Below are 57,671 nucleotides of genomic sequence, written 5' to 3' on the forward strand. Positions count from 1 at the left end.
ATCAGTCTTTCGACGACCTGCGCCTCGCAGGTGAGGCCGCCCGTGCAGCGGCGGACAGCCTCTCCATCGGGCCGCTCTGTCTGAGCGTGGCAGACCGGGCATTGCGCCGGAAAAACATAGGCAGGGCCACGGGGTTTGTCCTCAGGCACGGGGCCGAGGATCTGGGGAATGACGTCGCCTGCTCGTTGCACACGCACAAGATCGCCCGGTCGGACATCCTTGCGGGCAATTTCGTCTTCGTTATGAAGTGTCGCCCTCGAGACGATCACCCCGCCAACATTGACGGGTTGGAGATGAGCGGTCGGCGTAAGCGCGCCGGTTCGACCGACCTGGATCTCGATTTTCTCAAGACGGGTGATGGCCTGCTCGGAGGGAAACTTCCACGCGATGGCCCAGCGCGGGGCGCGCCCGGCAAAGCCAAGACGGCTTTGAAGATCGAGATCGTCCAGCTTGAAGACCACACCGTCGATGTCATAGGCAAGCGCGGCACGCTGACGGGCCAGATCGTCGATATAAGCCGGGATCTCGCTCGCATGGGCAATTGGCGTCGAAAGCGGATTGACGGGAAATCCCCATTTTTTCAGCTGATCGAGATAGGCCTGATGCGTGGAGGCGCAGCGTTCACTGGCAAAGCCTTGCGCATAGGCAAACAGGGAAAGAGGGCGGCGCGCCGTCACGGCGGGATCGAGCTGACGCAAGGATCCCGCCGCCGCATTTCGGGGATTAGCGAAGGGTTTTTGGTCCTGCGCGATCATTGTCTCGTTGAGCGCAAGAAAATCCGCTTTGGCCATAAAGATCTCGCCGCGGATCTCGATTTCATCGGGTGCCGAGTCGGTGAGCTTCCGAGGGATCGCGGCAATTGTCAGTAGATTGGCGGTGACGTCTTCTCCCACCAATCCGTCGCCACGCGTGGTCCCACGCACAAGCTTGCCACCCTTATAGGTCAGATTGATCGAAAGACCGTCGATCTTGGGCTCTGCGACGAAGGTCAGGGCATCTGCCGCCTTGGTATCGAGACCGAGAAAGCGGGCTGCCTTGGAGACGAAAGAGGCGAATTCCTCCGGCGTGAAAACGTTATCCAGCGAGAGCATCGGCACACGATGGGCCTGTTTGCCGAAAGCGGAATCAGGCGCAGCGCCAACCTCATCCGTGACGCTTCCTTCGGCTTTTAGTTCAGGATGGGCTTCCTCAAGCATGACAAGGGCGCGTCGCTTCTCGTCGTACTCCGCATCCGACACCTCAGGCGCGTCATTCTGATAATAAGCCGTGTTCCAGCGCGTGATGAGTGCTGCGAGCTGCGCATGCTGCTGGGCGGGGGTGTCGTCCATTACTCTCGTTCCAAAAGGCTGTCGGCTGCAGTGCGGGCGGCGTCGGTGATCGTTTCTCCAGCAACATACGCGCGATCTCCTCGCGGCGTTCCTCTGCCGATAGCTTTTCAGCAGAGGTTTCCGTGCGTTCCTTGCGAATGCGTTTGCTGATCCGCAGATGCTGATCGCCGCGCGCCGCGACCTGCGGGCTATGAGTGACCACCAGAACCTGCACATCCTGCGCGACGCGGTGCAGTCGGTCGCCGATTGACGACGCCGTTGCACCGCCGACCCCTGAATCGACTTCATCGAAAACGAGGGTCGGAATAGCCGAACGCTCGGCAAGGACGACTTTGAGCGCCAGCATGAGACGGGACAATTCGCCGCCGGAGGCGACCTTGGCCAGCGGTCCCGGTGGCTGGCCGGGGTTGGCTGCAATCAGGAATGAGGCCTGTTCCTTGCCGCGCAGGTTCCATGCCTCAGGCTCGAGCGGGTTCAGCGAAACGATAAATCGGGCACGCTCGAGCCGAACGGGCTTAAGCTCAGCCATGACTGCCGTTTCCAGCCGTCGCGCAGCGCGTTCCCTGATCGCGCTGAGCTTTTCGGCCTCGGCAGCAAACAGGGCACGTGCTTCCTGAGTTTCCTTCTGGAGCTGCTCGATACGCGCATTGCCTGAATCGAGTGCGTCGAGCCTCGCTTGCAGACTGGCGAGCAGGGCTGCCAGCTCGTTGACCGCAACGCCATGTTTGCGTCCGGCAGCGCGCAGCGCGAAGAGACGCTCTTCGGTCTCTTCCAGAAGGCGAGGGTCCGTATCGGCGTCAGCGGCAAGACGGGAGAGCAATGTTTCAGCTTCTGCGAGCGCTTCTTCTGCCTTTTCCAAAGCCACGAGCGCTTCCTGTGCCTGATTCTGCTGGGCAGAGCTGGGCGCATTTTCCTCGCCCGGCGCAGGAAGGAGACGGGCCAGGGTTCGGCTGGCACTGCGGAGTGCCGCAGCAGGGGTCGCAGAGCGACGATCACGTGGTGTCAGCTCTGCCAACGCGGCGGCAATGGCTTCCCCACGGCGTTCGCCCTGTTGCAGACCGATGCGCAGAGCGGCCAGATGCTCTTCTTCGTCTTCCTGCGGGGCGAGGACGCTGAGATCGTCAACAGCCTGTCTCAGCCAGTCTTCTTCGCGCCTTGTCGCTTCCATTTCCGAGAGGGCAGTGGCGAGAGCCGCTGTTGCTTCAATCCACCGGCGATAGCTGCGTGCAACCTGATCCCTGATGGCGCGGTCCACGCCGAAAGCATCGAGAAGATCCAGATGGGTCGCCTGATCGGCAAGGCCCATCTGATCATGCTGGCCCTGAATTTCCACGAGCAACGCCGCGATACGGCGTAGAAGGCCGACACCGATCGGCTGGTCGTTGACATAGGCGCGCGAGCGCGCGTCCGCTGTCACGGTGCGGCGTAAAACAACCGGCTCATGCGGGTCATCGAGCGCGATACCCTGCTCGGTGAGGAGCTGATGGACCGGGTGTTGATCGGAAATTTCGAAACATGCCGAGACAGCGGCTTGATCTGCGCCCGCCCGAACGAGCCCACCGCTCGCTCGGTCACCCAGCGCGAGACCAAGAGAGTCGAGCAGGATGGATTTCCCAGCCCCGGTCTCACCCGTGAGAACGGTCAAACCGGGGTGGAAAGGGAGGTCGAGCCTCTCGATGAGAACCACATCGCGTATCGAGAGGTGAGTCAGCATGAGGCGGGATCCTGAAATGTCAGCAAGAAAATCTCGTTGGCGGGCGGCAGTGCCGCCAACGGAAAACCCTTTTTCGGATCAGAACACCGAATGCCACATGCGACCGAAGAAACCGCTCTTGTCGGCATCTGGCGCCACGCTGTGCTCGGGAAGCAGATTGCGGTTGCGCAACAGGTTATAGCTGTAACGATACCATTGGCTGTTGGGGTAGTTATAACCCAGAACCGATGCGGATTTACGGGCTTCATCGATCAGGCCAAGCTGAAGATTGACTTCAACCAGACGTTCAAGGGCTTCGGCCACGTGGTTGGTGGTCTGGAAGTCGGCGACCACGCGCTGATAACGACCAAGGGCGGCTTCATAGTTATGCTGCTGTTGGTAGTACCGACCGACAAGCATTTCCTTGCCCGCCAGATGGTCACGGCAGAGATCGATCTTGAGCTGGGCATCGCGCGCATAGGCTGTCTGCGGAAAGCGCGTTACGACTTCTTCAAGCGCGTTCAGGGCTTCAACCGTGCCCTGCTGGTCACGCTGCACTTCAGCGATCTGCTCATAATAGCACAGGGCGCGCAGGTAGTAGGCATAGGCAGCGTCAGGGCTTGTCGGATGCAGAAGCAGATAGCGCTCAAGCTGCTGAACGGAGAGCGCGTATTCACCCTGCAGATAATAGGCATAGCCTTCCATCAGCTCGGCGTTACCGACATAGCCCGAATAGGGATAATTCTGCTGAAGCAGCTCGAACTCGCCACTCGCCAGCGTGTAACGCTTTGAGTGCAGTGCATCGATACCGTAATTATACAGTGTCTCCGCGCTTGCTACTTTGGGGGCCTTGAACTCTTCTTTATTGGAGAAGAGAGAGCAACCGCTCAGGAGTAGAAAGCTGCTCGCCATCATTGCGGCAACGAGACGCTGACGCTTGGGAGCAGGAGGTACGTTACGTTCTATGTTTTGATGCATGCCGACTCTTCCACTGACGAAGGGTCTTATATCACGCCTGACCATTCGCGGAAGACCTCTGCGCACGAGATCGTTTCTCTTATGCCGATGCGCGCAGCTCGGTCCGTGCCTCGTTTTCGCTTCCGACAAAACGCCAGTTTGCGGGGGACGCAAAGAGCGCGTGAAGCAGGCGGTTATTCAGTCCATGGCCAGATTTATGGCCCATGAACCGGCTTGCAGCGTGTGCCCTGCAAGATAGAGATCGCCAACCGCATCCATCAGCTTGTGCCGGACAAATTCCTTAGGATGGCGCAGGCCGCACGGGTTGAGAACCGTATCGTCCTCAACGACAATGGCGTTGTCCAGCGAACCGCCACGGGCGAGGCCCATTTGCTGCAAAGCCTCGATTTCCTTGCGTTCGACGAAGGTGCGGCAAAAACCAACTTCCTGCCTGAAGCGCTCCAGCGTGAGCGGCATAGCATGGCGCTGCTGACCAATGACCGAAGCCGAAAAATCGATGGACATGGCAAGAGCGAAACCTGAGCGGGCAGGGCGCAGCTCGGCAAAGGCGCCGTTATCATCCTCGACGTGAACAGGCTTGAGCACCTCGATCACTCTGCGCGCGCTGTTTAGCGTGACGGCACCAGCACACTGGATCAGAAAATCGAATTCAGCGGCGGAGCCGTCGAGAACGGGAGTCTCCGGTCCGTCGATTTCAATCAAGGCGTTATCGATGCCATTGGCGTGCAAGGCCGCCATAAGATGCTCGATCGTCGCGACCCGGATCGTGGGGGCGTCAGGTCGGGCGATAACCGTGCTCAGTCTGGTATCGACCACATGGTCATGGCGCGCGATGATCGGCAAGGAAGCAGGCAGATCGCTCCGCTTGAAAGCAATGCCGTGATCGCTGGGTGCAGGATTGAGGGTCATCTGGACCCGGGCGCCGCTATGCAGCCCTGTGCCAACGCAGGTGATCGACTGCTTCAGCGTCCCTTGATGGGAGATGTTTGTCCCCTTTTTGGGAACCGTAGGAAAACCTTGGGAGATGGTGGAGAGCGGCAGAGGCACAATCGATGCTTTGAACGGTGTTTCAGCCGTGATCTGCATGATGGGGCGCTCTCCATGGTTACTTCGACGTTATGTCGAGATCCTAAGAAGAGCTGTAGCCTCGAAGCAGTGACGCAGACCAGTCAATGTTTATTGCCAAGTATTACGGTCTAAAGTCCTGAAACTGAAGTGTAATTTCAGTTTCAGGATGCAATAATGTGACCGAAATCAGCGACCCTGATCGCGGCGCAGGAAGGCCGGGATGTCGAGCCCGTTTTCTTCACCCTGCTCATGGTTTGAGGAGCTGCGAGGCGTTTCTTCGCGTTCGACCACCATCGGAGAATGACGAGGGGCTTCCATCGGCGGGGGCGAAGCGGGAGCCGGACGGCCACGCAGCGCACCGGTTACGATACCGAAGAGGCTGCGAGGCTGTGCCTGCTGCTCCGGCATGGCCCGCTGGTTCTGGTCCGAGAAGAGTCCGGAACGCGGGGAAGGAGCCTGTTGCGGTGCGTGCTTTCCAGCCTGAGAGGGGATTGTGTGAGGCGACGGCGCCGATGACGGTGCTGCGTTGTTTTCTGGCGCGTAATGAGCAGGCTGACGGGGAACCGCGGCGTAGGTCGATGCAGGCTTGAAGGGAGCCTGAGTTTCCGGATGAGCAACGTCGACACTCTCAGGCGCAGCAGCGGGTTGCTCGACGACCTCGACAGGCTCTTCCACGATTTCCGGCTGGCGCGAATGGCTGCCATCGATGCCGGTTGCAACAACGGAAACACGGATGCGCCCATTGAGCGAGGAATCGATCGCAGACCCCCAGATGATCGTGGCGTCGTCGGCGACCTCCTGACGGATCCGCTCTGCAGCTTGATCGACTTCATACAGGGTGAGGTCGTCGCCACCGGTGATATTGATAAGCAGGCCGCGTGCCCCCGACATCGACGAATCATCGAGAAGCGGGTTCGAGATCGCCCGGTTGGCGGCTTCGAGGGCGCGGTCTTCACCCTCGGCTTCACCTGTGCCCATCATGGCCTTGCCCATTTCCGCCATGACAGTGCGGATATCGGCGAAATCGAGATTGATCAGTCCAGGCGCCAGCATCAGATCGGTCACGCCGCGCACGCCCATGTAGAGCACTTCGTCAGCCATCTTGAAGGCTTCACGCAGCGTCGTGTGCATGGTGGCCATGCGGAACAGATTCTGGTTGGGGATGACGATCAGCGTATCGACATGCTGCTGCAGCTCGGCAATGCCGGCATCGGCCACCTTCTTGCGTCGCGCGCCCTCAAAACCGAAAGGCGTGCTGACGACGCCGACGGTCAGGATCTTGCGATCACGCGCCATCTTCGCGATGACCGGTGCTGCACCCGTTCCCGTGCCGCCCCCCATACCGGCGGTGACGAAGACCATGTGCGCGCCATCGATATGACGGCTGATTTCCTCTGCGGCTTCCTCTGCGGCGGCTTTCCCGATTTCGGGCTTTGCCCCGGCGCCAAGCCCCTGGGTCAGATGCGGACCGAGCTGCACCCGGCGCTCGGCGCGCGAACCGGCGAGAGCCTGAGCATCGGTGTTGGCAACGACGAACTCGACACCCTGCAGCTGCATTTCGATCATGTTGTTGACGGCGTTCATGCCGCCGCCACCCACGCCGATCACGGTGATACGCGGTGAGGAATCGGAATAGTTATACTGCGGGGCGGTGAGATTGAGCGTCATGGCGTAATCCGAAACAGAGCTGAAATCAGTCGCAACAGGTAAAATAGAGACTGAGGAGCAATAACAATATAAGTTACTTTTTCCTCAGGCGCGACCCCTAATGAAATGAACGAGGCGCTTTAGTACCCCATTTGGGCGTGGATCGGGAGCATCGGCGTCATGAAATCCACGATCGGCGCCTGCAACCCAGGCGAGAAGGCCTGAAGCGGTCGAAAATCCCGCAGAATTTGCGCCGATTTCGGGCAGACCCACAATACCGAGAGGGCGCCCGAGCCGGATCGGTCGATCGAGAATACGAGCGGCCATCGGGCCGACGCCGTCCAGAAGCGACGCGCCCCCCGTGAGCACCACGCGCTCACGCCCGGTGCGGCCAAACCCGGCATCGTCGAGACGGTCCCGAACGAGTTCAAGCGTTTCCTCGATGCGCGGGCGAATGGCCGAGACCAGTCTTGCACGCGATACCGTTGTCAGAACGCCCGCGGCCTCGCCGATTTTCTGCAGTGTGATGAGTTCGCTGCTGTCTTCTGCCGAAAGTTCTGCTGCGCCGTATTTTGTCTTGAGGCGCTCGGCTTCGTCGAGCGACGTCGAAAGCATGCCCGCAAGGTCGCGTGTGACATGCAGCCCCCCCACAGGCAGAAAGGCGGAATACCGCAGCATCCCCTCGCCAAAGACGGCGATAGAAGTTGTGCCACCGCCCATATCCACCACGGTTGCACCGAGTTCGCGCTCATCGGCATCGAGAACCGAAAGTCCGGAGGCGAGCGAGGCGGAGACCAGATTGGTCAGTTTGAGCTCGGACCGCATGAGCACCGAATCAAGGGTTCTGACCGCTGTCGTGGCGGCATCGACGACATGAAGCCGTGCCGTCAGTTGCTCGCAGACCTGACCGCGTGGGTCGATAATCCCGGTGGTGTCGTCAACGGCGTAGCCTACGGGGAGCGTATGGATGACGGTGCGGCCCTCGGTATAGGCGCGTGCCTGACCTTCGGCCACGACGCGCCCCATATCGGTTTCGCTGACTTCGCGCCCACCGATCGGCATGCGGGCGTTAAACAGATGGCTCTCGGGATGGCCGCAGGAAAGATTGACTGCAATGTGGTCCAGGCGGCGATCTGCCGCATCTTCAGCCTGACCGACAGTCGCGCGGATCGCCTGTTCTGCTTCGTTGAGGTCGACGATATTACCGTTGCGGATCCCGCGTGACCGGCGCCAGCCATAGCCCAGAACCCGCAACGTGCCATCGGCCTCGCCCCGGCCGATCAGGCAGGTCATTTTCGTCGAGCCGATATCCAGAACCCCGAAGACACCGACGCGCCAGTTTCTCGGGATACTGGGCTCATCTGCTGGGGGCAAAGACAGGATATGCTCTTCGGAACGTCCATGATTATTCCGGCGCGAAGAGACAGGCAGCAGTGAGCGGCTTTTGACCGAGCGGCGGCGCTTTTTCTGGGGGGCTTCCGGGGGGATGGCCACAAGGTCGTTCATTCTGCCGGGGCTCCGTCTTTGGGATGGGGGGCGGGAAGGGGAGAAGCTCCACCATGCGTCGCCGGTGACTGCGTCGTTTTCGCGTTAGAGGAGGGGGACGGTTTTTGAGTCGTGTTCCGTGTCGTCCCAGCTGAAGCCCCGGGCGCCGCTTTACCGGGTGCTGTTTGTGGTGCGCTGGGAGTGGAAGACGGTGATGGATTCTGATGGACGGTCATACGATCAGGCAGGCGCATATCGATCGAGACGACAGGGCGCTCCAGAAGTCGGAACTGCGCCTGATAGTGAGCCAGACGGCTGAGTGCGGCCTGTTCCTGACCCTCGGGCAGAAGAACGGTTGCACCGTCGCGCAGGCTGAGGTTCCAGCGTCTCTGGCCGATGCGGACGGCCGCCACGACGAAGCCCTGCACTTCAGGATTTGCCGTCAGGGCATCGACAAGGGAGGAGGCGGCAAGATTGGCCCCTTCTCCCACGACCAGCGGCAGCTTGACGAAAGCCTGGCCGTTCTTTCCCTCCAGTCCCTGATCGGGCACGCGCTCCCCCTCTCGATTGATGAGAATGAACTGACCGTGGGCCTGCCACACCGCGATCGGACTGCGTTCGACGATCTTGATCGTGATCGTATCCGGCATGTGCCGCTGGACCGTTGCGTGATCGACAAAGGGCAGCGTGTCGATGCGCTCACGTGCAGACGTGACCGAAAAACCGAAAATGGGCTCACCGACCGAAGTCCCGAGCGCCTTCAGCAGGTCTTCTTCAGAGGTGAGGTTACGCCCTTCGATATGGATGGTCTTGATCTTGAAGGGCAGATATTCGACCAGACGGGCGCGGTATGGCGCAAAGCGTGTCTCGGACGTGGAAAGCTTGAGGCGGAGGCGGCAAAGCCTGCCATGCCAAGCAGGATGACAAAAAACACAGCCAGACGCAGCCCGCGCTTGTGACGACGCATGAACAAAAGCAAACGCGATGGGCGGTCCTGCTGTACCGAGCCTCTGTGGCGCGTGTCCGGCCGTCGGTTTTTCATGCGGTCGATTTGCCTCGGGTCGCCAACGCGTCGCGCACCAGCCAGTCGCAGAGTTCCGGGTAGGTGATTCCGCAATAGGCAGCCTGTTCTGGCAGCAGTGAGGTGGCCGTCATGCCGGGCTGCGTGTTGACTTCGAGCAGGATGAGGCGACCCGTTTCCTCGTCATAGCGATAATCGGCTCTTGATGCCCCCGCGCATCCCAGTGCGCGATGGGCGGCTTCTGCCACACGCAGCGCGCGCTCGAAGATTTCCTCAGGCACTTGCGCGGGTACATGATGAACCGAGCCACCAGGAGCATATTTGGCGTCGAAATCGTAGAAGTCACCGGTAGGGGAAGCCGCGACGATGTCGGTTACGGTCAAGGCACGCTGACCCAGTACGGCAACCGTGAGTTCGCGGCCCGGGATATATTCTTCGACCAAAGCCTCGTTTCCGAAAGCCCAGTTTGCAGCAATCGTCTGGCGACGATTGCTGCCGGTCCGGACGATTTCCACTCCGAAAGAAGAGCCTTCAGAGACCGGTTTGACGACATAGGGTGTGGGCAGCGGATCGGCGGCGGACAGTTCGTCCATCGTGACCACGCGCCCTTCCGCCACCGGGAGGCCTGCGGCTGCAAAGACGCGACGCGAAGCTTCCTTGTCCATGGCCATAGCCGAGGCCCGGATCGAGGAGTGGGTATAGGGCAGGCCAATCCATTCCAGCACACCCTGAATGGCACCGTCTTCCCCGAGCGGACCGTGCAGGGCATTAAAAACCACATGGGGAGCAGCCGAACGCAGAGCCTTGATTGTCTCTACGAGATCCGGTCCGGCATCGACTGTCACCACATCATGACCAGCCTCGGTCAAAGCCTGGGCGACACCCGCACCGCTTCGCAGGCTCACAGGGCGTTCGCTTGAAATTCCCCCCTGAAGGACAGCGATTTTCAGGCTCATGATGCATTCCCCAGTCGTTTGATTTCCCAGTGCAGCGCGATGCCGCTGTGGTCGAGCACGCGCTGACGCACCTCGTCGCCGAGGGCTTCGAGATCGCTGCTCGTGGCCTCGCCGAGATTGAGCAGAAAATTGCAGTGCTTCTCGCTGACCTGTGCTCCCCCGCGTGTCAGCCCACGACATCCCGCCTCGTCGATCAATTGCCAGGCTTTGTGACCTTCGGGATTGCGAAAGGTCGATCCTCCCGTCCGCGCCCGGACCGGTTGCGACGCCTCGCGTGCGGCTTTGATCTCGGCGATATGGGCGCGGATTGCGGCTGCGTCGCCCTGATGCGCCTTGAGCCGCGCGCGCAACACGATCGCGCCCTCGGGGAGGGTCGCATGGCGGTATGTAAAAGCGAGCGTCTGGTTGCTCAGCTTCGAGATCGTTCCGTCGGGCAGCAGGATCTCAGCCCAGTCGAGCACGGCGTTGATGTCAGAGCCATAAGCACCGGCATTCATGACGACGGCACCACCGATCGAGCCAGGAATTCCGGCGAGAAATTCCAGCCCTGCAAGTCCGGCATTGGCAGCCTGTTCGGCCACGATCATGTCGAGGGCAGCGGCACCGGCAATCAGTCCGTCAGCTTCAATCACGATGTCAGCAAAGCCGCCGGCCATGCGGATGACAAGACCGTCGATCCCGCCGTCGCGGATAATGACATTCGAGCACGCCCCGAGCAACGTGACAGGCGTTCCTTGCGGCAGGGCTGCGAGCGTCTCGGCCAGATCCTGCCCGTCTTTGGGCACGAAAAGCGCCTCGGCATTGCCGCCAGTGCGAAACCAGGCGCGCGGGCCAAGCGGCGCATCGAAGCTCAGCCGACCGCGTGGGGAAAGGGCACGAAGCGCCGTGGTCATGATGCCTTGCCGTTCAGCGCGGCGAGCTGGCCGGGAAGGGCATGGGCCCAGTTGGTGATTGTGCCTGCCCCGAGGCAAACGACAAAATCGCCGGGCTTGGCGATGGCATTGACCATTTCGGCCATATGCTCCGGTCCGGGCAGCGGCACAACCGACCGATGGCCGCTGGCCCGCAGACCTTCGATCAGCGAGTCACGGCTGAACCCCTCGATTGGCGCTTCTCCGGCGGCATAGACATCAGTGACGATGACGGTGCCGGCATCGTTCATGCAGGTGCAAAAATCGCTGAACAGCGCCTCAAGACGCGAATAGCGGTGGGGTTGAACGATGGCGATCACGTCACGTGCACCCGCCTGACGGGCAGCCCGCAGGACGGCAGCGATTTCGACAGGATGATGACCGTAATCATCGATGACCGTGATGCCGTTATAATCGCCGCAGCGCGTGAAGCGACGCTTGACGCCACGGAACCCGGCCAGAGCCAGACGGATCGTCTCGTCGCTGATGTCCATCTCGCTGGCGACGGCGATCGCGGCCAGGGCGTTCAGGACATTGTGCTGGCCCAGCATCGGCAGGCGGAACGGCCCGGCGCGACGGGTGAGCTTCTTCGCACGGTTGGTGATGACCACTTCGAAGGTGGCGCCGAGACGATCGGTAATCAGCTTGTCGGCCCGGATATCGGCTTGCGGGCTGAAGCCGTAGGTGACGACACGATGATCCGAAAGTCGCGGAATCATCTGCTGCACGGCGGGGTGATCGATGCAGAGGACGGCAAAGCCATAGAAAGGAATATTGGACACAAACTGGTCATAGGCCGCCTGCATGGCCTCGGCAGTGCCCCAATGATCGAGATGCTCGGGGTCCATATTTGTCACGACAGCAATGACGGCAGGCAGACGGAGGAAGGATCCGTCGCTCTCATCGGCTTCGACGACCATCCAGTCGCCCGAGCCCATGCGCGTATTGGTGCCATAGGCTTCGATAATGCCGCCATTGATGACGGTCGGGTCGAGCTTCGCCTGTTCCAGTACGCAGGCGACAAGGCTGGTCGTCGTTGTCTTGCCATGTGTTCCGCCAATGGCGACGGCCCAGCGCAGACGCATAAGCTCCGCCAGCATTTCCGCACGACGCACGACGGGAACCAGACGCGCGCGGGCAGCCAGCACTTCCGGATTGTCTTTTTTGACTGCGGTCGATGTGACGACAACCTGTGCGGTGCCGAGATTGGCTTCGTCATGGCCGATTGCAATCGTAATGCCGAGCTTGCGCAGACGCAGCACATTGGCATTTTCACTGATATCCGACCCCTGAACCTTGTAGCCAAGCATGTGCAGCACTTCGCGATGCCCGACATCCCGATGCCGCCGATACCGACGAAATGGATGGTGCCGATGGTGAGGGGAAGTGCGCGCATGAGCCAGGCTTTCAGGGAAACAGTAGAAAATCGGTGAAGTGACAGGGCATGTCAGGAAGTCGAGGAGCGGTAATCCGAAATACGGGCCTCGACAAGGTCAGCCAGGAGGCGAGCGCTGCGAGGGCGGGCAAAAGCGCGTGCCGCCTTTGCCGCTGCGGCCAGACGCTCGGGATCATTGAGCAAGGTTCCCAGAAAGGCCGAGAGGCTCTCGGGCGTCAGCGTGTTCTGTCTGAACATCCAGGCGCCTCCCTCATCGACCAGCTGGCTCGCATTGGCCCCTTGCTCGTCAGACGCGGCGATCGGGAGGGGAACAAGAACAGAGGGGCGGCCCGAAATCGTCAGCTCTGCAACAGATGAGCCTCCGGCTCGCCCGATCACGAGATGCGCCTTCTTCAACTGGTCCGCGATATTGGTGAAAAACGGTGCCAGCTCACACCGGATGCCGGCTTTCTCATAGGCGGCGCGAACATCGGCCAGGTCTTTTTCGTGTACCTGCTGCGTTACATGCAGTCTGGCGCGAAAGCCCGCAGGCAGAAGCGCAAGCGCTTCCGGGACGATTGTCGAAAAAACCCTCGCGCCCAGAGAGCCGCCCCAGACGAGCAGATGAATCGCATCACCCGGTGGGGTGTAAGATTCGTCAAACAGCGCCTCGATTTCCGGACGGACAGGCATGCCGGTGAGCGCGGTGCGGAGCCCTAGCGGCAGGCGCGCGACTGTTGGATAGGATGTCGCGATTGTCGTTGCAAAACGCGCCAGAAGCGCATTGGCCTGACCCAGAACAGCGTTACCTTCATGCAGGATCACAAGCGGACGTTTTGAGCCGGAAGTGAAGCGACTGCCGAGGATGGGAGGGACCGAAGGGTAGCCCCCAAAGCCGATAATGGCGATGGGGTTGATCTGCTTGTGAAGGCTGCGTGCCGCCCAGGCCCCGCGCAGGAGAGCCGTGACGCCGCGAAGCTTCGCAGAAAGACCTTTGCCAGCCACTCCGGCGCCATCGAGCACATATTGCGGCCTGTCTTTGAAGAGCCCTGACAGACGTTTGCCAGCACGCTGATCGGTCATCAGAACGAGGTCATGACCCCGCGACGCGAGTTCGGTTGCCAGAGCCTCAGCCGGGAAGAAATGGCCGCCGGTTCCCCCTGCGGCAATGACGATTGGACGTGTCATGAAGTCGGTCCTTCCCGAAGCGAGGTCCAGTGGCCCTGGCTGGCATAAGTCGAGCTGATCGGGCTCGCAGAAACCTGATGACGCGTCAAAGCCAGCACCATGCCCAGTGTCAGGGCAATGGAAATAGCAGAGGACCCGCCATAGGAAATCAGCGGCAGCGTCATGCCCTTGGTCGGGATCAGATGCAAGGTCGATCCCATATTGATGAAAGCCTGCAATCCAAAGCCTGCCACGAGCCCCGCTGCCGCTGTGATCACAAAGGGATCGCTCTCGCGCATGAGCTTGAGCAGCGTACGCAAGACGATCACCGCAAAGACGAGAATGATGAAGAGACAGATCAGAAGCCCATATTCTTCTCCAGCGACGGCGAAGACGAAATCGGCATGGGCATCAGGCAGCAGATCCTTGACGCGTCCTTCTCCGGGGCCACGTCCCATCAATCCGCCATTACCGAAGGCGCGCAAGGCGGTATCGATCTGGTAGTGATCGCCGACATCCGGGTGCAAAAATCGCTCGACGCGGGAGCGCACATGCGGAAACGCAACATAGGCGCCCGCAAAAGCGGCGATCATCGCGCCCACTCCTGCACCGACGAAAATGATCGGCAGACCATTCACGAAGAGCTGGATGAAAAACACCATCGTGATGACGGACAACATCCCGATATCGGGCTGCGATTTGAGCAAAAGCAGGATCAATCCAAAACAGCCGAAAGCGATCAGCATGCCAGGAAAGCGGATCGAGCCGAGAATGACCCGTCGTCGCCGCTCGGCGAGAAGCCACCCTGTCACGACGGCAAAAAATGGCTTCAGGAATTCGGAAGGCTGGACCGACATCATGGGCAGGGCGATCCAGCGGCGAGCGCCTTTGATCTCGATGCCATGGACCAGCGTCATGAAGGTGGCACCCAGAGCGAGCACCCCACCGATCAGAGCGAGGGATCTGATCGCAGGCCTCGAAAGAGACGAGACAGCAAGGACGACGGCACCCGCCAAAAGCAGAAAGATGACCTGCTTGAGGATGAACATCTCACGCGACGCACCGATACGCACTGCAACGGCCGGGCTGGCGGCCAGCATTAGAATATAACCGAAGGCAATCAGGATCCCGACACAGCTGAGCGTAACGCGATCGATATTGCGCCACCATCGTCCGATTTTGGACGTATCGACACGTGAAAGCCCTGCCATTATTTCTTAAACCCTTCTGGCCCCTCGGATCAGGGCGCCTCTGTCTCGTGTAGATGAGTCAGAATATCGACAAAATGCGCGCCTCGCGCCTCAAAACTCGCGAATTGATCAAAACTTGCGCAGGCAGGAGACAATAAAACAACAGGGGTGTGAAGCGCTTTGGCTGCATGAAGAGCGGCTTTCGTCGCGGCATCGAGCGTGCCCGAAATTTCCACCGCGACGTTATGGTCGCTCAGGGTTTTTTCCAAAAGCGAGGCATCGCGCCCGATGAGGTACGCCTTGGCAATACGCGGGAAAAGCGGAGCGAGTGTGTCGATCCCGCCCGATTTTGCCGTACCCCCGGCAATCCAGATGACCTTGTCATAGCAGAGAAGCGCTTTTTCGGCGGCCTCTGCATTGGTGGCCTTGCTGTCGTTGATGAAGCGGATGCCGTCGATGACCCCAGCAAGCGCTTGTCGATGCGGCAGCCCGGGATAGTTTTCAGGCCGTCGGCAATGGCGCTTTCATCGAGCCCAAGATGTCGCGCCATGCTGCTGGCAGCCAGAGAATTTTGCAGATTATGCGCGCCGGGCAGCGTGGTGGACGAATGCAAGGCGCTGGCAATTGCGGCGACAGAGGTGCGATCATCAATGGAAAGCGGTGCCACCGAGAGACCATGCTCAATGCAGGTCAGGGCGATCTTCTGGCAATAGCTGTCGTCAATACTGATCACGGCCTGATCGTCCGCCGTCATGTTGTCGAACACATGGCGTTTGGCTGTGGCGTAACCGGCCATATCGCCGTGACGGTCGAGATGATCCGGTGTCAGGTTCAGCAGGCAGGCTGTGTCGGCGTGAAAGGAATGCAGACGTTCCAGCATGTAGGATGACATTTCGATCACATACACACCGTCATCGGGCAGAAGAGGCAGAGCCAGAGAGGCCGTGCCGAGATTGCCACCGGCAGCAACAGGCCGCCCGGCTTTTTCAAGCATGTGGGCCAGAAGCGCGGTTGTTGTCGATTTGCCATTCGTGCCGGTGATCGCGGCAAAACGCGCTTTTGAGCCGGTCCGGCGCACGGCCTGATAGAGAATTTCCGCATCCGAGAGGATCGGAACCCCGGCGTCTCTTGCGATTTCCGCGACAGGATGGGGGGTCGGCAGAAGATGGGGAATGCCGGGTGAGAGAATAAGCGCGTCGAAGCCAGAGAGCGTTTCGATAGGGGCCGCTGTCAATCGTGGCTGCGTGGGATCGGCAATCGGTGGGTTGCGATCGTCCCAGACCTGCACGTCTGCGCCCATGACGAGCAAGGTTTGGACGACGGCGCTGCCGTTGCGGCCCAGTCCGGCGACGGCAAAGCGGGAGCCGGCGAACAGATCGGCGGGGAAGCTGCGATCTGTCATGTCAACGGAGCTTCAATGTGGCGAGACCTGCCAGACCGAGCAGGATCGAGACGATCCAGAAACGGATGACGATCTTGGGCTCCTGCCACCCTTTTTTCTCAAAGTGATGATGCAGTGGCGCCATCAGAAAGACCCGGCGCTTCGTGCGTTTGTACCAGAACACCTGGATGACGACGGAGAGTGTCTCGACGACAAACAGACCGCCCACGATGCACAGTACCAGCTCATGCTTGACCGCAACGGCCACAGCACCAAGCGCGCCCCCTAATGAGAGCGATCCTGTATCTCCCATGAAGACATCGGCGGGTGTCGCATTGAACCAGAGAAAGCCAAGCCCCGCGCCGATCAGGGCCGCACAGAACACAGCAAGCTCTCCTGTTCCGGGGACCTGATGCAATTGCAGATAATCGGCAAAAACCCGGTTGCCGACGAGATAGGCGATCAGAGCGAAAACGAGCGCAGCAATGACCACGGGCACAATTGCCAGACCGTCGAGCCCGTCCGTGAAATTCACCGCATTGCCGAAACCGGTCATGGTGATCATGGCAAAGAGGGGAAAAGCAAAGCCGAGCGGCAACAGGAAATCCTTGACGAAGGGAAAGGCCACCATGTTGCGCAGCTCAGGCGGCATCAGGCTTTCCATCCAGTATCCTGCGATCAGGGAGGCGGCGAACTCACTTCCCAGTCGGGCACGTTTCGAAACCCCGGCTGTATTGCGCTTTGAAAGCTTGAGATAATCATCGGCAAAGCCGACGGCGCCAAAGGCTGCTGTTACGAACATGACGGCCCAGACGAGGCCGTTGGTCAGATCCGCCCAAAGCAAGGTCGAGGCGAAAAGGGCAATCAGGATCAGCATCCCCCCCATGGTGGGCGTGCCTGCCTTTTCCAGAATATGCCGTTCGGGGCCGAGCGTGCGTATCGGCTGACCTTCCCGCTGGATGCGCTTGAGCTGCGCGATGAAGGGGCGCCCGAAAACCAGCGAGATCACAAAGGCCGTCAGACATGCGCCGCCCGAGCGGAATGTCAGATAATGGAAGAGATTGAAAAAGCCGCCATGGGTCGTGTCATGAATGGCGATCAGATTATACAGCATCAGGCTTGCTCGCCCCCTGCCAGAAGAGGGGTAACGATGTCGCGCATGCGACTGCCAAGACTGCCTTTTACGAGAACCACGTCACCGGCTTTCAGATTGGATTGGACGATGGGGGCGAGAGATGCCGCGTCTGCTTGCCAGACGCCACGCTTTTCTTCTGCAAGCGCGTCAAAAACATGGCGCATCTCGGGACAACAGCAAAAAACCAGATCGGCATGGGTCATGAGATCGGGGACGAGCGAAAGATGCTCGCGTTCGGCAAAGTCACCGAGCTCCCTGATGTCGCCCAGCACGGCAATCCGACGTTTACCGGGAACGAGAGAGAGGGTCTCCAAGGCCGCCCGGATCGAGAGAACAGACGCGTTATAGCTCTCATCCAGCAGAGACGCCGTGCCGCCCAGTATCGGCTGGATCTGGCCGCGACCCGCACCGGGACGCCAGCGGGTCAGTGCCTCGATCGCAGCGTCGAGTGGTAAATCCAGCGCGTCTAAGGCTGCCAGAGCAAGTGCGGCGTTGCGTGCAAGATGGGCACCAGGTGCGGTGAGCGTGACGTTGCGCTCATCGAAGCTGAAAGACGAGCCTTCAGGGTCTGTGATCAGCTTGGCAAGGGCATGATCGGCTCTTGCGGTCAGGCCCACTCGACTGAGACGGGCGCCGGATCTTGCGGCAGCTTTTTCGAAGATCGCTTCCATGCCGGTATCGTCGGGCACGACAGCCACACCTCCGGCAGGAAGAGCTGCGATCAACTCGGCTTTTTCCTCGGCGATCGCTCGATACTGCCCATATAACCGAGATGGGAGCTGCCGATCGTGGTGATGACAGCCACGTCAGGGCGCACCATTGCAGCAAGGGGCGCGATTTCGCCGGGGTGATTCATGCCGATTTCTGCGACGCAAAAAGCAGTGTTGCGTGGCATCCGGGCGAGGGTGAGCGGCACGCCCCAATGATTGTTGTAGGAAGCGATTGCGGCGTGAGTCGGGCCTAGAGCCGAGAGCGCGCAGTGAAGCATGTTCTTGGTTGTCGTCTTGCCCACCGACCCCGTTACACCGACCATCTTCCCGGTGAAACGCGTCCGTGCCGCATGACCCAGAGCCTGTAGACCTGCCATCGTGTCAGCGACATGCAGCAAACGCGGGTCATTGCCGCCGCTGTCATCATGCACCATCACGCAGGCAGCGCCTTTTTCAAGCGCTGTGGCGATATGGGCGTGGCCGTCACTGTTCTCCCCCAAGAGGGCGATGAAGAGATCGCCCTCCTCAAGGCTGCGCGTATCGATCGAAATGCCGGTTGCGACGATATCGGCCTCGAGGCGTCCGTGAGTGGCTTTTCTGAGTTCGAAGCTGGTCCAGAGACCCGTCATTCTGAAATTCCTGCCAGATCGCGGATGACCGCGCGATCGTCGAATGGGGTGGTAATGCCTGCGACCGTCTGGCCGCTTTCATGACCCTTGCCTGCCACGACCACAACGTCACCTGCACGTGCTTCAGAAAGCGCCGCGGCAATGGCGGCGCGCCTGTCACCGATTTCGAGCGCGTTGGGGCAGGCAGCCCGAATGGCCGCGCGGATTGTTGCCGGATCTTCGTTGCGGGGGTTGTCATCCGTAACGATGGCCAGATCTGCCAGATCGGCTGCAATCTGACCCATGAGAGGCCGTTTGCCGCGATCACGGTCCCCCCCTGCACCGAAGACCACGATCAGCCGGTTTTGCGCATGGGGCCGCAGGCTGTGGAGCAGATGCTCAAGGGCGTCGGGGGTATGAGCGTAATCGACATAGACGCCGGCGCCGTGATCGAGCGTCACGGCCAGTTCGGCGCGCCCGCGGACCCCGCCAAGTTGAGGAACAAGATCGAGCACAGCGCGCGCCTGCGCGTCATCTTCCCAAGCCAGAGCCGCAGCGAGCAGGACATTATCGACCTGAAAACGCCCTGTCAGAGCAAGTTCGTATTCTGGCAGGGTTTCGCCGAAAAGCGACAGGGAGACCAGCTGACCGTGAGGAAGAGGCCTTACCTTCAAAAGCCTGATCGTTTCGCCCTTTTCTCCGACGCTACGGGCACGCAGATGACGTGCCTGGGTCAGATCGCGCAATGCCGAGGCGGTCTGCGGGTCCATATCGGCGTTGAAGCCAGCAATCGCCCCTCGAGGGAGAAGATCCGAGAACAGGCGCAATTTGGCAACGCGATAGGCGTTCACCGTGCCGTGATAATCGAGATGATCGCGTGTCAGGTTGCTGAAGCCGCCTGCGCTCAGGGACACGCCATCGAGCCGGTGTTGGTCGAGACCATGGGACGAGGCTTCGAGTGCCACATGATCCACCCCCGCGGCTTTCAGGCTGGCAAGGGTCTGCGCCAGCGAGACGGCATCTGGCGTTGTCAGCGGGGGAGGCGCCTCGACAGGGATGTCGCTGATAAGTCCAAGCGTGCCGATGCTGGCGGAAGGGGTGCCGAGCATCGACCAGAGCTGACGGAGGAAATCGGCGGTGCTGCTCTTGCCGTTCGTTCCGGTAATGGCTGCAACATGCCTCGGCTGAGGCCCGGCCAGAATATGGGCGATAAGAGCCAGAGTGTGGCGTGGCGCGGCGCTTGTCACGCAGGGGACCGGGCTGTTGCGCACGATCGCGGCGTCGTCAGACACGAGAAGTGATGTCGCCCCCCTGTAGAGGGCCTGGGGAATGAACCGTGCGCCGTTCAGACTGGCCCCTGGAAGCGCGGCGAAGATCATGCCCGGTGTCACGGAGCGGCTGTCTGCCGTGATACCCACGATATCCGGATCGACCTGGTGGGAGCTGTTCGAGCTGATACGGCACGACGCGTCCAGATCATTGACGCGTTGCAGGATCTCGGAAAGTCGCATGAGTTAACCCCGTTCAGGAGTGTGGCGCGTGGTGCGCTGGGAGGCCTTGGCAGCGAGTCTTGCTGCTTTTTCCGAAGCCTTGGCTGCGTCTCTCTCGGATTTTTCTTTTTGTGCGGCGATGCGCGGATCGCCAGGGTCGTTGCCCGGTCCCAATGCGCGACGACCTGTCGGGATTGAGGGTTCGAGCGGTATCGCCATGTCTGCGTCGATCTGGGCTGCATTCTGCGTATCAGGGAACATACCGAGCATGGGCCCGATACGCGCGATCAGCTTGCCTGTGGTTGGCGCAGCATTCCAGCCCGAAGTGACAAAGCCGTGCGTTTTTGGGGTCGGGTGAGGAGAGTCGAGCATGACGTAAACCGCATAGCGCGGCGCATTCATGGGAATGATCGACGTGAAGGCCGAAATGTTCACGTGTTTCAGGTAGCGCCCATTGGGGCCGACTTTTTCAGCCGTGCCTGTTTTTCCGCCGACAAAATAGCCCGGTACTTCAGCACTGCGGGCGGTCCCTTGTGTGACGTCGAGGCGGAGCATCTTGCGGATGAGATCCGAATTCTCTTTCGACACAACCCGAGGTCCCTGAGGCTCGGGTAAGGGGCTGGCAGCGTCGCTCCCGTCATCTGAAGCGGTTTTGTCAGAGGCGGGGACGGCGGATGCTGTCTTCGAGGCAGGATCTCCCAAGGGGGGAAGATTGCCAGTATCCGGTCTGCTGCCGTCGCCCTGATCCCGCGCGACGAGAGTTGGCTTGATCAGGATGCCGCCATTCACTGTGGCTGCTGTGCCGCGCACGATGGCAAGCGGCGGTTCGGCCACGCCGTGACCGAAGCCAACGGTCATGACTGTGGATATCCCCCAGTTCTTCAGGGACGGGACGATGGGGCGACCGGCCTCGGGAAGCTCGACGGGCACACGATTGAAAAAACCCATCGTGCGCAGCCAGTCCTGCTGCCGCTTGGCGCCGACATCGAGGGCGATATGAGCGGCGGCCGGATTGGACGATTTGGCGAGAACGTCGGGCAAGGCGAGCCAGGGAGCAAAATGATCGCTCTTGATGTCTGAAATCGTGAAGCGGCCGATATGGATCGGAATGGTCGAAAAACGGTCCCAGATATGGGCGACGCCATATTCGATCGCCATGGCAGCGGTCTGTAGTTTGAAGGTCGATCCCGGTTCGTACATACCTGTAACAGCGCGGTTGAACCGGGAATCAGCAGGCGCACGGCCGAAATCATTCGCGTCGTAATCGGGGAGACTCACCATGGAGATGATTTCTCCCGTATTGACGTCCATCACGATGGCTGCAGCGCCGATGGCCTGGAATTCATCCATGGCTGCCTGAACGACTTCACGGGCGACGGCCTGAACGCGCACATCAAGAGACAGGCGAAGAGGCGTGCGGTCCTTGTTGAGGCGCTCGTTGAAGAAGCGCTCGACGCCTGCCACACCGTGATCGTCGATATCGACGCCTCCGAGAATTTGTGCGGCGGTCCGTCCCAGCGGATAGTGCCGACGCTCGCTGGCTTCGAAATAGATCCCCGGAATGCCAAGATTATTGATCGCAATTTCCTGCACCGGCGAAATATCGCGCGCGATATAGACGAATTGCTTCTTCAGTGAGAGACGACGCGTCGTCTCAGCCTCGTCGAGCTGGGGGAGAACCGATTTGAGTTTTTGTGCGGCGTCAGCTGGGTCGATCAGCTCCATAGGGTTCGCGTAAACCTGCGCAACAGGAAGCGAGAGCGCGAGGGTCTGCCCATTGCGATCAATGATGCTGGCGCGATGTACATCGGGAAGGGAGAAATCGCCCGAGATCTGGCCCTTGGGATCGCTTTTGGGAATTTCAGGAACCTGAGAGGCGATCTGACGCTTTTCGGGAGCCATAGGCTGAAAGACGGTCGCAAGGCTCAGCTTGCCCGCGACCAGACCGAAAAGAATCAAAAAACCGAGGCCGACACCGATGAGCCTCGTATGCATCTGGTCTAGGGAAGCTTTGACCCGTTTGGGGCTTTTGCCCTCAGGCGCATGCCACTGGTAGGACCCGACCTTTTGAAAGGAGGTGTTCTGCCTGCCATGCTCAGACGCTTTCATATCCACTCAATTGGCGAGAGGCATGGGGGGCGGTAGCGCGTCGCCATAGCCTGCGAGAGACGAGGAAGATCCTGAGTCACTCTGCACATGATGCGGCTTGGGAGACTGCATGGCAATATCGGTGTGAGGGCGTGCTGTATGGGGGGCGCCTGAAGCGTGAGCATTACGCCAAGCCGTGGCGGCCGTTGCTTGCGGGCGATCGCCCCGAAAACTTGCCAGACGAACGCCAGCCTCCTGCCCGTTGCTGCCTTGCGCGGGCGTGTTGCGCGTCGTTGCATGAACGACGGCCCCGAAGCGGCGCGGGTGATGAGCTGGCTGGCCAAGCTCGTCGGAGACCATGTGAGCATGGCTGGTCTGCTGCGCCAGCTCGATAGTCGGGCGTGGTGCGGGAGGCGCGACGCGCGTGGGGCGCGGTGCAATGCGTACCGGTTCAGGAGCCGGAGCTGAAACGGGTGCCAAGGCAGGGCGTCGAGGCGTGGTTTCCGCGCTCGCGATGAGAGTTTTGGTCTCGTCGCGTGCTGCAGGAGCCGCCGAAGGAAGCGTTTTCTTTTCCGGAGCCTTGTAGCTTTCCGCCACAGGCGCGTTCGAGACCGCGATGCTCAGGCTCTCGCGTGGATCATGATAGGCCGGTTTGGTGGAAGGAGCAGGAAGGCTCGCGACCATGCTGGCAAGCCGCACGTACTGATTGGGTGCCATGGGATGAAGCTGCGCGAGAAACCGCGTTGACAACGTGCTCAATCGATCCGGCTGGTTCAGCAGTGCCCACTGCGTGCGAAGCATGGCTGTCTGCTGACGCACGCGCTCCGTCTTTTGCACGATCGATGTGATCTGCTGATCTAGCACAGTGGTTTCATGCTTCTTCGTGTAGAGAAACATGCCCGAACCACCGGCAAGAAGTGCGCAGACGATCGTGAAAGGCCGGATCATGAATAAATTCCTCGAACAGAGGCTAAAGGTGCGGAACGGAGCAGACTGCGCAGCTTGGCACTGCGCGACCGTGGATTGCGGCTGATCTCTTCGTCTGACGCGAGGATCGGGCGCGTGTGGGGCAGAGCATAATCGGGGGTTGCGAAACGCTCGGTCATGGGTTCGTGTCGCGAAGGACGGCTGACACGCCCGGCTGCCTGAGCGAGGGCACGTTTGACCAGACGGTCTTCGAGCGAATGGAAGGTGACCACAACGAGACGTCCGCCCTCAGCCAGAAGAGCGGGAGCCTCGTCGAGCGCCTTCTGAAGCTCGCCGAGCTCATCGTTTACGGCGATGCGCAGCGCCTGAAAGGTGCGTGTGGCGGGATGAATACCCGATTTATCGGGGCGCACGACGCTTCGAACGATGTCAGCGAGGCGTGCTGTTGTCGTGATCGTCTCTTCTTCGCGTGCACGCACAATGGCAGCAGCGATGCGACGAGACATGCGATCTTCGCCATAGTGATAAATGATGTCGGCGAGTTCATTGGCTTCGGCCTCGTTTACGAGATCGGCAGCGGACCGTCCGGCTTGTGACATCCGCATGTCCAGAGGACCATCATGGCGGAAAGAGAAGCCGCGCTCTGCCTCGTCGATCTGATAGGACGAAACGCCGATATCGAGAACGATACCGTCGAAGGGCGCTTCGTCGGCGAGCAGATCGCCCATGGAACCGAACGTGCCAGGCACTGCAATCAGCTTGCGCGTGGAGTCTGCCAAGCGTCGAGTTCAGCGGCAAGAGCTTCGGCGCGTGCGATCGCAGCCGGATCACGATCGATACCCCAGACGGTGCAGGGAGCTTGCGCAAGAATCCCACGCGTGTAGCCACCACCGCCAAACGTTCCATCGACGTAACGACCACCCTCTTTCAGGGTGAGCGCGGTGATTACTTCAGGCAGCATCACCGGGACGTGTCCTGAGTCGTGGCCAGCCAGAAAATCCAACGAAGCGGTTGCGGTCATTGTACGACCTCGCTCGCTGCAGGGGTGGGGCGTGCGGTCATGCGTCTGGCTCGTGAGCGTGCTTCTTCACGGCGCTTTGCAGCAGCCTCAGGCTCCCATATCTGGAAGACGCGACCCAGCCCCATAAAAGAGATCTCGTCGACAAGATTTGCGTGACGCTTCAGAACATCTGGCAGGATAATACGCCCTTCTTTATCCGCGTCGATTGGATAAGCGTCAGCATAGAGACTAGCAGCCAAGTCGTCATGGTCATCAGAAAAAATATCGAGCGCCTCAACAGGCCCCGCGAGTGAAGCAAAAGCAGCACTGGGCCATGCTTCGATACAGGGATGAAGATGAGACGGACGCAGAATAACAAGGCTCTCGTCTGGCTTGACCTGTGCGCGGAGGGCAGCACGAAACGAAGCCGGAATGGACACGCGGCCCTTGGCGTCAAAACGGTTCTGATGCGTGCCAAGAAACACACTCACGCCGTTCGATGCCTCCTCTTCGCCCAGAAGTAATGACCAGTGATATTTGCGCCCGTCGCGGAACAAAGCTGCCCGCTTTCTGCCTAACAGCACCGCTTGGGATGAGTTTGGGATATCATGGGATTTCGTGGGACGTCAAACAATTCGCAGCGATTTTTGGCGGAATACCTTGGCTTTTTCCGAAGTGCGTAAATAATTAGTTCTCTAAATGTTCTCATTTCGGAATCGGCTAGCAGCATTGCGATAGTTATGCGCTGCGTTTCTGTTATGTTCTTATTGCTGGAGGAGAAGTAGTAATTGCGGCGTGATTGTGGCCGATTTTGCTAATGTGAAGACCTATTTCGATCTTCAAATAAAGAGAATGACTCTTTTTGAGGGCCTTGAGTGTTAAGGGAGAAGTGTTTTATTAATAAGTTGCATAGAGTGAAAAATATTTTGAGCGATTCCTGAGCGACAGGAATCGGGCGAATGGTTAACAAATAACCGTAAATTAAATAATTGTCAGACGGTCTGTAAGCCGGGTTCTGTCCGCCTAAGCGGGGCGATCATTCCTCTGGGACCGGTTTTGCAACCGGCCTCACGCAACCAACCCGAATGACAAGGCGGGAGAGCCTCTGATCCCACCTCGCGAGAGGCAGATCCGCCATTCCTATTCGGTTTTGCTCCCGATGGGGTTTGCCCTGCCTCCCGCGTTACCGAAGGAGCGGTGCGCTCTTACCGCACCGTTTCACCCTTACCTGCAGCCCGAGAGCCGGGCAGGCGGTTTGTTTTCTGTGGCACTTTCCCTAGGGTCACCCCCGCCGGCCGTTAGCCGGCATCGTTCTCCCGTGGAGCCCGGACTTTCCTCCATCACGCCAGTTCACACTGACGCAGCAGCGATCGCCCGACCGTCTGACGGGCGCAACCTGACCGATGCGCGATGCGGGGTCAAGCGGCATGTAGGGGCTCGTCAGGGCTTCTCAGCAGAGATTTTTACGCTCGGCCTCTACAGAACATCACTTTAAAGTGATGTCTCCTAAACCTCATGCAGAGGGCTCTCATTGCGGATGTTCGGCTGTCGCGGCGTCATGTGAGTGGCATGACTCGGCTGCTGCCCGCTTGGCTGCCTGTTTGTAGGGCATGGCCTACGAATCCAGAGACGCTTTATCGCTCTGATCTTCTCCGACAGATTCATGTTTCCGCTGGATGCAGCGGACAGATGGGTCGTAACCTCTCGCTATGACCGAGTTGCCTGTTTCGCGCCCTGGATGGCTCTATCGTCTCTTTTTGCTCTGGCTCGGGAAGGCCTCTCAAGGCCGAGACGCACTACCTTTGCCAGAAACAGTCTCCCCGGAATCGCTCGCCGCGCTGCGTCGCATGACGGGGATGCCGAGCTTTCCCCAGCGTCTCTCCGCATGGCAGATTAGGTCCTGGCGCGAAATCATGCTGCCTTGTGGCGCGTTTTCGCGTCCTGCCCGGATTTATCGTCCCAGAGGCCGGGTGACGGGCCTCGTGCTCTTTTTGCATGGAGGCGGGTTCGTGCATTGCGATCTGGTGTCGCATCACGGAATTTGCTGCCGTCTTGCGCGCCATTCAGGTGCCATGGTGCTTTCGCTCGATTATCGCCTTGCGCCCGAGGCGCCGTTTCCCGCCGCGGTGGAGGATGGCTGGGCGGCACTGCTTTGGCTGCACGCTCAGGCAGAGGCAATGGATCTTGATGTCGCTGTCTGTGGCGATAGCGCTGGCGGTAATCTGGCCGCCGTTCTCGCTCTGCGTGCCAGAGATCACGGGCTGCGACGACTGGTCGGGCAGTTGCTGTACTATCCGACAGTCACCGGGCTCTGGTCGCCACGGAGCCGTGAGCTTTACGCTGAAGGCTATATGCTGACCGCGCGTCTGCTCGACTGGTACGGCAGACAATATATACGTCATGACCGGGAAATGCTCGACCCGGACTTTGCGCCGGTCTTTGCGCGAGATCTTGAGGGCGTTGCGTCAGCCATGATCGTAACGGCAGGCTTCGACCCCCTGCGTGGGGAGGGGGAGCTTTATGCAACTCTCCTGCGCAGAGCCGGAACGAAGGTGACGTTGACCTGCTTCCCTCGCGCCATTCATGGTTTTTTGAACTTCTACGCAGCCCTGGTCGATGGCAGGCGCGCCCTGCGTCAGGGAGGGCTCTTCCTGCGAAAGATTTTTTCGGGCTGAGGCGTCGTCTCAAGAAAAAAGCCGGGTCTGAGCCCGGCTTCGATCAGTGTTGCGCCATCGCGTGGAAGCGACCGGGCGTGCCCTGGTCGGTGGCCAAAAGGCGATCGGCCCTGTTGACCTTGATCGTGAAGAGCCGGTCGAACGTGCCAGCCTTGCCGGGGCATCCGTCATTGCTTCGCTGCATGAAATCGATGCGCGTCGCTTCTGGCGGGTCATTGCCGTTGAGGATCGGGACGAGGCACTTGGCTGGCACATCGGTCATACCGTTATGCGTGACCATGACCCGTAAATGTTCGACAAGCTTGGTGTTGTCGAACCAGGCAAGGCGATCAAACTGGATCTTGTCAGCCGCTTGATCGAGCCAGCCCATTTTCATGACGACAACAGCGAGAAGCGAGACTGGCACCAGCACAACGAGGCGACGCAAGAGATGCTGCTTAAGCGTGCGCGGCTTGCGTCGCTTCGAACCCGGCCTTGACGAGCCGGGTTCGGAGGGAGTTTTGGGTTCGAAAGCCAAGGGAGTGCCTTACTCTACGTCTTCGTGCCAGACCTGCCCGTCACGGGCGAGCATCTGACGGGCCTCTTCCGGGCCCCAGCTGCCGGCAGCATAATGCGACATCGGAACCTCGTTCTTGGCCCAGGCTTCCATGACCGGAGCAACCCATTTCCATGCCGCCTCGACTTCGTCGCGACGGATGAAGAGCACGGGATAACCGCGCACGGCGTCGAGCAGAAGGCGCTCATAGGCATCAGGATAGCGTACCGAGAAGGCGCGTTCGAAATGAACGTCCAGATTGGCTTCCCACAGGCCGAAATCGTCATCGGTCGGGTTCTTGACGTTGAACTGATAGGAGACGCCTTCATCCGGCTGGATGCGGATGACGAGCACATTCTTCTCAGGCTGTGACGGGAACAGCTTGGTGGCAGACGGCTTGAACGTCACCACGATCTCGCTGACCTTGGCCTTCAGGCGTTTGGCCGAGCGGATAAAGAACGGCACGTTCTTCCAGCGAGGGGTGTCGATTTCAGCACGCAGCGCGACGTAGGTCTCGGTGTTGCTCTCATGACCCAGCTCGTCGAGATAGCCATCCACCGTGGCGCCCTTGCTATGGCCCTTGGTGTACTGAGCGCGCACCGTGCTGGTCCGCAGGGTCTCGGCGGTAAGGGGCACCAGCGATTTCAGCACGGAGACCTTCGCATCGCGAACGTCATCGGCCTGAAGCGATGCAGGCTTTTCCATGGCGACGAGGCACAGCACCTGAAGCAGGTGATTTTGCACCATGTCGCGCAGCGCACCGGAATTGTCGTAATAGGCGGCCCGGCCTTCGACACCGACCAGTTCACCCGCTGTGATCTGAACGGACTCGATATGCTCTGCCGACCAAGCTGCTTCGAAAAGCGGGTTGGCGAAACGGAGCGCGATCACGTTCTGGACGGTTTCCTTGCCCAGATAATGATCGATGCGGAAGACGTTCTTTTCCTTGAAATACTGACCGACGCCTTCGTTGATCTCTTCGGCTGTCTTCAGATCAATACCGATCGGCTTTTCCAGCACCACGCGGCTCTCATCGGTGACGAGGCCTTCGTTATGCAGGTTCTTCGAGATGGCGCCGTAGAGATCGGGAGCCGTGGCGTAATAGAAGACGCGCACATGCTCTTCGGCCTTGTGGCTGAGCACTTCGCGCAACCCTTCCCAGTTGCTGTCCGGCTTGGAGCCGTCGAGGCTCACATAATGGACCATCTTCAGGAAGCGTTCGACGGTATCCTCGTCGAAATCATCGGCCTTCACGAAACGCTTCAGCGCGTCGCGGGCCCGGCTCTGATACTCGCTGCGCGCGAGCGGTGAGCGCGCCGTGCCGATGATCTGCGCCGTGTCGGGCACCTGTCCCATCGTCAGACGATAATAGAGGGCGGGCAGCAATTTGCGCATCGTCAAATCGCCAGTGGCGCCGAAAATGACGTAATCGAAAGGGGCGACCTGGTGGCAATTGGTCATCGGCCTGGCTCTCCGGTTCTCGATGGGGGCAGTGCGGTGTTATGACATGCACCCCCTGATGGGGTAAAGGTGGCAAAGAGAACGCGGTCCAAGCCAGAACGTTCGGGCGCAATTTGCGTTGACCCGCCCCGGCGTCGCGCGATAAATCGCCGTTCTTCGCAAGTGTCTGCCCGGATACTTTCGGCTCTTTCGGTCCCTCAGGGGCTGCGTGTAACCCCCGTTTTCGAGGTCACCATGTCTGACATGCCTTTTGATATTGACGAAGCCGCCGCCAGCCGTGCGCGTCAGGCTGCTGATCCTGAATCGAATGTCGGGGGGATTGCTGTCGATCGTCTGCGGAGCGTGATCGAGCGTGTCGAGCGTCTGGAAGAAGAGCGTAAGGCACTCGCCGGCGACATCAAGGACATTTTCAGCGAGGCGAAATCGGCCGGGTTCGACGTGGCGACAATCAAGAACATCATCAAGCTGCGCAAGAAAGAGCCCAACGAGATTGAAGAGCAGGAGAGCCTGCTCGACATCTACCGTCGCGCACTGGGTATGTAATAGATCATCCTGCTCCTGACCGGATTCACGGATCGGGATCAGGTTCCATGAAGATTTGGAGACACGGCGCTGCCTGCGCTGACAATTCGATCCGCCATTGTTATGAACCGGCATCTTCCCGGTGACACATTTCTGGCAGGAAAAAAATGTCAGTCGCAGAATGGTGCTTTGGACAGTCCGTCTGGATGTCTCTGCATGAGCGTATCCGGCGACAGAATCGCAGGCCGGATACGGACGATCTTCTTCAGACAGCACTTCTCCATCTGTTCGAACGAGGTCTGGACGGGATCGATCATCCCGAAGCTTATGTCTTGCGCACGGCACGCAACCTCGCGATCGACCGCGCACGGCGTGAAAAGCGCGTGCGGTTTTCCTCCCTCGATGCAGACGATTGTGTCGAACCCGTCTGTGCGACGCCCGGCCCCGAGCGCGTGTTGCTGGGGCGCGAGCAGCTTGAGCGCGTGCGTCGTGCCTTCGCTCTGCTCGACCCCCGAACAGCACGCATTTTTCTCATGCACCGGCTCGATGGGCTCACGTACAGCCTTATCGCCCGACGCTCGAACTGAGCGTCAGCACCATCGAGAAATCCATTGCGCGCGCATTGGCATCTCTGGCGCTCGCTCTGATCGGTGACAAGCTGTCATGACGCCGGAATTGGTGGAAAAAGCGGCATTCTGGCAGGCGAGACTACTTTCGGATCAGTGCTCCGACAGGGATCGGGCCCAGTTCACGACCTGGCTGGGCGAAAGTGACGCCCATCATCAGGCATATGGCTTGTCACACAGATCTGGGCGTCGAACAGCTTTTCCCGACCTCAGCGCGGTCGTGCGCTTTCCCGCCGCCACGCTGTTGCTGGAGCCGCCTTCCTTGGTCTGGGTGCTTTCTTCGCGCCAGCGAGCGCTGATGCGCGCATTATCCGTACCGGGCGGCACGAACGTCGCAGGATCGATTTTGGTGATCTGACGATCGATATGGATGCGTGCAGTTCTGTCACTGCGGGACCGGTGCGTGGTGCGCTCGCGATTGAAGAAGGGCGCTGCGCAATCGGTCTCGCATCAGGCGTGCGGCAGGTCAGTTTCCGCTGTGCCGACTGGAGGATGAGCGGGACGAGGGGGCGTTATGCGCTCGATGTCAGCAAGACGCTCATGACGGTTGCCGTGATTGAGGGCGCTCTGGAACTGCAGCGGAACGGAGGCGGCCGCCTTGCGCTGAGCGAAGGGCAGGTCTTGAATTATGAGTTCCAGACCGGGCGCATCTCGCGACCGGATACACGGCTCGATGATCTGACGGCCTGGCGTGAGGGGCGAGCCGTCTTTCGAGGGAGCAGGCTGGATCAGGCCGTGGCGGAGATGGCGCGGTATTGTGACCGACCCGTGCGCCTCTTGTCACCCTCGCTCGCAGGGCAGCGGATCAGCGGCGTCTTTCATACGCAGGACCCGATCCGTTTTTTCAAGGCGCTGACCCATCTCCTGCCCGTGCGCGTGTCATTCGATCCCGGGCAGATAGGAATTGTTAAGCTTTGATGAAACGCGCGCGAAAGCGATGAGGGACTGGCCAGCTCCGTCGTCCCACCCGGGAATGACCACTCTGGTCTCAGCCTGATGGAAGCCTGCCCCATGATCCGCGCCCCGTTTATCGCCTCACGACCGCGTAGAAACCTTGCTCTTCTCCTCCTGACATTCTCGACCCTGCCCAATCTTGCGCTGGCCCAAGGGGCAGCGGCGCCTGTTACCCTGAGCCAGAGTGACGCAGCGAAGGCTTTGACAGTTGCCCAGCCCGCCGGGACGCTTGAAGACGCTCTGACGGGGCTTGCCCGCCAGTCGGGCCGGGACATTCTGTTCTCGAGCGATCAGGTGCGCGGCAAGAAGGCGGCAGCACTCAAGGGCAGACTGACCCTCGAAAAGGCCCTTGAGCGCCTGCTGGGTGGATCGGGCTCAGCGCCCATATTCAGCCTGACGGGGTTGTGGTTATTGCGTCTGCTGCACGCGGGTCGAATTTTCAGCACGATGCCCATGATGAAGGGTCAGGTCAGGAGCGTATCACGGTGATCGGTCGCGCTGAGCGCCTGGCTCCGTCAACCGTGCCGTTGACCATCACAGAGCCGACATCGGTTATCCAGAAGCGCTTCATCACCAATAATATCGTGCCGCTCGCGAGCGTTGACGACATTATCAAGTTCCAGCCCAGCATCTGGACCCAGAACCCGAATGGTCCGGGTATGGGCAAGGCAGAAACGATGAGCCTGCGCGGCTTTCAGGACGGGCAATACAATATGCTGTTCGATGGCATTCCATTCGGCAATGCCAGTGACCTGCACCATACGACCTCGTCACTCTTCATCTCGCATTTTCTGGGTGAGGTGCAGGTCAATCGTGGGCCAGGAACAGCGTCGACCATCGGTAATGCGACCTTTGGTGGCACAATCGGATTTCAGTCCCGAACGCCCGCTTCTCATTTCGGCGTCACCCCTTACGGGACTTATGGCAGCTTCAATACGCGCGCCGGTGGGCTCGAGATCGACTCAGGCAAAACGCGTTTTGGCTCGATGGTGCTCGATCTTCAGCACGAAGAGACGGACGGTTACCTGACGGGATCGGGAGAGCGGCGCAACAACCTTCTTTTCAAGGACGTGGCCAAACTGGGAGAGAACACGACCCTCACCGTGCTGACGACCTATAATTGGGAAAATCAGAACACCACCCAGGGCGCGACCCTCGATCAGTACCGTCAGTACGGCAAGAATTACGGGCTTTGCTCCAATCCTGCTCTGCAATGCTATTCTGGTTATCAGCCCAGCACCTATACCGCTGACTTCGACTATATCGACATCAAGAGCCGACTGCTCAACTGGCTGACGATTGAGAACCGTCTCTACACGAACGGGTTCGAGCATGATTACACCGAATCAACCGATGCAAGCTCGGATAATGCCAGCGCCAATGGCGTGACGTTCTATTCTGCAAGCGGGAAAAAACTTGCGACCTACAAGAATGACGTTCCCGGTAAATATGCAGACGCCAAATTCCGGGATTACGGCGATACGCTGACGTTCAAGGCCCATACGTCGCAAGGCGACGTCTTGCTTGGGGCCTGGGCCGATCTGCAGGATGATCGTCGTTACACCTATGCGCTGGACCTGACGAAGGGGGGCATCATGGTCCCTGGAAAGAACGGCTCCGCCTATAGCTATGATATTTCCGACTTCAACACGACGGTGCAACCCTATCTGGAATTCGACTGGAAGCCGCTCAAAAATACGGTCATCAAGCCGGGCATCAAATATTCCTATTTCCGTCGTGACTACGATGCGGCCATCAATAAATCGACCAAGGTGCCTCTGAGCGCGACGCAGAACTTCACATCCTGGCAGCCATCGATTTCCGCCAACCAGATCATTCTGCCGGGCTGGAGTGCCTACGCCCAGATCGCCCGCGGCTTTCTGGCGCCGCCCATGAGCGTGTTCCAGACGCAGAATGTCGGCAGTGTGCGTCCGGAAACCACGCTGAACTATCAGGTGGGCACCGTGGTGCAGCAAAAGCGCTGGACCCTGTCGTTCGATGCTTACTACGTCAATTTCTCGAACTTCATTGCGTCCGCCCAGATCAAGGTTCCCGACCTTGGAACGCAGACGACATCGGTCAATAGTGGCGGTGCCATCTACAAGGGGCTCGAAGTCGAAGGGCAATATGCCATCGGCCATGGCGTCTCGCTTTATGGCAATTACAGCGTGAACGACGCGCAGTACAAGCATAGCTCGGTGCGTGTTGCTGCGACGCCGAATGTGCTCGCCTCGTTCGGTGTTCTTTACGACGATAACAAGGGGCCGTACGCCTCACTGATTGGCAAATTTGTCGGCAATCACTGGGGTCTCGACAGCACGACAAACAGCGCAGGCAATACCGTATTTGCCAATCAGTATCGCATTGGAAGCACCACGACAGCCGATCTGGCTCTTGGATGGCATTTCAAAAAGCTGGGCGGCTTCATGCATGACGTCACGCCGAGCCTCAAGATCTCCAACCTCTTCAATAATCGCGCCGTCAGCGATTTTGCAGGCAATCAATCTGCGACGAGCGCTGCTTATCCGGACGGTGCGCCCCTTTACTGGCGTCTGGCCGGGCGCAGCGTCTTTTTCAATCTGACCGTGACTTTGCCATAAGGGGCGCATGTTGATGATCGGATCGCCAGTGAACGCACTCGCCGCCCTATGGGGTTTTGCCCTTTCCAGTTTGCTCCTTTGCGGCGTGGCGACACCGGCGAGGGCCGTGCCCCTCTCTGCCGCGCCACCGTCGGCGGACGCCGTTCTGGAGCGCGTCGTTCTGGTCGCACGACACGGCATACGCAGCCCGACCCATGATCCGGCAGCGCTCGCGCATGAGACAGGCATTGCCTGGCCCGAATGGCCCGTTTCTCCCGGGCAGCTCACCGAACATGGTCGCGCGACCTTGTCGGTGATGATGCGTGATATCGGTCGGCATTACGATCTGGGCTGCAGCACGCATAAAGAGTCCTGTCTGACCCAGACACGCCCTGTCATCTGGGCGGATTCCGCCGATGATCGGACCCGCGAGAGCGGAGAGATCATGGCGGCGTCGCTGGCGCCCGATCTGCATCTTGTGTCGCGCTCTTTGGGGGCGAAAGTGAAGGATCCCCTTTTCGGTGGACCGCCACAGGATTTCTTCGTTCGCGAGGCAAAGCGTCTCTACAAGGATGCCCTGACGGCGCAAAAGGACGATATGCGGTCGAGGCCTGAGAGCGTGAAGGCGGGTCTTGCGGCCATGCAGCTGCTTCTGGCGCCGCAAGGCTGCGTCAAGGACGACGGCCCCTGCCTGTCAGGACCCATCACCGTAACAAGCAAGAACGGGAAACCTGTTCTGGAAGGGGGACCCGTCCTTGGGGCCTCTCTCGCAGAAAATCTTCTGCTGCTTCACGTTCAGGGGCTCGATCACAAGAAGGCCGGATGGACCACGGCGATTGATCCGGCGTTTCTCACTCGGGCGCTTGCCGTCCACGACTATCTCTCGGACCTGACGCGCAAGCGGGGGAAGCTGGTCGAGGAGAAATCACGCGCTCTGGCGGGGGTAATCGACGCCTTCCTTCAGGGGCGTGACGCGCAGCTGCCGAATGGAGACAGCATCGGTCCTCAGACGCGGTTCCTCGCCTTTGCAGGCCATGACACCACGCTGGACGCGCTGGCTGCCCGCTACGGATTGAGCTGGAGTTTCAAGGATCAGCCGACAGAACAGCTCCGGACACGACGCTGGCTGTCGAGAGATGGAGAGAGTCAGGCGGCAAGATCGTTTATCGCGCTGTCATTTTCCACCAATCCTTGGCTGCATTGCTTGAAGGAAGGGGGCTCGATGAAGCCCATGGAGGGGTTCAGGCCTTGGTGCCGCTCCCGGGCTGAGCGCGCGGGTAATTCCCGTCTTTCTTGCAGAAGGGAAGGGATGATGCGGTGCACGCAACTCTCCTCTTGGCGGAGTCGCTAAAAAGAGCATAGATCGCACATCATGACGACAGCGTTTCTCTCCCTTCCGCTTTGGATGCAGTTCCTTGCAGGGTTCATCCTGCTTGGACTGGGACTTATGTTCATTCTCATGCCGTTTTCAATTTTCGGCGTGAAGCCGAGGCTGGAAGAGGTAGAGCTGCAATTGAACGAGGTGCGCGCCGAGTTGCGCATCATCGCCATGCGGCTAGCACAAGGCGGGAGCGATACCGGCCCATCCGGCGAGCCCATCTATGCGCCGCCCCGACGCAATACGGCACAGTCTGACCCAGCGCCCCGGCCTCCTGAAGTCGCGCCGACGGCGAGATGCCTCGCGCGCCCGAACCCATGCCGTGGTCCGCGCAGGCTGTCCGTCCTGCGCCGCAACGTTCAGCTCCCGAGCGTGCGGAAAGCCCGCATCAGGCACCATTGTCAAAAACCGCTCATGTCCAGCGCGAGCCTTCTTTCGAAGAGCGCCGTGAGCGTCCAGCACCGATGCCTGCGGCTCGTGACGATTACAGCTATGCTGAGTCCGGCGCTCAGGAGAGTATTCATCACATCATGCGGCCAACGCATTTTGACCCGCCCCCTCTGCGCGAGCCGCCCAGACCGCCCGTTGCGCCCCAGAGGCAGGACGCAGCTGTCGAGCCTTCAGCGCCGCTTCATCCAACGCCATCCCAGCCAGCTCCGACCCAGCCTGATGCCGATGAGGCGTGGCGCCTGAGAGTGCAGCGGCAGGAAATGGCACCGCGCGCGGCGGCTGCGGAGGCCGATCGTTTGAGGGAGGCGGAAGAGGCGGGAACACGGCGTGTTCGTTCAGAGCCGACACTGCGCTGGCCACCCCGGCCCTGAGGCCGCAACCCCTCGAACCTTGCGCGGCGCGGCGGGTTTTGAGCCTTTATGGTCGGTGAAGTCTGCCCTTTCGCAGGGGGCAGCTATTTCTCAGCGGATGAGAACCAGATCGTCTCGGTGGATGAGTTCGTCACGCCCGCTATGGCCGAGACAGCTTGTGATATCTTCCGAGCGATGCCCCGCGATCTTGCGCGAGTCCTGAGCGTCATAAGCTGTCAGCCCGCGCCCGATTTCGTGACCCGCTTCGTCAAGAATAACGACCAGATCGCCTTGATCGAATGTCCCTTCGACCTGTCTTACCCCGGCAGGGAGAAGAGAGCTCCCTTTGAGCAGGGCCTGCGCGGCGCCCTGATCGATTGTGACACGACCCTTTGTCTGAAGAGCCCCGGCAAGCCAGCGTTTGCGTGCGGAGCCGGCATCTTCAGCGGCAAGAAACCACGTGTAGCGTCCGGCATCGAGCATCTGTCTGAGGGGATGAGGCGCGAGGCCTGAGGCGATCGCCATATGGGCCCCCGCACGCGTCGCAATCTGGGCAGCGAGGAGTTTCGTGTGCATGCCGCCGGAGGAATATCCCGGCGGGGGCGCACCGCCCATGGCCATGATCGACTCACTCAGTGTTTCGACAACGGGGAGATGCGTCGCTGTGGGATCGAGACGCGGGTCGGCTGTGTACAGTCCGTCGATATCTGAAAGCAGGACGACCGTATCGGCGCCGATCATCTGGGCGACGCGCGCTGCCAGACGATCATTATCGCCAAAACGGATTTCGGTCGTCGCGATGGCGTCGTTTTCGTTGATGACGGGGACGCAGCCCAGAGAAAGCAGCGTGCGCAGCGTGGCGCGGGCATTGAGATGTCGCTCACGATCCTCGGTATCACCCGGGGTGAGCAGCAGCTGTCCTGCGGTCAGGTTCTGCAGGGCGAGAGCGGCGCTCCAGGCCTGAGCAAGCTGGATCTGTCCGACGGTGGCCGCCGCCTGTTTTTCGTCCAGACGCAGCCGACGGCCCACAAGTCCCAGACGGACGCGTGCCAGTGCGATGGCTCCGGAGGAGACCACTACGACATCTGCGCCCTGCTTGCGCAGGGCAGCGATGTCTTCGCAGACAGTATTCAACCAGTGATGGCGAAGCTCGGCGTTTTTGGCATCGACAAGAAGGGCTGAGCCGATCTTGATGACAACACAGCGTGCTTCTGCCAGTCGGTTGGTCACTGATTATTCTCGCGCTCGTCCAGTCGGTGTTGGGTGACGCGATCCTGCACGATACGCAGCAGCTCGGCCAGCCCCTGATGGGTCGCTGCCGACAAGGTGAACACCTCGGCGTCGGACGCTTGGCAAGCGCCTTTTTCTTGGCAGTGATCTGGGTCGTGGTCAGAGCGTCGCATTTATTCAGGACGATGATCTCTGATTTTTCAGCAAGCGTCTCGTCATAAGCCGCGAGCTCGCTGCGGATCATGCGGTAATTCTTGACCAACTGGCTCTCTGTTCCATCCAGAAGATGGATCAGCATGGCGCAGCGCTCGACATGGCCCAGAAAGCGGTCGCCCAGACCTGCCCCTTCGCTCGCGCCTTCGATCAGGCCCGGAATATCGGCAATGACGAATTCTTCCGTTGCCGAGAGACGCACAACGCCTAGTTGCGGATGCAAGGTCGTAAACGGATAATCCGCGATCTTGGGCTTGGCGCGCGAGCAGACGGACAGAAGCGTCGACTTGCCTGCATTGGGCAGACCGACCAGACCGACATCGGCGATCAGCTTCAGCCGCAGCCAGACCCAGCGCTCTTCTCCCGGCCAGCCCTTGTCCGCTCGGCGGGGCGCCCGGTTGGTGCTGGTTTTGAAGTTGGCGTTGCCAAATCCGCCATCGCCGCCTTTGCAGAGCAGCACTTCCTTGCCGTCTTCATCCAGATCGGCAAGCAATGTCTCGCGGTCATCGTCAAAGATCTGCGTGCCGATGGGCACGTTGATGATGACGGTCTCAGCCTTGGCACCTGTGCGATCGGAACCGGCGCCATTGCCACCCTTGCGGGCGCGAAAATGCTGCGTGTATCGAAAGTCGATCAAGGTGTTCAGGTTCGGTACGGCGCGGAAAATGACGTCGCCACCGCGTCCACCATTGCCGCCATCAGGGCCGCCGAACTCAACATACTTCTCACGACGAAACGCGACGACACCATCCCCGCCATCGCCGGAGCGCACATAGATCTTGGCCTGGTCGAGGAATTTCATCGTCTGTCTCGTCTAAGTCCAAAAATAACGGTCTAAACAAGAAAGGCCGGCCCAATCGGACCGGCCTCTCCCGTCAACTGGTTATGGCCAGTTTCTTACTCTGCGGCTTCTGCCAGCGTCACGGAAACATGAACGCGGCCTTCAGCGCGACGCGTGAACTTCACGGCGCCATCGGAGAGGGCGAACAGCGTGTGGTCGCGGCCGACGCCAACATTCGTGCCAGCCATCATCTTCGTGCCGCGCTGACGGACGATGATGTTGCCAGCGATGACTGATTCGCCACCGAACTTCTTGACGCCGAGACGGCGGCCTGCACTGTCGCGTCCGTTACGGCTCGAACCGCCTGCCTTTTTTTGTGCCATGGAGGTCTCTCCTTCTCTCTTGCGTCAGTTACGCTGCGTTGATCGCGTCGATGCGCAGGACGGTCACGTGCTGACGGTGACCATTCTTGCGGCGGCTGTTCTGCCGACGGCGCTTCTTGAAGATGATGACCGTGTCGAGACGGTCCTGAGCGACGACGGTCGCCGTGACGGTTGCGCCTGCAACCAGCGGAGCGCCAATCTTCACACCAGCTTCCGAGCCAACGGCCAGAACGTCGGAGAAGGTGATCGTCGTGCCGGCTTCGGCTTCGAGCTTTTCGACCTTCAGCGTGACCTGCGGGGTGACGCGATACTGCTTTCCGCCTGTGCGGATGACTGCGAACATGTTTTAAACTCTCTTCGTGTCCGATCTCTTGGCAATTTTGCCGGGGTTTTCCCCCAGTCGGCATTGCCCAGTCGCTTTTTATTATTGGCGGGTGCGCAAGCGCTCTCGCGAGGGGGGCTCACTACAGGAGGCAGACCGCGCCCGTCAATGATTATCGAGACGGAGCCGGAGGAAAATACGCGAAAGGCGAAAAAAAACGCATTTTCCCCTCTTGCGTGCGGGGCGATCTGCCCCCTATAAGCCGCCCACGACCCGGTTATCCTGCTACGGAGAGGTGCCAGAGTGGTCGATTGGGACGGTCTCGAAAACCGTTGTGCCTTCACGGGCACCGTGGGTTCGAATCCCACCCTCTCCGCCAGACCCTTTAAAGTGTCTGTAAGATAATAAGCCGACTGGTTGAGCCTCGCTCCCAGAGAAAGCACCGGATCTTCCCCTGAACTTTCCCTATGAAAGCAGCCATTCTGCAGCCGCGATTTGGTTTCAACTATGCGCTAGGGAGTCAGCTTCGCTTTGCACTGACAGTCAGAAATTCTACAAGGCCCTCAACTGAAAGCCATGAAGCTTCTGGAATAATAATGAAGCCGGTGCAGGCGACGGGCGACATCGCGTTGTTCCGGCTCGAAAAACAGGATGTCAAAATCGTGCAAAACGATCTCTGCCCGCAATGTGGCTGCGAACATATCTATCAGGATGGCGAACTCTGGGTGTGCCCCGAATGCGCGCTGGAATGGAGCAGGGCTGAAGGGGCTCAGGCGGTCTCGAGCGAAGCTGCTGTCTGCGATGCGAATGGCAATCCGCTGGCAGACGGTGATAGCGTGACGATCATCAAGGATCTGAAGGTCAAGGGATCGTCTTCCGTCATCAAGGGGGGCACCAAGATCAAAAGTATCCGACTCTCTGACGGGCATGACGGGCATAATCTGTCCTGCAAGATCCCTGGTGTCGGTGCCATGAACCTGAAGTCGGAATTCGTACGCAAGGCCTGAGCGTACGAGGGCAGAGAGCGGAGAAGAGGGCATGAACGGCGATCTTCTTTCCGAATTGCGGCTGAGCCGTCGCGCGATGCTCTCCCTTACTGCTGCGGGATCCGTGTCGGTGCTTGCAGGATGTCACGGTCCTTCCCGTTCTCTCTCGCCCGAGCAAATAGCTCTCTGGCCCGAGACGCCCCCGGGTGGCGGAGGCCCGACCGGACAGGAACAGGCGACGCCGTCTGGCGCCCTTTATAATATCCGTGAGCCTCGGCTGGAAATCTTCAGGCCTGAGAGCCCCAATGGCGGCGTTGCGCTGGTGGCTGCCGGGGGCGGCTATCAGCGTATCGGAATGCGACGCGAAGCATATCCGGCAGCCGCTGGCTGAACGCCAGAGGGATTACCGTCTTCGTCCTTGTCTACCGCCTGCCGGGAGAAGGATGGCTATCGGGGGCGATGGCTCCTTTTCAGGATGCGCGCCGTGCTCTTGCTCTCGTCAGGCAGCGTGTGCGTCTGGAAAAACTGGACCCTGCACGCATATCGCTTCTTGGCTTTTCGGCAGGCGGCCATCTCATGGGACTAACAGCCTCTCGCTGGTCGGGCGTTGGTTCTCCTGAGGAGGAGGACGTTCAGGGACGCGTCGCGCCGCTTTCGGGGGCCGCGTTGATCTATCCGGTTATCACGCTTGAAAAACCCTATGACCGCACGGCGACCCGTCGAAACATCGCGGGGCTTTCTCCCGACCCAGCTCAGGCGCTTTTATGGTCTGTCCAGAGCCATGTGCTGCCCGGCTATCCGCCGGTGTTTCTCACGCAGGCAGATAATGACCGGATAGCCAACCCGGTCAACGCTGCGTTGATGGCGCAGGCCTGTCAGACCGTAGGTACCGAGGTGGAATACCATCGTCTTCCCTCGGGTGGGCATGGCTTTGGAATGGGCGAGCCGGGTCGCACCACGGCGTCATGGCCTCTCTGGTATCAGGGCTGGCTGGCCCGGCGCGGCATGATCTGACACGGAACAGAGTATGCTGATGGCCTAGGGCGAGGCCCTATGACGGCGTCCCATGATATAGGTCGCCTCGATGGCCCGATCATCTCCAAGCATCAACAGCGCAAAAAGCAGGTCAGAGACGCTCTCTGCACGCGCCGCCCGTTGAGCCAACAACGGGGTTGCTTGAGGATTGAGGACGCAGAGATCGGCCTCGGCGCCTTCTTCGAGCCGCCCGATCGTCGGGGCGAGCCCAAGCGCCTGAGCGGCACCCGCGGTGGCCAGCCAGTAAGATTGCACGGGGTGAAGGCTGGTGCCGTGAGTCTGAGCTGCTGTGTAGGCGTCATTCATGACACGCAGCATTGAGAGGCTGTTGCCGCCGCCGATATCGCTACCCAACGCCACATGCACGCGGCGATCCGGACGCATTGCTTCGAAAAGCCGAAAAGCGCCGCTGCCCAGAAACGCGTTCGACGTTGGGCAATGGGCAAGAGTACAGCCAGCATGAGCGCATCGGGTCAGGTCGTTTTCGGTGACATGCACGGCATGCCCGAAGATGCTGCGTGGCCTCACGAGGCCGGCCTGATCGTAGACATCCAGATAGCCTGCACGATGGGGAAAAAGGGCTTCGACCAGCGTGCTTCCTGTTTCGTTTCCAGAAGATGCGTCTGCATGAAGAGGTCCGGCGCCGTATCGAGCAAGGCACCAGCGAGGGTGAGTTGCTCTTCCGTGCTTGTGGGAGCGAAACGAGGCGTCACCGCATAAAGCTGGCGCCCCTGACCGTGCCACCGGTCGATCAGGTCGCGAGACTCGTCATATCCCTGTTGGGCCGTGTCTCGCAGGAAATCTGGCGCGTTGCGGTCCATCAGCACTTTACCCGCAATCATGCGTGTATTGCGCTGGCGTGACGCAGAGAAAAAAGCATCTACCGATTCGGGATGCACGGTGCAGTAGACGGCGGCTGTGGTCGTTCCATGGTCGAGGAGGGAGTCGAGAAAGGCCCCTGCGATACTGTCTGCATAGGCGCGATCGGCGAAACGGCGCTCCTCGGGGAACACGTAGCGCTCCAGCCATGACAGAAGCTGCTCCCCGTAGGACGCGATCACGCCGAACTGGGGATAATGGACATGGGCATCGATAAAGCCGGGTCCGATCAGGCAGGGCCTGTGATCGATGATCGGTAGCGTGGCAGGAAGCGTAGAAGCGAGAGTACTGAAACTGCCGACTGCACTGATGCGGCCGTTTTCAATGATGATGGCACCGTCAGGATCGGCAATCAGGGCCTCTTCGGGAGGCATATCGAATGGATTGCCCGCAAAGCGCAGCGTTGTGCCACGCAGAACGAGGCTGGGAAGTTCTGCTGTCATTTGATTTCTTCCAGAGCGCGGTGGCTGGTGAAGCTGCGCGTCTCGTTGAGGAAGGCAGCATTGGCGACAAGTTCGTCACGGATAACCACGAGATACGAAATACCGCGGATCAATTCGAGCCTGGTTACCAGATCGCGCTCAGTGCGATCGAGAGCTCGCAGGCGCCGCACTGCGGCTGCGGCGACGCGGGCAGGGCGATCATGTCGATCGCGGGTATATTCCATACGGTCCAGCAGTAACTCGATGGGGCGTCGTGCGGTAACGGGAAGATGCTCTCGGTCGAGCAAGGTGCGCAATCTGATGGCGTTCAGCCCGATGGTCGTCACCGCCAGAGTGCCTTGCAGATAACTCTCGACGACTGGAAGGGGCGAGGGGCCAGCATGGCGAATGAGGCGCGCGAATCGATCGATGTTGCGTCCGATCCACATCCGCGTTTCCGGTGCCTTGCTGAGATGGCAAAGCGCCCGCAATTCGCCCAGCATCTGTCTGCGTAGCCGCAATCGCTCCGACTGCGGATTGAAAGGCAGGAAGGTGTGAAAAACCAGAACGGCGGCGCAGGCCGCCAGCAGCGTGGATGTCGCGCCGTTGAAAAAGGCGATCTCGTTCAGGCGGAAATGGTTTTGCACATTCACCATGCTGGGCATCAGCAAACCATAGGCCGCAGCGGCGCCTGCTGTTGCAGCATTTTTGCGCGCGAGGCCGCCGATGAACATGGCCGGTCCGAAGGCCATGATGAACATCTCGTAGGTGTCGAATTTCGGTACGAAAATGAAGGTGAGGATCCCGCCCGCGACAACCGACCAGAACGTTCCCTTAAGGAACGCCGTCGTTCCCAGCACTGGATTCTCCTGCGTTGCGAAAAGCCCGCAGATGAGGGAGGTCATGGCAATGAACGCGGTGCCATTCGGCCATGCAGTAATCTCCCAGACGAGCGCCGTAAACAGAATGGCTGCCATGACGCGAATGCCGTTATTGATGGCGTTGCGCGGATCGCGATGGGTCTGAAGTCGGAAATGAAAGCGGTCGCCGGGGATAAGATGCGTGCTGGCATCATATTCGATGATGGCGATTTCGAGATCGTTCAGCAGCTCTCCCAGGGCGACATGGAGAACGCGTTCATCGACAGGGCCGAGAGCGACGGCCTCTTCATGCTCGGGGCGAACGAATGGAGCGGCATGAATGCGGCATCTCTCGATCAGGACATGCAAATCGGCCAGAATGGAGTGGACGGGCTCCTGTGTCTTGAGCCTCCCTTCCAGATCTCGCAGAAAATCCTGAGCATCACAGGAGGTCTCCTTAAAGCTGCCATGAGTCTGGGAGAGAGCAGCAAGCCGCGCCGACATGCCGAAACCGCGCGACAGGAGAATGGAGACTGCCGCGAGGGCGGCTCGTGCATGATCGCCCTCATGGCCGTGCGGGCCCATCTCGATCTCGGCAAATTCGATTTCGCTGTTCAGGCGCAGGATCGTTGCGAAAAGTTCTCGTGCCTTGCGCTGTGTCGTCGCGGCTTCCGACAGGACATCGGCGATGGAAATCGAGACAAGAGAGAGTGCTGTCTGCAATTTGACGCGTACGGCTTGACGGGCCTGACGCTCCTGACTTGTGGCGAAGATAAGACCCATTGCGGCTTCGCAGATGACGCCGAGCGCAATATAGGTCGAGCGTGAGACCGCGATGATGAACACGTTCTCCGGGTCATAGACCGCGCCCATGGCGATGATGGCGCAGGTATAGCCTGAGAGGACGAGGGCATAGGCGCGAAAATTACTGACGAAGGTCGCAACCCCTGCGCAAAGCCCCATCCACAGCGCCAATGTCATGAAAAACAACAGAGGCTGCTGTGGGAAAACCGTAAAAAGAGCGATTGCAGCCATTGCACCGATGACCGTTCCAACAATGCGCCAGCGCGCCTTGGAAAGACTCTCCTCGAGTGCCTTGAGCGACAGCCCAGACGGTCATCGTGGCCCAGATGGGGCTGTCCAGCTCCATCCACATGGCAATAGCCAGAGCAAGAAGCGCGGCTACGGTATTCCTTAAGGCGAATTCAACCGATTGGGCGGATGGAGCATAAAGCCAGGCCCAACGATCGCGGCGCAAAAGCTGTGACACACGGCCGAAGGAGGTCGGCGCCGTGGAGAGGCGGGATAGCGCGCGGATGATTGCCAAGATCAGGTTTCACACAATCGGAAAGGCGGAATGGCCATGAGAACCACCATGATGGCAGTCACCTGGCTTGAAGAAAAGAATCTCGCTCGGATGCTGATCTAAACATTCCTTAATCTCACCTTGCTTTGAATGCGGGTCATTGATCAGGTTGCGGCACTCAAACGCTCAAATGATCTCTTTTTTCGGTATCTCGAGCTCCGTGACGGGCATCGGGTCATGTTGCATCTGAGGACGTCACATAGCGGTCATTGAACCTGCTATGGGGGTTATAGGAAAAAACAGTTAACATTCGTTATTTGATCAAAAGGTCCGATGACGTTGAATTGCCGATAGTTACGATTAGAGATTAAATTGAAAATAATTTTCTCATCAAGGTGATTTTATGCAAGGACTCTTCGCCATCTCTTGTTATATTCAGCTTTCGTATTTGATTTTCTGAAAATTGTACAGGAGAGCCACTGCGTTGCATTGCCACATCATTCGTAATTATAAGTAAGGACTCGAACTGTGTTTTGGACGATGGTTGACAAGCGACGTTCTCATGACGGAGGCGGCATCCCTCCCAGGGAGAAGGGATTACTTGTTTTGAAGCAGACGAAGCACAGGAATTCCGAAGATAGAATAATTCGTTAAATATTCAATAATTTTTGAGCTTGTGTAGAAGTGTGTCGGCTTTTTAAAAAGACTAGACGTTTAACGGATCTTTATCGAAAATTTCACAAACAGAATATATTATATTTTTACAGTTATTGACGAATTGTTCAAAAAAAAAGCTTTTACGCGAGCGCTGTAAGGATTATTTTCTTGTGCCGCTTGCGGAAACATTGTGATCTTGATCTGTTTTTAACAGAGTTTAATTGAAAGAATAAAAACCAGAAAAGAAACCGTTAAACCTATTTACCTCACAAAAGTGATGGTATAAAAGAATTGTTTAAAAGAGTTAAACTTCAACAAAGAGAAAATAAATGTCGGAATCGGAAACCAACGTAGCCCTTCTCGAGCTGACTGCTCAGATTGTGTCGTCGCACGTTGCCAATAATCCTATGGCGGGTGATGAACTCCCAGGGATGATCAAGCAAGTATACAACGCGCTTCAGGGCGCCGGTCAGGCCGAGCCGGAGCCTGAGCGTCCTCAGCCCGCCGTGCCGATCAAGCGTTCTGTATTCCCGGATTACATCGTCTGTCTCGAAGACGGAAAGAAGCTGAAAATGCTCAAGCGCCATCTGCAGAGCGCCTACGGCATGTCGCCTGAGCAGTATCGTGAGCGTTGGGGCCTACCGAGCGACTATCCGCTCGTTGCACCGAATTATGCAGAGCGTCGTTCGCATCTTGCCCGTGAAATTGGTCTGGGCCGCAAAATTAACGCAGGCGTTGATGCTGCATCGCGTATTTCTAACGATGAAGCCGTCGAAAACGAAGAGCGTCCCGCTCGTCGCGGTCGCGCTAAAAAGGCCTGATAACGTCTTTCTCCAGTAGACGTGTCAGCAAAGGCAACTCATCCTGTGGTGAGTTGCCTTTTTTATTTTCCGGATGGGGAAACGAGTCATGACCACTGACGAACGACCAAGAGACGATTCCGGTCAGGCTTATCGGCTTCAACGCCGACGCCTCGTGTACTGGCGCGGTCTTGCGCTTGTCGGTCTCGTCGTTGTCGGTGGGATTTATCTTTTCTCAGGGCGACCTCCCGCTCCCTCCGACGCGATTGCGCGTTTTGAGATCAAGGGGATTATCGAAGATCGTGTTCGGCCTCAGGTTGAAGCAATCGAGCGTGCCGAGCGGGACCCTCATATCCGTGGCCTACTTCTCGTGATCGACAGTCCGGGCGGAGGTGTGACCGGAGGGGTGGCCCTGCACGATGCCGTGGCGTCTTTCGCAGCTCACAAACCTGTCGCTGTGGCGATGCAGGGTACGGCGGCCTCGGCGGCTTACATGCTTGCGGTGCCTGCACAGCGTCTTTTTGCCTATCCCTCGACTATTACAGGTCGATCGGCGTCATCATGATGAGGCCGGACGCGTCTGGTTTGCTAGGTCGAATCGGGCTTGTGACCGATTCGATTACGTCCGGCCCCATGAAGGATCAGTCGCAACCTTTCGTTCCTCTCAAACCCGAGGGACGCGTCATGCTTCAGGGAATCGTCAACGATCTGTTCGACCAGTTCGTGACCATTGTTGCCAAGGGGCGTCATCGTTCCGTTGAGGAAATCCGTCCTCTGGCTGATGGACGACCCTATACGGGCAGGCAGGCGATCGCCCTTCATCTGATCGATCAGCTCGGTGATGAGGACAAGGCGCTTGACTGGATGCACGCGCAGATACGCGACGGCAAAGACCTTCCGGTGAGAGAGCTCTCAGCCAAAAAGCCGCCCAAAACTCTTCTCGAGAGCCTCGAAAGAAAGATCGGAGGCGACTGGTCAGGGGTAACCGAAGCCCTCGAGCAGGTCGCGGCGTATCAGAAACTTGACGGTGCCGCTGCGATTTTGCCACGGTAGTGGTAATGGTAGGCACCCGGACGGGTCCCCAGGCTTCTGTTGTTAGGTTTTGAGAGCGCTTAGTGTCTTCATGACGAAATCAGAACTCATCGCCGAGCTGACAGCGGCGCATCCCCATCTCGCAGCCCGGGATATTGAACTGATCGTTCAGACGATTCTGTCAGAGATATCGTCTGCCCTGTCTCGAGGTGAACGCGTCGAGATCCGTGGGTTTGGCGCCTTTGTCGTCAAGAAGCGCGAGGCCCGACAGGGGAGGAATCCTCGCACCGGGACGAGTGTGGCGGTGGATGAAAAGACCATCCCGTTTTTCAAGGCGGGTAAGGAACTGCGTGAGCGGGTCAATAAACACACAGCGAAACAGGGCTGATTTGCAGCAACCGCCCTGAATGGCCTGGCTGCGCTGTTACTGCCTTGCGGTCTGGATTTCGCTCAGAAGGAAATCACGCAAAACGGTGATGCGCTTCGACATCTTGAGTTCTTCAGGATAGACGAAAAACGCTTCAACGGTCGGAATAGGTTCCTGAGGTAGTATTCTGACGAGCTCGGGATGCGCCTGCGCAAGATAGGTCGGCAGGGAGCCAATTCCTGCGCCGTTTGCCAAAGCTGTGGCGATGGCGGGGAAGCTATTTATTTCAAGCTTGTTCCGCACCGAGCCATGACATTGACGTCGCACAAGTTCGAGCAGCCAGAAAGCGTCGGGCAGGGGCGGAGACATGCCCGCAAACCCCACCAAATGATGCTGGGCGAGGTCCGTGAATTTTGCGGGGGTCCCATGTTTGTCCAGATATCGCTGGCTCGAATAGATGGGCATCGGGAAGTTGGCCAGATGTCGCTGGATCAGATCGGCCTGTCGCGGGGGATGCATGCGTATCGCGACATCGGCCTCTCTCATGCCAAGATCGAGATCGGTGTCCTCCATGATAAGACTGACTTCGATATCGGGATGCATGGCGAGAAAGCGTTCCAGTTTCGGTGCGAGCCAACCCAGGCCGAAGCCTGAGGTTGTGGTGATTTTGAGCTCGCCTTTCGCCTTGACCTTGCTCTCACTCAGATAGGCCTGGGTGAGGGAGAGTTTGGAAAAAACCTCTCTAACCGTGTGATTGAGTGTTTCGCCCTGTTCGGTCAGGATCAGACCGCGGGCATGGCGGTGAAAGAGCGGAACGTGGAGCGTTTCTTCAAGGGCGGAAATCTGGCGTGACACTGCAGACTGGCTGAGGTTCAGTCGATCTCCGGCATGAGTGAACGACCCTGCCTCGGCGACAGCATGGAAGATACGTAATTTGTCCCAGTCCATGCGGCTTTCCTAGAGCTTATGCCCGTCCGCCCGACAAAAATGGCGTCCTCAGACCGTCAGTCCTGAGGGTTTTCCACACGGTCATAAAGTGTTGAGTACACTGACTTGGCAGCATTCCAGCACGCTGCCAAGTTCTTTTATGCGCTGGGGTCTAACGCTGCAATAACGGTAGCCGCCTTATGAAAGTCCAGCCAAAAGATGCTCCGCTTCAAGAGCTGCCATGCACCCGGTTCCCGCAGCAGTAATGGCCTGCCGGAATTTCTTGTCCTGCACGTCTCCTGCCGCGAATACGCCAGAGACTGAAGTTTTGGTACTCCCCGGCGTCGTGACGATATAGCCTTCAGAGTCACAGTCGAGCGTCTCGCGGAAGGGGGCGGTGTTCGGGCTGTGACCGATGGCAACGAAGACGCCATCGACATCGAGGGTCTGTTCACTGTCATCCTTTGTGTTGCGTAGACGGAGACCGCACACCACTTCGGGTTTCCCCGTGCCAAGAACCTCTTCTACGGCATGATCCCACAGTACCGTGATTTTGGGGTTGGCGAAGAGGCGATCCTGAAGAATGCGCTCGGCGCGTAAGGTGTCACGGCGATGGACCAGGGTGACGTGATCGGCGTGGTGCGTCAGGTACAGGGCTTCTTCGACCGCCGTGTTGCCACCGCCAATGACGGCGACCTTCTTGCTCGGTAGAAAAATCCATCGCAGGTGGCGCAAGCCGAGACGCCACCGCTTTGCAGGCGCGCTTCCGAGGGCAGGCCCAGCCATTTTGCCTGTGCGCCTGTCGCGATAACAACGGTGCGGGCGTGATAAAGAGCGCCGGAATCAGCTTTTAGAATGAAGTAGCCGTCTTCGGTCTTCTGATCGAAATGGCTCTCGGTGATCAGATCATAATGGATCTGGGTCCCGACATGTTCGGCCTGTAGGCGCATCTGCTCGACCAGCCAGGGGCCTTGCACGGGCTCGGCAAAGCCCGGGTAATTTTCGACCTCGGTCGTGATGGTCAGCTGGCCTCCCGGCTGCAATCCGGCCACGAGAATCGGCTTGAGATTGGCGCGGGCGGCGTAGATGGCAGCAGTATATCCTGCCGGGCCTGCGCCGATGACGAGCAGATCTGTCTTGAAACTCTGGCTCACTGTGACGGTCCTCGATCTGGGTTCAGCTGCTTGATCAGCGAAGCGATGTGAAGAGACATGAGTGGATGAGACATGGCTCTTGGGTCAGGATGCAGATATAGGTGATGCGGCGCGCCTGCCAACCGACTAGTTTTGACCGACCCTTACGGTGACGATGACTGACAACGATTCAGAAGATCCCCTTTTCAAGCCTGTTCTGTCACGGGGCGACGCGTTCCGAAGCGAGATCACCCGGGGTGAGACGCATCAGGGGGGGCATTCCCCGGGACCTTCCGCGTCCGGCATCGTCGAGCTTGACGCGATCGATCGCCAGATCGTGGCAGAGCTTCAGCTCGATGGGCGCATGACCAATGTCGAACTTGCCCGTCGAACGGGAATTTCCGCGCCGCCTTGTCTGCGCCGCGTGCGGCGTCTTGAAGAGGTCGGTGTCATTGAAGGCTACCATGCCGATGTGGACGCGTCGAAACTGGGGTGGTCTCTCACCTTCTTTGCGCTGATCGGTCTGGAAAGTCAGAAAGGCAGCGTGCTGGAGGCCTTCGAGGCCGATGTGGCGGCGTGGGTCGAAGTGCGGGAGTGTCACATGATTCGCGGCGGCGGTGATTTTCTGGTCCGTCTCGTGGCACGTGATCCGGCCCATCAGAATTATCTGACAAAGAGACTGACCGATCTGGATCATGTCGTGCGCGTGCAGACCCTGCAGACGATCCGTACAAGTCTCACCCGGGCTGGTGTCCCTGTATGACCCTCCCGCAGCCTGCGGATCTGACGCTCGTCATTCCCTGTTACAATGAAGCCGATAATGTCGTTCCCCTGATCGCGGGGGTGCGAAGCGCCCTGGAAGGCGTGAACTGGGAGATCGTCTTCGTCGATGATGACTCTCCCGATGGCACCTCGCATGCGGTCGAGAAAGCTGCTCAGACCGACCCACGGGTTCGTCTCATTCGCCGCGTCGGGCGGCGAGGTCTTTCCTCGGCTGTCATCGAGGGGGCGTTGTCATCGACGGCCTCGGTCGTTGCCGTCATGGATGGCGACTTGCAGCATGATGAGGGCATTCTTCGCGACCTCGTCACACCACTTCTGGACCATCGGGCCGATATCGCAGTCGCCAGCCGTCATGTTGAAGGCGGTGATAGTGGCGGTCTCGCCAATCGCTGGCGGCATGTTCTGTCGCAGTCTGGCATCCGGCTTGCCCAGACGCTCCTGCCCATGCGGCTCTCGGATCCCATGAGTGGGTTCTTTGCGATCAGACGCAGTCTCTTCGTTCAGGCCCTCCCGCGGCTGACCGGAACGGGCTTCAAGATTTTGCTCGAACTGATGCTTTCGGTCCCGAAAACAGCGCGGCTGGTCGAAGTGCCTTTTGTTTTCAGACCGCGCGTGGCCGGAGAGAGCAAGCTCAGTCCTTTGGTCATGGTGCAGTTTCTGGGGATGCTGATCGAACGGGCGTGTGGCGGGTGGTTGCCGACCCGATTCATCATCTTTGCCGCAGTCGGGGCCATCGGCATCGCCGTCAATCTTCTGGTCTCGGAGGCCGCCCGCTTTGCGGGAGCCAATTTCGAGATGAGCCAGTTGATCGGCACGGCCTGCGCCATCCTGGCCAATTTCCAGCTCAATAACCGGATCACCTATCTTGATCGTCCTTTGAGAGGGAAGCGCTGGCTGCCGGGGTTGATTATTTTCGTTGTGGGCTCGGCCATCGGGGCCTTCGGCAATATCGGCGTGGCGCAGCTTATTTACGACACGCAAGGTCACTGGAGCCGTGCAAGCGCTGCCGGTGCCGTCATCGGTGTGGTCTGGAACTATGCAATTGCCTCTACGCTCGTCTGGCGCTGAGTCCTCCGACGCCGAGGCACTGCGCTTCTGGCGTTTCGACGGTCCGCATGCTGTCTGGCTGTTTTGGGGGCTGCTGGTCGGCCTGACTCTTCTGAGGCTGGCTCTGGCTGCCAGTCTGGGTGTCACGCCCGATGAGGCCTATTACTGGCTGTGGTCGCGCGGCTTGCAGGGGGGCTATCTCGATCATCCCCCAATGATTGCGCTCTGGATCCGGCTGGGCACCACGTTGTTTGGCGAGGGGCCTCTCGGGATCAGAATCGGCGGACCTCTCTCGGCTCTGTTTGGCTCCGTTGCGCTCTGCTGGGCCGGGCGCGATCTTCTGGCAAGTCGTGCAGCGGGATATCGCGCAGCGCTCCTGCTGAATGCCACGTTGATGCTGGGGCTGGGCTCTGCAACAGCCACCCCCGACACGCCTCTCGTTTTTTTTCTGGCCTGGGTGCTGTGGGCGCTCGGTCGCCTGATCGCCACCGGCAAGCCGATCTGGTGGCTTGCGGTGGGTGTGTTCTTCGGTCTGGCCTTCGACAGTAAATACACAGCGGTTCTCCCCGCTTTGGGATGCGGGATCTGGGCGCTCGGCACGCCTGCGATACGCCGTCACGGGCTTTGGCTTGTGGGCGGTTGCGTGGCCGGTCTGGTCGCGATCACGCCTGTTCTGGCCTGGAATGCGGCCCATCATTGGGCGAGCTTTGTCAAACAGGGCGGGCGCGCAGGGGACTGGCATCCGCTTCGTGCTTTGAATTTTCTTGCCGAGCTGACGGGGGGGCAAATCGGTCTCGCAACCCCACTGATCTTTATTTTGTTCGGCATCGGTCTGGTCTGGTGTCTCAAGCGATCGGGCACGCAGAGCGTGCCGCGTTTGCTCGCCTGTCTCTGCGTGGTGCCGATTGCGGTGTTTGTGCAGCATGCCTTTGGTGGACGTGTGCAGGCAAACTGGCCTGTCGTGCTTTATCCGGCTGTTGCGTTGGCAGCGGCTGCGACGGGGCGCCGTATCGGTCTGGCTTGCGGGTTGGGACTGGTGCTTACCGGACTGGTTACGCTTCAGGGTATTGCTGCACCGGTCCCGCTTTCGGCCCATCACGACGTCATTGCGCGTCAGACGGCTGACTGGTCTGGCCTGAGTGAGCGCCTCCATAAAGAGCTGCCTGACGGGGAGGCTCTTGTTGCGGGCGATTACGCTTTAGCGTCGATTCTGGCCTATCAAGGGCCGGGACATAGGGTCTTTAGCTATGACAAGCGCTGGGCTTTTCTCAAGCGCGATCTCCAGCATCCCAACTCTGCTGCGCTGGTTTTGCGCGAGAGCGAGACGCCTGATCTGCCTGCTTCCTGGCTCGGCCCGGAGCGTGCGCGCCGCGTTTGCCGGATGCTGCGGGGCGCTCCGATGATCTGCTACAAGCTGATACCGCTCAGCCTTCCTGCTGACACGCAGATGTACAGGCTTCCCTGACCGTAACTCTCTGGACGGGTGGGGCTCGATCATGGCGTGTGCGGTTCCGGAGGGATGCGTTTCGAGCCCGGTTCCCCTCTGTGAGGCGGTGTTCTAGGCTTCTCGACGTTTCCAGAAAGGGAGAGAGCCATGAGGCGCATTTTGTTGGCGATGACATCGCTCGTCTGCACGTCCCTGATCGGGACGGTCGCGTGTGAGGCCAAGGCCAATCCCGCCGGTTCGGTGCCGTCGCGTACCGTTCTGGAGCAGGTCGAGGGCAAGCAGGCATTGGAGTGGGTGCGGGCCCAAAACAACCGGAGCGCCGCGCTTTTACAGGCCGACCCGCGTTATCGCGGTTTTTATGACTCCGTGCTGGCCGTAGAACAGACACCAGGGCGGTTGCCTCTGCCGGATCAGGCAGGAGGGCGTGTCTGGAACTTATGGCAGGACGCAGCCCACCCTAAAGGGCTCTGGCGGGTCACAACACCTGCGTCATTCGAGCAGAGTTCTCCGGTCTGGACGACAGAGCTCGATATCGACGCACTGGCAGCGCAGGAAAAGCGGGACTGGGTTTTTCAGGGAGCCGAGTGTCTGGCGCCCGATGCACGACGTTGCCTGATCACGCTGTCGCTTTCCGGAGAAGATGCCGCTTTCTATCGCGAGTTCGATACTGCGACAAAAAGCTTTGTGTCGGGTGGGTTCGATCTGCCTCACTCCAAGCAGCGTGTTGCCTGGCTCGATCAAGATACGCTTCTCGTCTCGCGGGATTGGGGATCGGGCAGCATGACCCGCTCTGGTTATCCCTTGAGTGTGCGCCTTCTCCGGCGTGGGCAGCCTCTTTCAGCCGCCAGGGAAGTCTATCGTGGTGATGTGGGCGACATGATTGTCGAGCCTCAAATTCTTCAGGACGGGCAAGGCAGGCAGATCGCGGTCATCCAGCGTAATCTGGATTTCTTTCGCAGTGAATATCGCCTTTACGACCCTGCGACGCAGAGTCTGCACCTTCTCGCCTTGCCGCAGAAAATCGGTTTTCTCGGTTTCTATGCGGGCAAGCTGATCCTGAGGCTCGATCAGGATTGGTCGGTCGGAAAGACCTTCAAACAAGGCAGTATTGTCGCTGTCGATCCGCGGGCAGGGAAACGTCCTCCCGAATTGCTTTTCGCGCCCGACGCGCATGAAACCACAGCTGATATCGGCGTGACCGCCAAAGGGATCATCGCGGTCGTTTACCGTGACGTGCAGCCCTCGATCCGTGTCTATCGGTCGGCTTCCGACCGGACTGGATGGCAGGAGACGACCATTGCACTGCCTCACCATGTTTCGGCAGAACTGCAATCCTCCGATCCGTCAGAGGCCTATGCCATTCTGAAAATCGAGGGCTATATCGTGCCGCCTCAGCTCTGGAAGCTCGATGTCGCTGCGGGCAAGGCCAGCAAGATCAAGGAAACGCCGGCTCTGTTCGACGCGAAAGGGCTTGTGACGGAGCAGTTCTGGGTTCAGTCGAGCGATGGCGTCAAAGTGCCCTATTTCGTGACCCATCGTCGCGACTGGACGTTGAACGGGCATAACCCGACGCTTTTCACGGCGTATGGCGGCTTCGACCTCTCTTATCTGCCCACCTATTACGCGGATGTCGGCAAGACCTGGCTTGAGCGAGGCGGTGTTTATGTCGTGGGTAATATCCGGGGCGGCGGAGAGTTCGGTCCAGCCTGGCATGAGGCCGGGATGAAGTCAGGGCGCCAGCATGCTTATGATGATTTCGCAGCGATCGGACGCGACCTCGCCAGACGCGGTATTGCCGACAGAGATCATCTGGGTATCCGGGGACGGTCCAATGGTGGATTGCTGATGGGGGTCTCGTTCACGCAGCATCCCGAGCTGTGGAAGGCCGTCATCATCGGCGTGCCGCTGCTCGATATGGAGAATTTCGAAACGATGGCCGCCGGAGCCTCCTGGGCTGCGGAATACGGTCATATGGCGGTTTCCGATGAGCGACAGTTTCTGGAGCGGATCTCTCCCTTGCAGAACCTGAAGAAGGACGTCGCCTACCCGGTACCGTTTATTTTTACCTCGACGAAAGACGATCGGGTGGGACCGGTTCATGCCCGGCTTTTTGCGGCGCGCCTTGCCGAGTTCGGTAAGCCGTTCTTCTATTACGAGGATACGGAAGGCGGTCACGCTGGCACAGTCAATGCGACGGAGATCGCTCATGAGCGCGCGCTCGAGGCAGTCTATCTGTCACAAAGCCTGATGGATCAGAAAAAGAACACGGCTCCCTGACGCTTCGGAGAGCGGGTGGGACCGTGTCTCATCCGCTTTTCCGGTCAGGCAAGCAGGCACAAAAAAACCGCCGTAAAGACGGCGGTTGATCTGTTTGCCGTGATGGCAGGCTGATTAGAAGCCTTCACGCTCCAGGCGCTTGCGCTCCATCTTGCGTGCGCGACGAACCGCTTCAGCCGCTTCACGAGCGCGACGCTCTGAGGGCTTTTCGAAATGGCGACGCAGCTTCATCTCACGGAAAACGCCTTCGCGCTGCATCTTCTTCTTGAGCGCCTTGAGCGCCTGATCAACATTGTTGTCACGAACCAGAACCTGCACGGGTCTGCCATCTCCTGTCCGACCATGGAGATCATGGTCTTGTTTCTAAATGCAATGATCAGAACCCGGTACCGAGGGTACTGCGTTCCGAAGAGGCCGCCGCCTTAGCATAGGTTTTGCGAAGGACACAAACGGTTTGAGCAGTATCGCCCGAAATTTATTCATGTCACGATGTGGTTTAACAAGGAAACCCTTAGAGCCTGTTGGGGACTGAAGACAGAAATGGCGTTGCTCAAGATTGCCCGAATGGGGCATCCGGTTTTGATACAGGAAGCGCAACCAGTTGAAAACGTTCACTCTTTAGCCATCAGACAGCTCGTTTCCGACATGATCGAGACAATGCTCGATTCACGAGGCGCCGGACTGGCTGCCCCTCAGGTTTATAAATCCCTGCGTCTGTTTGTTTACCACGTTCCCGAGCTTCGTTGTGCCGAGGGAGAGTCGCCGATTCCGCCTCGCGTGCTCATCAACCCGGAGATTACCCCGATCGGTGACGACAGGATGCTCTGCACTGAAGGCTGTCTTTCTTTGCCTTTATTGCGCGGTGTTGTGCCGCGTCATGCGGCCGTCGCCTATCGGGGGCTCGATCTGGATGGCACGGTCATCAGCGGTGAGGCGCGTGGCTTTCATGCCAACGTGCTGCAGCATGAGTTCGATCATCTGAATGGCGTTCTCTACACCATGCGGATCGAGGATTTTGCCAGTTTCGGGTTCGCCGACGAGCTGGCCACACCGCGCGAAAGCGAGGGCTGAACCATGTCAGGGCTGCGTGCGCCACGAGACGCGCCCGGTCAGGCGCATCTCTATCTCCGTGAAGAACAGATCCGGCTGACCTATGAGGCGATGCTGCTGGCCTGGCGTGAACTTGGCGCAACCTGCGATCTGCTTCAGCGAGAGAATCAGCTTGGCTCGGCCCATCATCGCGTCCTGTTCCTTGTCTCCACCCATCAGGGTCTAACGATGAGCGCCCTGCTGCGTCGGCTTAATATAACCAAGCAGAGCCTCAACCGTGTCCTTCAGGAACTCCTGACGCGTGGTCTTCTCGAACAGCGCTCCGATGAGCGCGATAAAAGGGTCAAGCGGCTGCATCTGACACCTCAGGGAAGTGCGATCGAGGAGGAAATCTTCATCGCCTTGCGCGACCGCATGACTCTTGCCTACCGGGCTGCCGGAGGGCAGGCGGTTGAAGGATTCCGTCGTGTTCTGGCGACTTTGCAGGGGGAGGGTAGCATCTGATGGCTCAGTCACATGTTCTGGTTGTCGATGACGACGCACGTCTGCTGCGCTTGTTGCAGCGGTTTCTGAGTGAGAACGGGTTTCGGATCACCACGGCGATGGATGCTGAAGCCGCGCGGAAAATTCTCGCAGTGACCCATCCTGATGCGGTGGTGGCCGATATCACCATGCCGGGCGAGGACGGGCTGAGTCTTACGCGTTGGATGAGAGAGCAGGGCCATGTCTGGCCAATCATTCTCCTGACGGCGCGTGGCGAGCCTGCTGACCGCATCATAGGGCTGGAAGCGGGCGCGGACGATTATCTGGGCAAGCCATTCGAGCCGCGCGAGTTGCTGCTCCGTCTTCAGGCGCATTTGCGGCGTAACGTGCCGCGCCCTTCCGGAGCGCCGAGGCTGCTTCGACTGGGCAAGCTGGAATTCGACACAGGGCGTGGCCTGTTGAGCGGTCCGGAAGGAGTCGTGCATCTGACCAGCGGTGAGGCTGCCTTACTCGGCGTGTTGACGCGGGCACCGGGCGAAATCCTGTCGCGCGAGGCGATTGCTGAGTCTCTGGGCATGGATGAAATCGGAGAGCGTGCGGTCGATGTGCAGGTGACACGACTGCGCCGCCGGATCGAGCCCGATCAGAAGGAACCGCGCTTTCTGCAGACGGTCAGGGGCAAGGGTTACGTTCTGAAGCCCGGGAGCTGATACCAGGCCATGCAGCCGGCTCGTATGATGGAGCGTATTCTTCGGCGGTTATTGCCTCGGTCGTTTCAGGGCCGGTCTTTGCTGATCGTGCTGATGCCGCTTCTGATCACCCAGATCGTGGCGCTTCAGCTGTTCTACGGCAATTACCTCAATGTCGTTTCGCGTCGTCTGGCGGATAGCGTGGTGTCGGATCTCGCTTTGACCGTCGATCTGATCGAGCGTCGCCCTGCCAGTGAGGCCTGGGTCCTGGGCCGGGCACAGCTCCGCACGCAGCTCGTGATCAAATTTCATCCCGGTGAAAAGCTGACCACCCGAAGCGCGCCTTTCGTGCTGGGACCGATGGATGAAGACCTGACAGATGCCGTCAAGCGCGTCTTCGGTGCGCCTTGTCATATCGACTGGCAGGCGACCCGCCAAAGCGTACGGCTCGAGATACAGGTCAGTGACGGCGTGCTTGACGTGATCGTCCCTCGCAAGCGTCTAGATGTCGGGCCCATCTGGCTCTTCGTCGCGTGGGAGGGGGGGAGTGCCATCCTGCTCTTCATCATAGCGGGGCTGTTTGTCGGCCGTCAGGTCCGGGCTGTCAGGCGTCTGGCCAAGGCGGCCGAGAATTTCGGGCTGGGCCGGGATGACGGACCGATTCATCCGCAAGGCGCTCTCGAGATTCGAAAGGCCGCTCTTGCCTTCAATCGCATGCAGGCGCGCGTCAATCGCTTCGTGACCCAGCGTACTGCCGTTCTGGCTGGGGTCTCGCATGATTTGCGGACGCCTCTCACCCGGTTGCGGCTTACCCTCGCCATGATGCCGCAGGAGGCAGTGTCGAAGCTCAGGAGCTGCGCCCCGATATCGACGA

General features: G+C 59.3%; 44 protein-coding genes, 1 tRNA gene, 1 other RNA gene and 11 pseudogenes (2 of these 57 running past the window's edge). 25 read left to right on the plus strand and 32 right to left on the minus strand.

The window, feature by feature from the left end; genetic code table 11:
- From ligA to JCM15831_RS20985, 7 genes and pseudogenes are all read right to left on the minus strand, one after another.
- Positions 1-1,328, minus strand: the 5' portion of a protein-coding gene (gene ligA / locus JCM15831_RS08045) for an NAD-dependent DNA ligase LigA (RefSeq protein ID WP_025823899.1). It extends 727 nt beyond the left edge of the window; only the first 1,328 of its 2,055 coding nucleotides appear in the window; it begins with the start codon at positions 1,326-1,328; the stop codon falls past the left edge of the window.
- Positions 1,328-3,042: pseudogene (recN, locus tag JCM15831_RS17580) on the minus strand (DNA repair protein RecN). Before recN ends, ligA begins: the two are co-directional and overlap by 1 nt.
- 78 nt (positions 3,043-3,120) lie before the next feature.
- Positions 3,121-3,936 (minus strand): outer membrane protein assembly factor BamD, encoded by an 816-nt coding sequence (locus JCM15831_RS08055; protein ID WP_373277626.1) that lies wholly within the window; start codon positions 3,934-3,936, stop codon positions 3,121-3,123.
- 240 nt (positions 3,937-4,176) lie between these two features.
- Positions 4,177-5,085, minus strand: a complete 909-nt coding sequence (gene lpxC, locus JCM15831_RS17585; RefSeq protein ID WP_051528394.1) for a UDP-3-O-acyl-N-acetylglucosamine deacetylase — start codon at positions 5,083-5,085, stop codon at positions 4,177-4,179.
- A 168-nt stretch (positions 5,086-5,253) separates the two neighbouring features.
- Positions 5,254-6,735 carry a cell division protein FtsZ gene (gene ftsZ / locus JCM15831_RS08065; protein WP_025823901.1) on the minus strand — a complete coding sequence of 494 codons (1,482 nt, stop codon included), beginning with the start codon at positions 6,733-6,735 and terminating at the stop codon, positions 5,254-5,256.
- 84 nt (positions 6,736-6,819) lie between these two features.
- The gene (gene ftsA, locus JCM15831_RS08070) at positions 6,820-8,220 is read right to left on the minus strand and encodes a cell division protein FtsA (RefSeq protein ID WP_025823902.1); all 1,401 of its coding nucleotides are present in this window, start codon (positions 8,218-8,220) and stop codon (positions 6,820-6,822) included.
- On the minus strand, positions 8,217-8,966 hold the full coding sequence (locus JCM15831_RS20985) for a cell division protein FtsQ/DivIB (RefSeq protein ID WP_306301832.1): 750 nt from the start codon (positions 8,964-8,966) through the stop codon (positions 8,217-8,219). The genes ftsA and JCM15831_RS20985 overlap by 4 nt, the downstream gene beginning before the upstream one ends.
- Here JCM15831_RS20985 and JCM15831_RS22615 point away from each other — a divergent pair.
- Positions 8,868-9,158, plus strand: a complete 291-nt coding sequence (locus JCM15831_RS22615; protein WP_232228060.1) for a hypothetical protein — start codon at positions 8,868-8,870, stop codon at positions 9,156-9,158. The two genes, JCM15831_RS20985 and JCM15831_RS22615, sit on opposite strands and share 99 nt — an antisense overlap.
- Positions 9,159-9,237: 79 nt before the next feature.
- Here JCM15831_RS22615 and JCM15831_RS08080 read toward each other — a convergent pair whose 3' ends face one another.
- From JCM15831_RS08080 to rnpB, 14 genes and pseudogenes are all read right to left on the minus strand, one after another.
- The gene (locus JCM15831_RS08080; protein ID WP_025823903.1) at positions 9,238-10,176 is read right to left on the minus strand and encodes a D-alanine--D-alanine ligase; all 939 of its coding nucleotides are present in this window, start codon (positions 10,174-10,176) and stop codon (positions 9,238-9,240) included.
- A complete protein-coding gene (gene murB, locus JCM15831_RS08085) occupies positions 10,173-11,069 on the minus strand; it encodes a UDP-N-acetylmuramate dehydrogenase (protein WP_035774080.1) in 897 nt (298 codons plus the stop codon). The genes JCM15831_RS08080 and murB overlap by 4 nt, the downstream gene beginning before the upstream one ends.
- Positions 11,066-12,483 (minus strand): annotated as a pseudogene (gene murC / locus JCM15831_RS17595) (UDP-N-acetylmuramate--L-alanine ligase). Before murC ends, murB begins: the two are co-directional and overlap by 4 nt.
- A gap of 51 nt (positions 12,484-12,534) precedes the next feature.
- Complete coding sequence (gene murG / locus JCM15831_RS08095; RefSeq protein WP_025823905.1) at positions 12,535-13,650, minus strand: undecaprenyldiphospho-muramoylpentapeptide beta-N-acetylglucosaminyltransferase; 1,116 nt, start codon at positions 13,648-13,650, stop codon at positions 12,535-12,537.
- Positions 13,647-14,840: an FtsW/RodA/SpoVE family cell cycle protein gene (locus JCM15831_RS08100; RefSeq protein ID WP_025823906.1), complete on the minus strand. Its 1,194-nt coding sequence runs from the start codon at positions 14,838-14,840 to the stop codon at positions 13,647-13,649. Before JCM15831_RS08100 ends, murG begins: the two co-directional genes overlap by 4 nt.
- A gap of 29 nt (positions 14,841-14,869) precedes the next feature.
- Positions 14,870-16,221, minus strand: a pseudogene (murD, locus tag JCM15831_RS17600) (UDP-N-acetylmuramoyl-L-alanine--D-glutamate ligase).
- Position 16,222: 1 nt separating this feature from the next.
- Positions 16,223-17,314 (minus strand): phospho-N-acetylmuramoyl-pentapeptide-transferase, encoded by a 1,092-nt coding sequence (gene mraY, locus JCM15831_RS08110; protein ID WP_025823907.1) that lies wholly within the window; start codon positions 17,312-17,314, stop codon positions 16,223-16,225.
- Positions 17,314-18,674 (minus strand): annotated as a pseudogene (locus JCM15831_RS17605) (UDP-N-acetylmuramoyl-tripeptide--D-alanyl-D-alanine ligase). The gene mraY and the pseudogene JCM15831_RS17605 overlap by 1 nt, the downstream one beginning before the upstream one ends.
- Positions 18,671-20,164: a UDP-N-acetylmuramoyl-L-alanyl-D-glutamate--2,6-diaminopimelate ligase gene (locus tag JCM15831_RS08120; RefSeq protein WP_025823908.1), complete on the minus strand. Its 1,494-nt coding sequence runs from the start codon at positions 20,162-20,164 to the stop codon at positions 18,671-18,673. Before JCM15831_RS08120 ends, JCM15831_RS17605 begins: the two are co-directional and overlap by 4 nt.
- Positions 20,165-20,167: 3 nt before the next feature.
- Positions 20,168-22,138, minus strand: coding sequence for a peptidoglycan D,D-transpeptidase FtsI family protein (locus tag JCM15831_RS08125; protein ID WP_084490618.1), 1,971 nt, complete (start codon positions 22,136-22,138; stop codon positions 20,168-20,170).
- Positions 22,139-22,258: 120 nt separating this feature from the next.
- A complete protein-coding gene (ftsL, locus tag JCM15831_RS08130) occupies positions 22,259-23,179 on the minus strand; it encodes a cell division protein FtsL (protein WP_025823910.1) in 921 nt (306 codons plus the stop codon).
- Positions 23,176-24,179: pseudogene (gene rsmH, locus JCM15831_RS17610) on the minus strand (16S rRNA (cytosine(1402)-N(4))-methyltransferase RsmH). The gene ftsL and the pseudogene rsmH overlap by 4 nt, the downstream one beginning before the upstream one ends.
- On the minus strand, positions 24,176-24,649 hold the full coding sequence (gene mraZ / locus JCM15831_RS08140; RefSeq protein ID WP_025823911.1) for a division/cell wall cluster transcriptional repressor MraZ: 474 nt from the start codon (positions 24,647-24,649) through the stop codon (positions 24,176-24,178). Before mraZ ends, rsmH begins: the two are co-directional and overlap by 4 nt.
- Positions 24,650-25,146: 497 nt before the next feature.
- An RNA gene (rnpB, locus tag JCM15831_RS20195) (RNase P RNA component class A) lies at positions 25,147-25,544 on the minus strand.
- A gap of 323 nt (positions 25,545-25,867) precedes the next feature.
- Between rnpB and JCM15831_RS08145 the strand changes: the two genes are divergently transcribed.
- Positions 25,868-26,833, plus strand: coding sequence for an alpha/beta hydrolase (locus JCM15831_RS08145; RefSeq protein WP_025823912.1), 966 nt, complete (start codon positions 25,868-25,870; stop codon positions 26,831-26,833).
- 43 nt (positions 26,834-26,876) lie between these two features.
- Here JCM15831_RS08145 and JCM15831_RS20990 read toward each other — a convergent pair whose 3' ends face one another.
- Entirely contained in the window at positions 26,877-27,350 is a 474-nt protein-coding gene (locus tag JCM15831_RS20990) for a hypothetical protein (RefSeq protein ID WP_084490619.1), read from the minus strand.
- 9 nt (positions 27,351-27,359) lie between these two features.
- Positions 27,360-28,829, minus strand: coding sequence for a glucose-6-phosphate dehydrogenase (gene zwf / locus JCM15831_RS08160; protein ID WP_025823915.1), 1,470 nt, complete (start codon positions 28,827-28,829; stop codon positions 27,360-27,362).
- 243 nt (positions 28,830-29,072) lie between these two features.
- On the opposite strand from zwf, the gene JCM15831_RS08165 reads away from it, so the two are divergent.
- The 8 genes from JCM15831_RS08165 to JCM15831_RS08200 all read left to right on the plus strand — a co-directional run bounded on the left by JCM15831_RS08165 (position 29,073) and on the right by JCM15831_RS08200 (position 35,709).
- Complete coding sequence (locus tag JCM15831_RS08165) at positions 29,073-29,372, plus strand: DUF2312 domain-containing protein (RefSeq protein ID WP_051528405.1); 300 nt, start codon at positions 29,073-29,075, stop codon at positions 29,370-29,372.
- Between the two features lie 146 nt (positions 29,373-29,518).
- On the plus strand, positions 29,519-29,938 hold the full coding sequence (locus JCM15831_RS08170) for an RNA polymerase sigma factor (protein ID WP_025823917.1): 420 nt from the start codon (positions 29,519-29,521) through the stop codon (positions 29,936-29,938).
- Between the two features lie 76 nt (positions 29,939-30,014).
- Positions 30,015-30,335: a FecR/PupR family sigma factor regulator gene (locus JCM15831_RS08175; RefSeq protein ID WP_035774087.1), complete on the plus strand. Its 321-nt coding sequence runs from the start codon at positions 30,015-30,017 to the stop codon at positions 30,333-30,335.
- A gap of 8 nt (positions 30,336-30,343) precedes the next feature.
- Complete coding sequence (locus JCM15831_RS08180) at positions 30,344-30,895, plus strand: FecR family protein (RefSeq protein ID WP_025823919.1); 552 nt, start codon at positions 30,344-30,346, stop codon at positions 30,893-30,895.
- A 93-nt stretch (positions 30,896-30,988) separates the two neighbouring features.
- Entirely contained in the window at positions 30,989-31,420 is a 432-nt protein-coding gene (locus JCM15831_RS22620) for an STN domain-containing protein (protein WP_035774089.1), read from the plus strand.
- A complete protein-coding gene (locus JCM15831_RS08190) occupies positions 31,417-33,531 on the plus strand; it encodes a TonB-dependent receptor (RefSeq protein ID WP_025823921.1) in 2,115 nt (704 codons plus the stop codon). The genes JCM15831_RS22620 and JCM15831_RS08190 overlap by 4 nt, the downstream gene beginning before the upstream one ends.
- 13 nt (positions 33,532-33,544) lie before the next feature.
- Positions 33,545-34,861: a histidine-type phosphatase gene (locus JCM15831_RS17615; protein WP_198024276.1), complete on the plus strand. Its 1,317-nt coding sequence runs from the start codon at positions 33,545-33,547 to the stop codon at positions 34,859-34,861.
- A 344-nt stretch (positions 34,862-35,205) separates the two neighbouring features.
- On the plus strand, positions 35,206-35,709 hold the full coding sequence (locus tag JCM15831_RS08200; protein ID WP_156938797.1) for a hypothetical protein: 504 nt from the start codon (positions 35,206-35,208) through the stop codon (positions 35,707-35,709).
- A 90-nt stretch (positions 35,710-35,799) separates the two neighbouring features.
- Here the strand turns inward: JCM15831_RS08200 and proB are convergent, their stop codons facing one another.
- From proB to rplU, 4 genes and pseudogenes are all read right to left on the minus strand, one after another.
- Positions 35,800-36,918: a glutamate 5-kinase gene (gene proB, locus JCM15831_RS08205; protein ID WP_025823923.1), complete on the minus strand. Its 1,119-nt coding sequence runs from the start codon at positions 36,916-36,918 to the stop codon at positions 35,800-35,802.
- Positions 36,915-37,933: pseudogene (gene obgE, locus JCM15831_RS17620) on the minus strand (GTPase ObgE). The gene proB and the pseudogene obgE overlap by 4 nt, the downstream one beginning before the upstream one ends.
- 95 nt (positions 37,934-38,028) lie before the next feature.
- Entirely contained in the window at positions 38,029-38,295 is a 267-nt protein-coding gene (gene rpmA / locus JCM15831_RS08225; RefSeq protein ID WP_025823925.1) for a 50S ribosomal protein L27, read from the minus strand.
- 28 nt (positions 38,296-38,323) lie between these two features.
- On the minus strand, positions 38,324-38,638 hold the full coding sequence (gene rplU, locus JCM15831_RS08230; RefSeq protein WP_025823926.1) for a 50S ribosomal protein L21: 315 nt from the start codon (positions 38,636-38,638) through the stop codon (positions 38,324-38,326).
- Positions 38,639-38,906: 268 nt separating this feature from the next.
- Between rplU and JCM15831_RS08235 the strand changes: the two genes are divergently transcribed.
- The 4 genes from JCM15831_RS08235 (at position 38,907) to JCM15831_RS17625 (ending at position 40,617) form a co-directional block, all read left to right on the plus strand.
- Positions 38,907-38,996 (plus strand) — tRNA-Ser (locus tag JCM15831_RS08235).
- 217 nt (positions 38,997-39,213) lie between these two features.
- Complete coding sequence (locus JCM15831_RS08240; protein ID WP_084490620.1) at positions 39,214-39,624, plus strand: zinc ribbon domain-containing protein YjdM; 411 nt, start codon at positions 39,214-39,216, stop codon at positions 39,622-39,624.
- Positions 39,625-39,655: 31 nt separating this feature from the next.
- Positions 39,656-39,994 carry a hypothetical protein gene (locus JCM15831_RS21895; RefSeq protein ID WP_198024277.1) on the plus strand — a complete coding sequence of 113 codons (339 nt, stop codon included), beginning with the start codon at positions 39,656-39,658 and terminating at the stop codon, positions 39,992-39,994.
- Between the two features lie 38 nt (positions 39,995-40,032).
- Positions 40,033-40,617: an alpha/beta hydrolase gene (locus JCM15831_RS17625; RefSeq protein ID WP_373277627.1), complete on the plus strand. Its 585-nt coding sequence runs from the start codon at positions 40,033-40,035 to the stop codon at positions 40,615-40,617.
- 24 nt (positions 40,618-40,641) lie between these two features.
- Here the strand turns inward: JCM15831_RS17625 and guaD are convergent.
- Together guaD and JCM15831_RS17635 are read right to left on the minus strand one after the other, a co-directional pair.
- A pseudogene (gene guaD, locus JCM15831_RS17630) lies at positions 40,642-41,960 on the minus strand (guanine deaminase).
- Positions 41,957-43,955 (minus strand): annotated as a pseudogene (locus JCM15831_RS17635) (FUSC family protein). The pseudogenes guaD and JCM15831_RS17635 overlap by 4 nt, the downstream one beginning before the upstream one ends.
- Before the next feature lie 1,136 nt (positions 43,956-45,091).
- On the opposite strand from JCM15831_RS17635, the gene JCM15831_RS08265 reads away from it, so the two are divergent.
- The 3 genes and pseudogenes from JCM15831_RS08265 to JCM15831_RS08275 all read left to right on the plus strand — a co-directional run bounded on the left by JCM15831_RS08265 (position 45,092) and on the right by JCM15831_RS08275 (position 46,982).
- On the plus strand, positions 45,092-45,583 hold the full coding sequence (locus JCM15831_RS08265) for a MucR family transcriptional regulator (RefSeq protein ID WP_025823928.1): 492 nt from the start codon (positions 45,092-45,094) through the stop codon (positions 45,581-45,583).
- Positions 45,584-45,671: 88 nt separating this feature from the next.
- Positions 45,672-46,615 (plus strand): annotated as a pseudogene (gene sppA / locus JCM15831_RS20995) (signal peptide peptidase SppA).
- 70 nt (positions 46,616-46,685) lie between these two features.
- Positions 46,686-46,982 carry an integration host factor subunit beta gene (locus JCM15831_RS08275; RefSeq protein ID WP_025823929.1) on the plus strand — a complete coding sequence of 99 codons (297 nt, stop codon included), beginning with the start codon at positions 46,686-46,688 and terminating at the stop codon, positions 46,980-46,982.
- 36 nt (positions 46,983-47,018) lie between these two features.
- Here the strand turns inward: JCM15831_RS08275 and JCM15831_RS08280 are convergent, their stop codons facing one another.
- Positions 47,019-47,909 (minus strand): LysR family transcriptional regulator, encoded by an 891-nt coding sequence (locus JCM15831_RS08280; RefSeq protein WP_025823930.1) that lies wholly within the window; start codon positions 47,907-47,909, stop codon positions 47,019-47,021.
- Positions 47,910-48,086: 177 nt separating this feature from the next.
- Positions 48,087-49,042: pseudogene (gene trxB, locus JCM15831_RS17645) on the minus strand (thioredoxin-disulfide reductase).
- A gap of 154 nt (positions 49,043-49,196) precedes the next feature.
- On the opposite strand from trxB, the gene JCM15831_RS08290 reads away from it, so the two are divergent.
- The 4 genes from JCM15831_RS08290 (at position 49,197) to JCM15831_RS08305 (ending at position 54,575) form a co-directional block, all read left to right on the plus strand.
- Positions 49,197-49,784 (plus strand): Lrp/AsnC family transcriptional regulator, encoded by a 588-nt coding sequence (locus tag JCM15831_RS08290; protein ID WP_084490625.1) that lies wholly within the window; start codon positions 49,197-49,199, stop codon positions 49,782-49,784.
- Positions 49,781-50,872, plus strand: coding sequence for a glycosyltransferase (locus tag JCM15831_RS08295; protein ID WP_025823932.1), 1,092 nt, complete (start codon positions 49,781-49,783; stop codon positions 50,870-50,872). Before JCM15831_RS08290 ends, JCM15831_RS08295 begins: the two co-directional genes overlap by 4 nt.
- Entirely contained in the window at positions 50,847-52,316 is a 1,470-nt protein-coding gene (locus tag JCM15831_RS08300; RefSeq protein WP_456303431.1) for an ArnT family glycosyltransferase, read from the plus strand. The genes JCM15831_RS08295 and JCM15831_RS08300 overlap by 26 nt, the downstream gene beginning before the upstream one ends.
- Before the next feature lie 129 nt (positions 52,317-52,445).
- Positions 52,446-54,575, plus strand: coding sequence for a prolyl oligopeptidase family serine peptidase (locus JCM15831_RS08305; protein ID WP_051528401.1), 2,130 nt, complete (start codon positions 52,446-52,448; stop codon positions 54,573-54,575).
- A gap of 114 nt (positions 54,576-54,689) precedes the next feature.
- Here JCM15831_RS08305 and rpsU read toward each other — a convergent pair whose 3' ends face one another.
- Positions 54,690-54,893 carry a 30S ribosomal protein S21 gene (rpsU, locus tag JCM15831_RS08315; RefSeq protein ID WP_007283570.1) on the minus strand — a complete coding sequence of 68 codons (204 nt, stop codon included), beginning with the start codon at positions 54,891-54,893 and terminating at the stop codon, positions 54,690-54,692.
- Between the two features lie 222 nt (positions 54,894-55,115).
- On the opposite strand from rpsU, the gene def reads away from it, so the two are divergent.
- From def to JCM15831_RS17650, 4 genes and pseudogenes are all read left to right on the plus strand, one after another.
- The gene (gene def, locus JCM15831_RS08320) at positions 55,116-55,646 is read left to right on the plus strand and encodes a peptide deformylase (protein ID WP_025823935.1); all 531 of its coding nucleotides are present in this window, start codon (positions 55,116-55,118) and stop codon (positions 55,644-55,646) included.
- A 3-nt stretch (positions 55,647-55,649) separates the two neighbouring features.
- Complete coding sequence (locus tag JCM15831_RS08325) at positions 55,650-56,129, plus strand: MarR family winged helix-turn-helix transcriptional regulator (RefSeq protein WP_025823936.1); 480 nt, start codon at positions 55,650-55,652, stop codon at positions 56,127-56,129.
- Positions 56,129-56,818 carry a response regulator gene (locus JCM15831_RS08330; protein ID WP_025823937.1) on the plus strand — a complete coding sequence of 230 codons (690 nt, stop codon included), beginning with the start codon at positions 56,129-56,131 and terminating at the stop codon, positions 56,816-56,818. Before JCM15831_RS08325 ends, JCM15831_RS08330 begins: the two co-directional genes overlap by 1 nt.
- 27 nt (positions 56,819-56,845) lie before the next feature.
- Positions 56,846-57,671, plus strand: a pseudogene (locus JCM15831_RS17650) (ATP-binding protein); it runs 502 nt beyond the window's last position.

This window comes from Asaia astilbis JCM 15831, assembly GCF_000613845.1.
In the GTDB taxonomy this organism is placed as follows: Bacteria; Pseudomonadota; Alphaproteobacteria; order Acetobacterales; family Acetobacteraceae; genus Asaia; species Asaia astilbis.

Excerpts from the sequence above, each read along its gene's own strand:
- JCM15831_RS08055 (WP_373277626.1), bottom strand. The coding sequence starts at position 3,936 with ATGATGGCGAGCAGCTTTCTACTCCTGAGCGGTTGCTCTCTCTTCTCC.
- lpxC (WP_051528394.1), bottom strand. The coding sequence starts at position 5,085 with ATGCAGATCACGGCTGAAACACCGTTCAAAGCATCGATTGTGCCTCTG.
- ftsZ (WP_025823901.1), bottom strand. The coding sequence starts at position 6,735 with ATGACGCTCAATCTCACCGCCCCGCAGTATAACTATTCCGATTCCTCA.
- ftsA (WP_025823902.1), bottom strand. The coding sequence starts at position 8,220 with ATGAACGACCTTGTGGCCATCCCCCCGGAAGCCCCCCAGAAAAAGCGC.
- JCM15831_RS08080 (WP_025823903.1), bottom strand. The coding sequence starts at position 10,176 with ATGAGCCTGAAAATCGCTGTCCTTCAGGGGGGAATTTCAAGCGAACGC.
- murB (WP_035774080.1), bottom strand. The coding sequence starts at position 11,069 with ATGACCACGGCGCTTCGTGCCCTTTCCCCACGCGGTCGGCTGAGCTTC.
- murG (WP_025823905.1), bottom strand. The coding sequence starts at position 13,650 with ATGACACGTCCAATCGTCATTGCCGCAGGGGGAACCGGCGGCCATTTC.
- JCM15831_RS08100 (WP_025823906.1), bottom strand. The coding sequence starts at position 14,840 with ATGGCAGGGCTTTCACGTGTCGATACGTCCAAAATCGGACGATGGTGG.
- mraY (WP_025823907.1), bottom strand. The coding sequence starts at position 17,314 with ATGCTGTATAATCTGATCGCCATTCATGACACGACCCATGGCGGCTTT.
- JCM15831_RS08120 (WP_025823908.1), bottom strand. The coding sequence starts at position 20,164 with ATGCGACTTTCCGAGATCCTGCAACGCGTCAATGATCTGGACGCGTCG.
- JCM15831_RS08125 (WP_084490618.1), bottom strand. The coding sequence starts at position 22,138 with ATGCATACGAGGCTCATCGGTGTCGGCCTCGGTTTTTTGATTCTTTTC.
- ftsL (WP_025823910.1), bottom strand. The coding sequence starts at position 23,179 with ATGATCCGGCCTTTCACGATCGTCTGCGCACTTCTTGCCGGTGGTTCG.
- JCM15831_RS08145 (WP_025823912.1), top strand. The coding sequence starts at position 25,868 with ATGACCGAGTTGCCTGTTTCGCGCCCTGGATGGCTCTATCGTCTCTTT.
- zwf (WP_025823915.1), bottom strand. The coding sequence starts at position 28,829 with ATGACCAATTGCCACCAGGTCGCCCCTTTCGATTACGTCATTTTCGGC.
- JCM15831_RS08165 (WP_051528405.1), top strand. The coding sequence starts at position 29,073 with ATGCCTTTTGATATTGACGAAGCCGCCGCCAGCCGTGCGCGTCAGGCT.
- JCM15831_RS08170 (WP_025823917.1), top strand. The coding sequence starts at position 29,519 with ATGTCAGTCGCAGAATGGTGCTTTGGACAGTCCGTCTGGATGTCTCTG.
- JCM15831_RS08175 (WP_035774087.1), top strand. The coding sequence starts at position 30,015 with ATGACGCCGGAATTGGTGGAAAAAGCGGCATTCTGGCAGGCGAGACTA.
- JCM15831_RS08180 (WP_025823919.1), top strand. The coding sequence starts at position 30,344 with ATGGATGCGTGCAGTTCTGTCACTGCGGGACCGGTGCGTGGTGCGCTC.
- JCM15831_RS22620 (WP_035774089.1), top strand. The coding sequence starts at position 30,989 with ATGATCCGCGCCCCGTTTATCGCCTCACGACCGCGTAGAAACCTTGCT.
- JCM15831_RS17615 (WP_198024276.1), top strand. The coding sequence starts at position 33,545 with ATGATCGGATCGCCAGTGAACGCACTCGCCGCCCTATGGGGTTTTGCC.
- JCM15831_RS08200 (WP_156938797.1), top strand. The coding sequence starts at position 35,206 with ATGCCGTGGTCCGCGCAGGCTGTCCGTCCTGCGCCGCAACGTTCAGCT.
- rpmA (WP_025823925.1), bottom strand. The coding sequence starts at position 38,295 with ATGGCACAAAAAAAGGCAGGCGGTTCGAGCCGTAACGGACGCGACAGT.
- rplU (WP_025823926.1), bottom strand. The coding sequence starts at position 38,638 with ATGTTCGCAGTCATCCGCACAGGCGGAAAGCAGTATCGCGTCACCCCG.
- JCM15831_RS08240 (WP_084490620.1), top strand. The coding sequence starts at position 39,214 with ATGAAGCCGGTGCAGGCGACGGGCGACATCGCGTTGTTCCGGCTCGAA.
- JCM15831_RS21895 (WP_198024277.1), top strand. The coding sequence starts at position 39,656 with ATGAACGGCGATCTTCTTTCCGAATTGCGGCTGAGCCGTCGCGCGATG.
- JCM15831_RS08265 (WP_025823928.1), top strand. The coding sequence starts at position 45,092 with ATGTCGGAATCGGAAACCAACGTAGCCCTTCTCGAGCTGACTGCTCAG.
- JCM15831_RS08275 (WP_025823929.1), top strand. The coding sequence starts at position 46,686 with ATGACGAAATCAGAACTCATCGCCGAGCTGACAGCGGCGCATCCCCAT.
- JCM15831_RS08280 (WP_025823930.1), bottom strand. The coding sequence starts at position 47,909 with ATGGACTGGGACAAATTACGTATCTTCCATGCTGTCGCCGAGGCAGGG.
- JCM15831_RS08290 (WP_084490625.1), top strand. The coding sequence starts at position 49,197 with ATGACTGACAACGATTCAGAAGATCCCCTTTTCAAGCCTGTTCTGTCA.
- JCM15831_RS08295 (WP_025823932.1), top strand. The coding sequence starts at position 49,781 with ATGACCCTCCCGCAGCCTGCGGATCTGACGCTCGTCATTCCCTGTTAC.
- JCM15831_RS08305 (WP_051528401.1), top strand. The coding sequence starts at position 52,446 with ATGAGGCGCATTTTGTTGGCGATGACATCGCTCGTCTGCACGTCCCTG.
- def (WP_025823935.1), top strand. The coding sequence starts at position 55,116 with ATGGCGTTGCTCAAGATTGCCCGAATGGGGCATCCGGTTTTGATACAG.
- JCM15831_RS08325 (WP_025823936.1), top strand. The coding sequence starts at position 55,650 with ATGTCAGGGCTGCGTGCGCCACGAGACGCGCCCGGTCAGGCGCATCTC.
- JCM15831_RS08330 (WP_025823937.1), top strand. The coding sequence starts at position 56,129 with ATGGCTCAGTCACATGTTCTGGTTGTCGATGACGACGCACGTCTGCTG.